Consider the following 57,671-nt stretch of genomic DNA (forward strand, 5'->3'; position numbering starts at 1 on the left):
TATGTATTAATCTCATTATAAAAGAAAAGCCAGGCATTCGGCGATTGAATCGAATAATACCTGGCTTTTTTACTATATGGACTTTTTCAGTGCCCTCGTGTTAAGCCGCACCAATTTGTTGTTGTTCGAAAACGGACATGATCTCAACTTCATTGTTTTTCAACGCTACTTTCAACATCACATCCATCCCCTTATTTTCACCGATTTTCACTGCATAGATATACCCTTTGTCCTCACAGCATTTTAGGAAATCACCTTGCTTCATCAATTGTATAAGATGTTCCTTATTCTTTTCCATCCCATAATATTTTTTGATTTGTTCAACTGTATTAATGTTCATAATATATGCCTCCTAAAAATAAGTAGTGTTTAATATTAAGGGGAACAACTTATTGTTGCACGAAAGCGGTTTTTTATACCATTTCACTATTACATCCCTACTTAGGTATTCCACTATGATTCTCAGCATAAACGTAACTTTGGAACTATTCTAAGACGTCAGCTCGATGCTTTAAAGGTCATTAAACAAAGACAAGTCGGTCTCTTAGGCTATCCTTTTTATAAAATGAAACACAAAGTTCAATTTCAAGTGATGTATAGCATCAAATAAAATGCTATACTGGAGGGGGTAAGAATCATTTTTAAATTAATGGAGGATTAAAATGAAAAGAATATTAGCCGCTTTACTTACGACAGTGATTGTTTTTTCGCCAGTTGGAAACATGGTTTTCCAAGATCATTCAACAACAGCGGAAGCAAGGTCTTCTAAGTCAAGCAGTAAAAACTTTAACAGCATTAACAATAGTACAAACAACAATTCAAATTTCCAAGATAAAAAGGAAGACACTACAACATCAAATAAATCTCCTAACACAAATGCTAAAGGCGGATTTATGTCAAGTGGTCTAATGAAAGGTCTAATGTTAGGTGGACTTGCTGGATTACTTTTTGGCAGTCTTTTTGGAAATATGGGCGTATTAGGTTCTATTCTAGGCTTATTAATCAACGTACTAGCCATTGTCGTTTTAATCGCAGTCATTCGAAAGATTTTCATCTTTTTCAAAGATAAGAAAGAAAAAAGTGTATACTAATCCGAGAGGCTAATCGTTTCAAATAAGAGTAATATGTTCTGTGTTTATTTTCAGGATCAACACCTAAAGTTTATTAAAACCGCCAAGTCACTTGGCGGTTTTTTTACGCGGATAAAACCTTGGGATACTGATAGTTCCCGTTTGTGTAATCATTGTAAGAATCAAGTTAATCGAGGGGACAATGGATTGTCAAACTAATGAGCTTGATGTAATGATCGGGTAAATTCTTCCATCTACTGCAAAAGAAACTCTTCCTGTCTCTTCAGACACAACCAGAACAAGCGCATCACTTTTTTCAGATAACCCTAATGCTGAACGGTGACGGGTCCCTAATTTCTTTTCACCCGCCCCTTTGTTAGATAAAGGAAGAATATTTGCTGCAGAATATATTTGATTTGTACGAACTAATACAGCACCATCATGAAGAGGGTTCCTAGGATAAAAAATGGATTCCAATAATGAATGTGTCAATGCTGCACCAATAGGAATACCGGCTCGAAGGAATGATTCCAATTCATCATTTCGCTCGATCACAATTAATGCCCCATGTCTTTGATTAGAGAGATGCTGAATACAAGTAGAGATATCTAAGTATTTATCAGTATAGGGGGATAAATAACAGTTTAAATAAAAAGATGCTGCCATCGTTTCTACTTTTTCAAATTTGTCTTTGAGATCCTCCAGTTTACCTAACACACAATTCCCTTCAGTTTTTAATGTTTTTATTCCCTTATTTATATCAAATGAAATATCCTCATGTCCTTTTATTAATTGTTGTTTTAATGGTGAAAAGTCGCAGTTTCTTTGCTGCATAAATAGGACACCTCGTTTCAATTATTCGTCCATTACCATTCTTTTATTTCTTTATTTTTTTTATTAATGCCCAGAAATTTCCGTACCATGCTTTTTGCCAAATATTCAACATTTTTTCCTTTTGTTTAGGAACGGTTATTTCTTGCTAAAGCAAATTCAAAGTATTATAAGAGATTTAATGTTAGTATGGAATAAAAAGTTATAGATTTTAGTATAGGAGTGCGGGAATTTCATGAAAAAAAATACGGACGAGGAAATATATCGACAAATTGTTGAATCTTCCGGAGATGCAATTATTATTCAACAAAACGAGAAAATCATGTACATAAACCCGGCAGGAGTAAATTTTTTACGAGCTGCTTCTAGTGAGGAAGTTATTGGGACACCTGTATTCGACATCATACCTGAGAAATACAGAAAGCTGGTAGAGAAGCACATTCAATCCGCTCTTGAAGAAAATATACCTACCGGAATGATCGAAAAAAAATTAAAACGGTTTGATCGTACGCTTGTTGAAGTAGAAACAAATTGTACGCCTGTCATTTATGATGGTGAAAAAGCAATTCTATCTGTTGTAAGAGATATAACGCACCGTAAAGAAACCGAAAGAACTCTTGAAAAAGTGTCAAAAGACATTACCGCACTCTCAGCTCCAGTCCTCCCAATTTTAGAAGGGGTTGCTGTTATGCCCTTAGTGGGTTCTATTAATGATGAAAGAGCGGAGTATATTTTAGAACATGTACCTTTAAAAGTACATGAACAGAATGTCCATACGTTAATTAGTGATTTTTCAGGCATCTACAAACTTGATGCAACGGTCATCGACTGTCTGTTTAGAACGAGCGGCGTACTTGGTTTGCTCGGCGTTCGCTCTATTGTAACGGGAGTAAGACCTGACGTTGCCCGCAGTGTAGTAGAGCTCGGAATGGACTTATCCTTAATAAAAATATTTGGTACTGTACAGCAAGCCTTACATGAACTTTTTGGTGTTAAAGGATAGCGAAGTCTCAAAGTTTTTGAATGAATAGCAGGTGATGTTGTTTATGAGCCGCTATCGTATAAAGAAATTTTTCAAAATTTATAGAGTAGTTTTTATTCAAACTTGATAGAGAATGAGCATTATTTATATTGATATCTTCAGATTAGACGAAGGGGCACTGTAATGCCAGAACCGAAGAAATTTATGTAAACATGAACAAAAAAGAGAGTTGGTTTAATAGAAAAAACAACCCCGTTTGCTTCATGACCGGGGTTGTTCGCTTTTCAACACAAATCCAATTTCATTTAATGCCTGCTCCAGGTTCGCTTTAATCATGATGTCTTGCAAATCAGCATTTATTTGAACAGCTTTCATGGAAAGGTCGGGACGGAAACCAGTTAAGATCGGTCTCACGCCAATTAATTTTATAATGGAAGTGATTTTTAATAATGAAGCAATGACGGTTTCGTTTATATACATGATGCCAGACAAATCAATAACTAAATAGTCAAGCGACAAATCTTGACTTTTAAAAAGGGCGGTTTGAATAATACTTTCCGCTCGACTCTCATCGATGTCTCCTATCACCGGAAGAATGGCTACTCCTTTTGTAATTGGAACAACCGGTGCTCCTGTATTTTGCAGCTGCTGATTTGTATAATCTAATTCGAGCACATACGAAAGAAGAGCTGACATTGTTTCAAACAATTGAATATGCTCATTTGTGAATTCTTTATTCTTCGTATCTAATCCGCAAATTGTTCCGTAATTTTGACCATCCTGATAATAAATGGGGATAGCGATAAATGAGCCCCCGCCTAAATGTTTCGTCACATTCATCTCGCACGTCATTTCATTGTTGTTTACATCCGGAATGATGAGAATGCCCTGTCCATGATCGACACTTAATTTACAGTAACTTTCTGCGAATGGAAGTGTGTCACCTTCTGAAACAAGTTCCTCATCTTTGTTCAACACTTTAATAATCTGGTTCGTTTGACCGTCGTTTCGTGCAATAAAGAGCGTATTGAGGTCAAGAAATTTTGCCATCATTTGTAGTACTCTCACTGCCGCCTCATTAAAATCGTCGAATGTTGATGCTGTCAAACGGCTGCACTCAGTTTCAATTTTCATATCAAAATCCTCACTTCTGTTGTCACGATTTCATTTTCTTCGTCTATCATACCATTCGATAATTCATGGGGGAAAAGATAAGTGTTTTTTCAAATGTTTTGGGAGCACTATTTAAAAATGGCAGGGCTTAAAAGTGATGAAAATAAATGTGCCTATAATAGAGGGAGCCTGCATTATGAATCCACTTGTTTGAAGAGGTTCAAAGCAAATAACAGGACACCTATGACGACGAGAATAGAGCCAATGACCGCTACAGAAACAAGCGTGGCTTCTCCCGTCCAGATTTGAATACCAATTGCCGTCATCATAACAGGAACCCCAATGTTATGGAGCCAAAATTGTAATTTAGCGATTTGTGTGTTTGCTGCTGAAGGATAAAAATGATAAATAAGTCCAAAAAGCGCCATTGAAACCCAGCCAAGCAAATTAAGATGCGCATGAACGGAAGTCAGGCGGAAATCATGAATAATACCCATGGTAAGTCCGAGAAGTACACCAATTGAAAAATACACGACTGAAACTTTAAGATAGATTCTTCCCAACTCAACCCCTCCTTATAAATGATTTCAATGGTACATTATCAGTATAATCACCTATAAAGGAACAAAGACCGATTTGATTCATAATTGGGCGCTAATTCAGAACATTATTTTTTGATAAAGTTTACTGGATGTATCAATGTGGATTTTTTCTTTTCTTAATTAATTCTTACGTTAAGATCCTCATTGCAAATATCGACAGTACATTAAAAAAGAACATCTTGACAATCACACCCTTTGAATAAAAAAGAATGGATGTTGCACACTAAATCCGTACGACATTCTTTTTAGGAGGAGAATATAATGCAGCGAAACACTTCACCACAGTTTAATCATGGAGCGCATGAAATTTTGGATGTTCACGAAGTACTATCAGCGTCAATTGGTGCAATGAATCAATACACAATGCTTCGACCTATTGTACAGGATCAAGAACTTCTTGACATTCTCGATCGTCAATATCAATTTATGCAACAGGAATACAATACAACAGTAGACTGTTTCCATACGGGACAAGATCCGGCAGTACCAACACAAAGTTACATGATGCAGCAGGACAATCAAATTATTTACGGCCTTACGCCGTCTCAGCCTAAAAAACCAATTCAAAATGAAACAGAAATTAGTGACGAGCATATTTCCGGATTTATGCTTAGTTGTGTTAAATCGCTGGCAGCTCTTAAAACCTATGCTGCACTAGAAGCATCAAATCCAGTGGTACGCCGTGTCCTTGCAGACTCAGTTCCAAACTGCATTGAAATGGCGTATGAAATCTCCCTATATCAAAATAAAAACCGCTTCTACCAGGTTCCGCAGCTGCCGGTTACTGACATGCAGCAAATGAAGCAGTCCTACGCTCCCGCTACAGGCACAACAGCTACTAGTTAATAATAACTCTGACCCGCATGTCATGAAGACAGCGGGTTTTTTTCTATTGAATACATCAATATAGAGTAAAGGATTTATTGGTCACTTTTTCATCATAATCAAAAACTCACGAAAAAAGTTTATAATGTACATAAGGTATATATTAGGTGGATTGAGGAGAATGTCGATGAAGCATCATGATTTTACGAGCGGAAATATATGGAGGCAGCTGCTAGTGTTTTCCGCGCCTATTTTATTGACAAACCTTCTGCAAGTATCATATCAGCTGATCGACAGCTTTTGGGTGGGGAATTTAATCGGAGCGAATGCGCTTGGGGCAGTTGCCGTCTCCAGTACGGTTCTCTTTACTGTCTTGTCATTGATACTTGGGATTAACAATGCAGCATTAACCATCCTTTCGCAGTTAAAGGGAAGGGATGAACCGATTCGTCTAAAACGATATGTTAATGCGTTTACGGTTTGTTTGACAGGGATGTCAATAGCACTAGGATTAGTTGGTTTTTTCTTGTCTGATTGGCTATTGAGGATCCTCGGCACCCCGGAAGCAATGATTTCGGATGCGGTCAGCTATTTGCAAATTAATTTTATCGGGATTCTTTTTTTATTTGGCTATAACTTTATCGGCACCGTTTTCCGGGCGCTCGGTAACAGTAAAACACCAATTCGATTCGTTGTGATGGCGCTTTTGTTAAATGCGGTGCTTGATCCTCTATTCATTCACACATTTCAATGGGGGATTGATGGAGCCGCCTATGCGACTATCGTTTCCCAAGGGGCCGCTTTCCTATACGGGCTAATTGTCAGCATCCGTGAAAAACTGATCCCGTTTTCCATTCCTTTTATCCCAAAACGCGAAGAGGTAATGCTCATATTAAATCAAGGGATCCCGGCCGGTTTTCAAATGATGGCCATTTCTGCCGGAATGGCCGCAATTATGAGTGTCGTAACATCGTTTGGAAACGATGCAACTGCTGGATTCGGGGCTGCACAACGGCTTGACAGCCTTTTAATGCTGCCCGCTCATGCGATCGGGACTGCCGTCAACAGCATAGCGGGCCAAAACATAGCAGCCGGACAGTGGAAACGGGTACATAGGATTGCCTTTTACGCGGTTATATTAAATACAGTGATTATGCTGGCGGCGGCTATTGGGATAGTTTTCTTTGCAGAAAAAAGCATTCGTCTATTTATTTCTGATCCCGAAGCGGTTACATTCGGAGCTCAATATATTCTCCTTATTGCCTTTTTTTATCCTTTCCTAGGGATTAATTTTGTCTTAAACGGAATTGTCCGAGCTTCAGGAGCAATGCTTCAGATCCTTTTGCTGAATATCATTTCATTTTGGGTACTCCGCTACCCGCTCACGTTTTTGTTTGCGGAATGGATAGGGGAAAAAGGCATCGCATACGGGATGGGTGTCAGCTTTATGATCAGCAGTATTTTCGCTATTTCTTATTACCGATTCGGGAATTGGAAATCATGTGAATTATTTAAGAAACGAAATAACAATGAGAAATAAAGTTCTTGTCATCTTAAAATTATCAAAAAATGTTATCTCGACAGGGAGATGATTAACTTGCTGCCAACTGCTAAATAACCTTTTAGATGAGATTTTTTTACTTGTATCTGTTTTAACGTTTTTCTTGCAGCCTCTTTTTTATCGTTTTTCAACTCTCCTGCAATCGAAAAGTTGAAATTCTAAAGGAATCTCCCGCAGAAATGTTATCTGCAGGGGTTTCCTTTAGTGGTTTACTTGTCTATTTTTTCTGCTGATCAGACTGGTCATGAATCCTACGCAAATGACAGTCATTAAGCATAACAACAGAGAACCAATTGAAAACACAATACTGCCGATACTGATGATAAAAAAATCAATAATAAATATAATAATCCCCGGGTTTACTTTAAGGTGTTTCGCAACCATCTGGCCAAACAGGTCTGTTCCTCCAATACTTGTATCGTACCGCAGCATCGTACCAATCCCCGAACCAACAAATATCCCGCCGAGCAGAGCATTAGTAAATGGGGAGAAATACAAATCATTTCCGAAAGTATGGATTGGATATAACACATCAATCATGAAAGAGGAAAACATCATTCCATGAAGACTGTTATAAAAATAAGATCGATTGTAAAACCAAGCGATTAGAAAAATAGGGATGCTCATCATGATAACGACAAATCCGATTTTGATCCCCGTCAAATAGTGAACGATTAAACCAACCCCGATTGTCCCCCCATCCAATAATTCATATGGAACGAGAAAAACATTCACGCCAATCCCAAGAAGAAGACTTCCGATAATGATGGAGATCGTTTTATGTACAAAGGGCATGTTTTCCCACCTTTACACGTTATAGGAAAATATATGAAAGACTTGTCTCAATGTTGACTTAAAAACAAAAAAGCTGTTGGGGCCTATAAAGAAAAAGAATTAATTGGTCATATATGATCCAGAAGTGTATAGGATGATACAGTAAATCTTTCAGTGAGGAGAAAAAAATGAAAACTAACCCAAAGACGTTTACGAAACGGAAGTCTTACGTCCCTTTTCATGGTCCTTGTGATCCTTGTCCTCCAATTGGCCGTAAATACTATTCAACACCGCCGAACTTATATGTAGGGTTTCAGCCGCCAAATCTTCCTCAATTCCCACCTGAAGAAGCATTAAAATGTGGAACGTTATGGCCAACTTTTTATGATTTTTATGAGAACCCTTATAAAAAAGGAGCGGGTAGGGGACATGGCTAAAACAATGCCGATTGAATACTATCAACAATTGGAGGAGATTCAGACCGCCGACTTTGTACTTGTTGAGTTAGTGTTATATTTAGATACCCATCCGACTGATGCGCAGGCCATTGAGCAATATAATCAATACGCTCAATATTCCAAGCAGCTCAAACGTACATTCGAATCCCAATTTGGACCTTTGGAGCTTGGCAGTATTAATCAAATACCAGATTACTGGCAATGGAACAGAAGTCCCTGGCCTTGGGAAGTTTAAAGAATCGGGAAAAGGTGGGAATACCATGTGGAAATATGAGAAGAAACTTCAATATCCAGTGAAAGTAAGTACTTGCAATCCCACTTTGGCAAAATATTTAATGGAGCAGTATGGTGGAGCAGACGGGGAACTTGCAGCTGCTCTCCGATACTTAAATCAGCGCTATACAATTCCTGAAAAAGTAATCGGTTTATTAACAGACATTGGAACGGAAGAGTTTGCCCATCTTGAAATGATTGCAACGATGATCTATAAACTGACAAAAGACGCGACGCCCCAGCAGCTAAGGGATGCGGGACTTAGTGAGCACTATGCATCCCATGACAGTGCGCTGTATTACGAAAACGCGGCAGGTGTCCCGTTTACCGCTGCCTATATTCAGGCAAAAGGAGACCCGATCGCTGATTTATATGAAGATATTGCGGCGGAAGAAAAAGCAAGAGCGACCTATCAATGGCTCATCGATTTGTCTGATGATCCCGACTTAAATGATTCCCTTCGTTTCTTAAGAGAACGAGAAGTTGTCCACTCCCAGCGTTTCAGGGAGGCGGTAGAAATTTTAAAAGAAGAGCGCGATCGTAAAAAGATATTTTAATTAGGAATGAAAAACATTAAACGGTAGTCAGATATATTTTTTCAACGTATTATACTTATATCTTTATTTATTTAGGCACTTTCACTAAAATCAAGTGGAGGTGTCTTTGTTATATTGAAGAAAAGATTGGAGATTGGAGATTGGTGATTGATGACTTTAGGACCGCGTGTACTAAAAACAGGGATTGCTGTTACATTAGCGTTATACATATGTTATATCTTCGATTTGGAGCCTGCTGTTATAGCGGGTGTGGCTGCTGTCTTTACCATTCAGCCATCTATATATCGAACATGGAGACATTTGCTTGATCAGATCATAACGAATACAATTGGTGCATCTATCGCACTTTTTTCCATTCACTTTTTAGGGGATAACCCGATTATTATCGGAATCATTATGATGCTGGTTATTTCCATAAGCTTAAAAATGAAAATGGAAAGTACGATTCCGCTTACCCTCGTTACCGTGCTGGCGATTATGAGTGCACCTGGCAATGAAGACTTTTCTTTTACACTAAACCGTTTTGTTATCATTCTAGTTGGAATTGGATCAGCATTACTTGTCAATCTTTTGATTTTACCACCGAAATACAAAAAGAATTACTTAGAAAAAGTACAGTCTGTTTTCCAGAAAGTATCATTGCTGCTTCGAACGGCTGTCTCAAATGAAATGACGGAAACTTCTTTTCAGGAGCTTGCGAAAACGTTAAGGAATGACATTCAAAAGCTGGAAGACCAGTATAAAATGTTTGATGAAGAAAGAGGGAAAATGGCTAAACTGCATCTATTGGACGTGAGGGAAATCGTTGTGTTTAAACAAATGTTAAAAACACTTCAGCAAGGAGAAGAAGTGTTAGAAAACATAGAGGAGCATTATTTCCAGAGCAAGGCAGATGAAGAAGAGGATCAGCTCTTTGACACTCACCTCGAACAGTTGACAAAATATCATGAATATCTGTTATTAAAGTACGAAGGAAAAATAAAGGAACAGGACAATGATATTGAAAAAGATATCATGATCAAGAGCGGGGCGTTTTTCGAACAAACAATGGTACGGTATAACGAAAATAAAGATAAAAAAATGCGGTTGCTCGTGATCGCTTCTTCTATTGTTGAATACTCGTTTCATTTACGGCGCCTAAATCAATTAATTGAACAATATTATAAAATAAGAAACAAATGATAAATGTAGAAAAGAGAGTTTTCAAGTAAGAAACACTCTCTTTTTGTTTTCCCATCATTTTCAGTAGTATATCGTAAAGACAAAATCAACAGATAAAACTTTAAAAATTTCCTGATTTTCAGGAAATTAATTAGGTCTACTATACTAATTAAAATAATATACGAACTGACGTGCGTAAGTGTGGTATAATAAATAAACAATAGAATTGGTTTCTCAAGGGTGGTCGGCGCACTCCTCTGTATAACACAACAGTTTACGGAGAAGGGGGTGATGCCGATGACGGTTTTTGAATCGTTAATGTTCGCAATTGCTTTCGCGGGTTTAATTGTTTCAATTCTGTCATTCCATAAGAAAAAATAAAACCGCCCTTGAGTTTTAGCGAGCTCGGGCGGTTTTAAACTGCTGCTGTTGCGCTGATCCCCATATTGGGAACCTGCTATTGTTATCGCCGTTTCGATGTGTCCAGCATCGACGGCTTTTTTAGCTTATGCTGATCATTATTCATTATACCCGAAATAAACAGAATTGAAAACTGATTAATCATTCATCGTATTTAAACGGGGAATGGTTTTTTCATAAAGCAGTGTATCTACCATGGCATTCCAATGACGACAAAAAGAAGCCATGCGAGTCCGGGTCCAAGGAGAATGAAGACACCAGTTGTGATCAGGAGTTGACGGAAAAATACTCTTTCCTTTATCCCTTGCACATTCGCAAGTAACAATGCTCCCGCAGAAGAAAGCGGACTTAAGTCAACAATACTCGATGATGCTGCAATCGCTGATATAACATTGATGGACGAAAGGTCTGGATGCTGTATAAGCGGAGCTCCAATTGGAATAATAGATGCTAAAAAACCCGTTGTAGAGGCAAATGCCGACACAATCCCACCTACATACGAAACGGTTAGAGTTGCGATGACAGGATTACCCATGTCCGCGATTAAACCGGTTACATAGCTTAATACACCGATTTTCTCCATTACTCCCACATATGTGACAATACCCATTACTAGAAAAATAACACCCCATGGTAATTCTTTTATCACATTCCCTTGTTTATTCGGGGCAATCAAAGCAAGTAGTAATCCGATTATAATGGCCGCAAAACCAATATTCACATCGAACCCAAGAGATAAAACGCCTAAGACAACGATCGCTGCAAGACAAACTAATTTATACGTATCAAACTCTTTGTTTCGTTTTTGTGCAGGCTCGTTATTACCTGAATGCATCATTTCTGCAGAAGAAGCGATCAATCCAAGAGTAGACGGCTGATTTTTTAAAAATCGATGTCCACCGAAAAGTACATATGCGATCATGGCAACCAGCCCAAAATAAATAAAGCAATTCACTAAAAGCAGTGCAGGAGAATGTGCCAAATCTCTTGATTGCATACCACCGTTCACAATGATACCAAAGACATTTAATGGGGAGAAGGAACCCGCCTGCATCCCCGTGATAATCATGATACTCATCATTAACGGGCTGATCTTATATTTATAAGCTATTTTTAATCCGATGGGGCCTAAGAGAGAAACAACTGCAATTCCATATGTCCCAACACTTGCCAGTACTAAGCTTAATGTAAACATGAGCCAGGGGACCAATCCAAGATTTCCATTTACTAAACGCAGGCCAGCATCAGCAATTAAATCTACGACACCACTTTTCTGGATAATGGCGAATAAATAAGTAATTCCCGCGATAAAGATAAACAGTTCTACTGGAAACACGCTATAAATCTCATCATAACTAAGACCACTAATGACTGCACCAACGAGGAATGATGCGACAAATCCCAGAATCCCAATATTGATCGGCAAGGAAGCACCAATGACAAAAATAATCAGAAGAACTAGAATTGCAATGATTTCTATACTCATGATATCCCCCTCATTAATAGTATGCAAAACAGTAAATAAACACTAAAAAACATTGTTAACGCTTACAAAAATAAACCATTGACTACATGATTAACCTTATTAACCTCCTCTTTTTTAAACACCAAATAGTATTTTGAGTATTTAGATTATAAGGTAAGGGATATTTGTCTTCTATACAACACTTCTATTCTTTTATATGCAACAAGATAAATTTTTAGGATTTTTTAGAAAGAAAACTTATACGATCATTCATCCTCCATAAGATTCAACAATGGTTTCCTGCTTCCTTTATTTTTATAAAATTAAAGAAAAAAGTAGTGAATGACTAAAAGGGAAGAACCATTGCAAGTGATGAAATAGGACAAATTATTCATTTAGTAAAGTAAATGTGAAATAATTCAAATTGTTGCTTATAGAAGAACTGCTTAGTTGTATAGTGAATATTATTCGCTTATTATGAATTTTGAATAGTTTAAAAATTCTATTATTAAAAAAGGAGGAAACGTTACCCATGAAAATGAAGTCATTGCTTGGTGCACTTTTTAGTACCGGTGCTACTCGAGAACCTGATGGTTTAATCAAAAAGCTAATCATCTGTCTTATTATCGCAATCACTATTTTTCAATTTTATGTCGTCCTGTTTTCATCGATGGATCCGTTCTTGCACAATGCAATTTTTATTACTTTTATGTTAGCTATTACGTTTATAGTTTTTTCTTTCAGTTCGAACAAAAAGGATAAAAAAATCCCTTTTTATGATATAGCGATATCATTAGCCTTGATAGGAATCGGCATTTTTATGATTGTAAATGCGGAGCGTTTCCTTACGCGATGGCCTTTAGCCGATCCTTTAAGCTCCACTGAATTAATCATTGGCACTGTCTTGCTTCTTATTGTATTTGAAGTAACAAGGAGGACATTAGGTGCCGGAATGCTCTTTATTGTAAGCGCTTTAGTTATCTATGCATTCTTTGGGCATCACATTTCCGGTCCTTTCGGTCACGAACAATATAACCTCATGCAAATCGTTGACCAAATGGCTTATACAGTTAATGGTGTATATGGCTCAATTGCAACTGTTGCAGCCACTTATGTTTTCTTTTTTGTATTATTTGGCAATTTATTTAATGCTTCCGGCGGGGGCGACTTCTTTTATGCTCTTTCAAAAGCGATAACGGGCCGTGTGGCGGGAGGGCCTGCAAAAGTAGCCGTCATTTCCAGTGGACTGTATGGTTCCATTTCTGGTAGTCCAACAGCCGATGTAGCAACAACAGGTTCTTTCACGATTCCATCAATGAAGAAAGTTGGGTATTCGGGAACATATGCAGGTGCAATTGAAGCAACAGCAGCGACAGGAGGCAGTATACTACCGCCTGTTATGGGATCAGCGGCTTTTCTGATGGCGGAAATGACTGGGATTTCATACACATCGATCGCCCTCGCTGCCTTAATTCCAGGGCTGCTGTATTACTTAGCTATTTTTAGCCAGGTGCATTTTCAAGCTAAAAAATTAAAAATGGCTGGATATGATGATGAAACGCTTCCTACTGTAAGGGGCGTCATGAAATCGATGGGCCAGTTTATAATCCCGATTATTGTGCTTATTGTTTTTCTTGAACAAGGATTTACACCCGTTCTTGGTGCCATTGCCGCTTCCATTGCAACGATCATTGTCAGCTATTTTAAGAAGGAAACAAGATTAACACCCCGAAAATTGTTTGACACAATGGTTGAAACAACAACACGAATTTCTCCATTAGTAGCGGTGTGTGCTGCAGCGGGAGTAGTAGCCGGTATTATTCAAGTAACGGGTCTTGGCGGGAAATTTTCGAGTTTGATCCATGCCGCCTCGGGGGGAAGCGTTTTCATGACCATGGTTGTGACGATGCTTGTTTGCATAGTATTTGGTATGGGTATGCCTACACCGGCCGCATATGTATTAACCGCTGTACTAGCGGCTCCCATTATGATTGAGGTTGGAATTGATATGATGCAGGCTCACATGTTTATTCTTTATTATGCTTGTTTATCAGCTATTACACCGCCTGTTGCAGTAGCGGCTTATGCGGCTGCAGCAATTGCAGACGCAAATCCGATGAGGATAGGGTTTTTAGCTTGCAGATTAGGATTAGTAGCGTTTATTATTCCATACATGTTTGTCTATGATCCTTCTTTATTGCTAATTGGTTCCAGTCAAAATATTGTGATAGCGACACTCCTGGCAGTAGCTGGTGTTATTGCATTAGCTGCCGGTTTAGAAGGATGGTTCGGTAAAATACTAAAAGGATGGGAAAGAGCAATCGTTACGATAAGCGGAATCCTAATGATTTATCCGGAGTTTACAAGCAGCATTATCGGCTTAATTGGGGTAACTCTTATTCTCGGTACAAAATTCCCAGCGCTAGTGAAAGACTTTAAAGATGCTGGAAAACTTCCTGCGGTAAAAGAAATTGCGTTGGATGAAAACGAAAACAGTCAAAAAATCTCCAGTTAAAAAGTAATGAAAAAACAAAAAGGAATAGGAGAATTTATATGAAAAAAAGATTTCTTCAAAGCATGATTGCTCTTATGTCTTCTGCGGTTTTTTTAGCAGGGTGCGGCAACACCGCGGAGGAAGGGACACAAGAATCTTCAACAGGTGATGGGAATTTAAAAGTGACGATTGCAGGAGGATCAGCAGGCGGCTTGTGGAGCACGATCGGTGAAGGAATCGGGGAAACCATTAAACGTACACATGAAGGGGCTACTTTTACGTATCAGCCAGGACAAGATGGAGCGAACATTATCACCGTCGATTCCAATCAGGCAGATTTTGGCATTGTTAGTTCTGCTGCTGTGAAATGGGCATATGAAGGAGAAAAGCCATATCCTAAAAAGGTTGAAAAATTGCGTACTGTCGCATTTCTGCATGCCATGCCCTATCACTTTATTGTCAGTGAATCGTCAGGGATAGAATCAATCGAGCAAATTACTAAAGAAAAAATACCATTCATTGCATCTGTCAATACAAAAGATTCTCCGATGGAAATGTCTAATCGTATCGTACTTGAAAGCTATGGAACAAGTTACGAAGATATTCAAAAAAATGGCGGGAAAATTCAGTTTATCGCTCCAAGCAAGTCAAACGACCAAATCAAAGATAAAAAATTGGATGGCACGATCTCTCCATTGCCAACACCTGCTGGCAACCTTGTTGAACTGAGCACCAATACACCGATTAAACTCCTGCCCATATCAGAAGAAGCGGTGAAAGAAGCGGAAGAGAAATTAGCTGCCAAACCTTATACCATTAAAGCAGGAACTTACCCATTCGTAAAAGAAGATGTGCCAACATTCGCGATTGACACTGTTTTAGTGTCAAGTACAGATGTTTCGGAAGAAGTCGTGTACGAAGTAACAAAGTCGATGTATGAGCAATTAGATTATTTATACTCAGTGCATCAATCATTTAAAGATATAACGAAAGAGACCATTACGGACCTTACAGGTGCCCCTTTACATCCTGGAGCTGAAAAATTTTACAAAGAAGTTGGTATTTTAAAGTAAAATAAAGAGATAGAGCTGTTATAATCTTAAAAAGTTCAGAAACTGAAACTGGTATACACGCTTATATTATGGAACAGTATGATTGTCACAAGGAGGAAAAGAGATGCAAAAACTGCTAAACAATGCGTATATTCTATTAATCTTCAGCACTCTATTTTGGGGTGGAAATGCGGTAGCGGGAAAGTATTTAGCAGGCTCAATTCCTCCTGTAACAATCTCATTTATCCGCTTGGCGATTTCTTTGTTCATTGTGTTGCCTTTTCTATTTCCACTCTTAAAAAGAGAAGCTCATGAAGCTAGAAAAAATGTAAAAATACTATTCATTCTATCCATTTCTGGTGTGATTGGGTATAACTTATTTAGTTACTGGGCCTTAAATTACACAACAGCGATCAATGGCAGTTTGCTGAATAGCACAAGCCCTTTATTTATCTTCTTATTCTCTTACTTTTTGATCGGTGAAAAAATAAGCTGGAAGTATGCTTTATCCATTATTCTTTCGATGACAGGTGTTATGATTGTTATCACACAGGGATCTATTGAGCGGCTGCTTTCTCTTCAATTTAATGTGGGGGATTTGATCATGCTGCTGGGTGTTATGATGTGGGCCTTATATTCCGTTTTAGTACGGGATGCATCAAAAAAAATGTCTTCTCTCGGAATTTTTGGATACAGCCTTTTTATCGGTTTTATGTTAATGATTCCAGCATCCATTATTGAATTGTTGTTTTTTCCAATTGAGAAGATTGAATTCGCAGAATGGACGGCTCTTTTCTATTTAGGGATTTTCCCCTCCGTTTGTTCATTTATATTGTGGAATCGTGCTGTTGCTTTAATCGGCCCATCAAGGTCGTCAATCTTTATGAACTTAACTCCGGTTTTTGGCACGTTGATCGCCTTCTTCGTAATTGGAGAGAGAATTACCGCTCCGCAAATCGTTGGCGGAGTACTGGTCTTTATCGGTGTTTTAGTTTCATCATTAAAGAAGAAAGAATTTGCGCCTAAAAACATTATGGTGAAAGTCAGGTAAATCTACGTGTAAAGGTAATTCATAGTAGAGAAAGGAGGATGAAAAATGGGAGAAATGCTTGCTCTGTTGTCGATGATTCTGTTTTCTGCGAATATTATATTGACAAAAGTGGCGATAGCCCGATTAAATTTAAATCTTGGTTTTCTTATCTCGGTGGGTGTCAATGTTTTATTTGCATTTTTTCTTTTTTTTATCCAGGTTTTCTTTTTTGAAGCAGGGGATTTAGCCTGGCATACAAAGGGCTTTTTTCTTTTTTTACTGGCGGGCTTATTTGGCACATATTTAGGAAGATGGTTTTTCTTTGAAACGATACAGAAGCTGGGACCTACCAGAGCAAGTGCGTTCCAGGTGACAAATCCGATCTTTACGACAATTATTGCCTGGTTGTTTCTAAATGAGCAGTTAACCGCGAGGGATTTATTTTCTATCATTTTAATACTATTTGGATTATTCATGGTGTCCTATACTCCTCAAAAAGCTTTAAAAAAAGAAATCGCGCAGCAAAATAAATTATTAAGTATTCAGCCATACCCAGATTTATCATTAAAAGGGGTTATACAATCCGGCGTTCTTGTCGCTCTCCTTAGCTCTTTCTCGTATGCGATCGGCAATGTTGTCAGAGGTGCGGCTATCATCAATTGGGACCAACCCATTTTAGGAGGGGCATTAGGGGCATTACTTGGTTTTACTCTTCACGCCGCTACAAGCAAAAATAAACGGCATTTTTGGCGGCAGGTAAAAGAAGCAGATAAGACCGGTGTGTGGCTTTATGTTATCAGTGGGATTATTACGATTTCCGCACAAATTTCTGTGATCGCATCCATGCGCTATATTCCTATTTCTGTCGCAAATCTCATAACACTCTCTACGCCGATTATCGTGACTCCAGTCAGCTATTTCCTCTTTAAAAATCAGGAGGGAATTACATTTAGAACTATATTGGGCATTGGTTTAGTGTTAGGTGGTTTAGTGGCGGTTGTCTTGTAGTCTATTAAATTGTGTGATTATTGTTTTTCTTTTGATTTTTGCGGTAAAATGTTTAGTATAAAGGATGCTGATTCTTTAATATGCAACAAAGAGGGAAGGGGAATTATGGCAAACGACATCAATCAAAATTACTTGCTTTCTTCAGTTAAAAATGCGCTGTTGATTATGCGCAGCTTCACATTGGACGAACCCGAAAAAAAGGTAACAGATTTAGCCAATTCCTTGAATTTAGGGAAAAGTACAGTCAGCCGTTTATTATCAACTCTTGCAAGTGAAGGATTTGTTGTGAAAAACCCTGAAACAAACAAATACAGGCTAGGCTTAACAATTTTAAATTTAAATACGATTGTGACAAACAACCTCGAAATCAATCGAGAATCACAGCCTATATTAAAAGAGCTTGTGAATGATATCGGTGAAACGGCACACATTGCTGTTTTAGAAGGCAGTGATGTTGTGTATCTATATAAAATTGATTGTAAGCATCCAGTGCAAATTTTAACACATATCGGAAAAAGAAACCCTGTTCATGCAACAAGCTCTGGAAAAGTACTATTAGCGCATCAATCAGAAGATACGATTCAGCAATACATAGAGAATGGACTATATGGATACAAGGCAAATACAATTACAGATCCGGAAAAACTACGTGATACGCTGCAGCTCGTCAGAAAACAAGGGTATGCCACAAGCTCAGAGGAATTGCTTGAGAGTGTAGCATCTGTTGCAGCACCTGTCCGCGATTATACAGGAAAAGTGGTTTATTCCGTTTCCGTAACCGGTCCAGTACACCGTATGAACCCAAAAAATCCTGCGCTCATTAATCGAGTAAAAAGAGCGGCACAAGAAATATCTGAAAACCTGGGCTGTTGGAATTATTAAAACACTAAAAAGCATTACCGTCCTTATTCTTATAATTAAGAAAAGGATCGGTAATGCTTTTTGGTTGAACTTATTTATTGAAATGTAATAACAGCATTCCAGCTTCCGGAAGATTGTCCTGCCGCACCGATTGTCGGTTGATTTTCTTGATCGATAACACTGAGCAGCATAGCCAGGTGGCGTCCCCCTGATTCTACTCCTGCAAGTCGTGCATATTGAGGAAGCATATGATAGGCAGATTCGTAATCTTTCTTCTCAATAAGTTGTAAAAACTCTTTATCCATTGCATGTTCAGAGGAAGTCGGCTTATTCTCACGACCTCTAACCAGGTTGTGAGAAAGGGCTCCGCTGGAAACAAAAACGATTTTTTTAGGACTGTCCTCCAGTACCTTTTTGATTGTTTTGCCCCATTCATATGTTTCCTGTAAAGAAGCAGCAAGCGTAACGGATAAATTAATCACTGGAATATCTTCATCCGGGACAAGGTAGCGAAGAGGGACAACACTGCCGTAATCCCAAACATAGTATGGATCATTAACAGAGACAGCTTTAATCCCGTTTTTCTCACCGGCTTCAACAAGCTGGGCAGCGAGCTCCGCGTCTCCAGGGAAGAAATAAGGAACGTCTTTAATTAAATCAGGACATTCAAAGGCAGTCAGCATTCCTTTATGTTCAGGTGTTGCATCTACATAGTGGAAGAAGGTAGATGGCCAATGGCAAGATACAAGCACAATCACATCTGGCTTTAAATCTTTTATTTTTTCCGCTGTCTTTTTTAGGTCCTTCACCATTTCTTGCTGGAAGCTGGGTGCATTTTCTTCATGACAGATGCTTGGCACGTGAGGTGCCAGCATGCTAAATAAAATCGTCAATGTGATCCCCCCTAAGTCTATTTATTTACTAATTTCGACATTGGGACACCTGCACGGCCCCAATGTGTTTTTGGTATTTCTGTGACAACGACACGGACTGAATCATGTGGGGCATCAAGTGTTGCGGCGGCCGTATCCGTCATATTTTTAATGAGCTCTTCTACTTTCTCTGGCGGTCTGCCTTCAAGAATTTGTATATTCACAATCGGCATTGTTTTTTCTCCTTTTACGCTTGTACTTTGAACGTAACATCCTGGAATCCATCAAATTTTCCAACTACTTGATCACCTTCAGCAAGCATGACGGCCCCTGTGATGGCGCCGGATAAAATAACGTCGCCTTCACGGATTTTTTCTCCTTTTTTAGCCAGCATATTGGCAAGCATCGCAATGGAATTAGCAGGGTGTCCTAATACGGCAGCGCCAGCACCAAGCTCTTTTATTTCTCCATTTATGGATAATGTAACTCCGACTAAATCCAAGTCGAGGGATTCCGGTTTTTTTAACGAATTCCCCAACACGACTCTTGATGTAGAAGCGTTATCTGCCACGACATCAGGCAAAGTAAAATTAAAATTTTCGTATCGGCTGTCGATTATTTCAAGAGCAGGAACAACGTATTCCGTTGCAGCTAGTACTTGAGCACCCGTAATTCCGGGACCTTCAATATCTTTCCCAATAACGAAAGCAATTTCAGCTTCCGCTTTTGGATGAATCAAGTCATTCAGACGAACCGTTCCGCCGCTTTCAATGAGCATATAATCAAAAACGTACCCATAAATAGGCTCATCCACATTCATTTGCGTCATTTTCGCGCGGCTTGTGAGTCCCATTTTAGGACCAATTATTTTTCGGCCTTCTGCTAGTTTCATCTTGACGATTTCTTCCTGGACAAGATATCCTTCTTCAACCGTTAAATCATTCTTTAGTTCAGCTGTAACTCTCGGCGTTTCAAACTTTTCTGTTTCCGCTTTCACAAGATATTCAGCTATTTCTTTATAAGTTGCCTGCATAAAGGATCCTCCTATTTAGCGATCAAGCTAGTCGATTGTTTTGCAAGGTCTGCCGCCACATCAAAAATCATATCTTCTTGTCCGCCGACTACTTTTTGTTTTCCAAGTTCAATCAAGATATCACGTGAATCTACATTAAATTGTTTTGCAGCCCGCTGTGCGTGAAGCAGGAAACTGGAATATACACCTGCATATCCAAGCACTAGTGAGTCTTTTGTAATCTCCTGCGGTTTTTCTAAAATCGGTGCTACTAAATCTTCTGCAATGTCCATCATTTTATAGAGATCAATGCCTGTTTGAATGCCCATCCGTTCAAGGACGGCTACTAGAACTTCTGTCTGGGTATTGCCGGCTCCGGCTCCAAGGCAACGGATACTGCCGTCAATATGGTCAGCGCCTTCCGCAATAGCTGCAAGTGTATTCGCCATAGCAAGCGATAAATTGTTGTGAGCGTGAAAACCGATATTTACCGACAGTTCATTTTTTAATCTGCGAATACGTTCTGCTGTTTCATGAGGCAATAATGCACCGGCTGAATCAACGATATAGACGGTATCAGCACCGTAGCTTTCCATTAATTTCGCCTGTTCGGTTAGTTTTTCTGGAGAAGCCATATGGGACATCATCAGAAATCCAACCGTTTCCATACCAAGTTCTTTTGCACGGGAAATGTGCTGCGGCGCAACATCTGCTTCTGTTACATGGGTGGCCACTCTGGCCATTTTTGCTCCAAGGGCGGCGGCTTCTTTTAAATCGCTCACAGTACCAATACCTGGGAGCAGTAATACGGCAATTTTTGCTTGATCTACAGCCGATACAGCAGCTTCAATAAGTTCCATTTCATTTGTTTTGGACAAGCCGTATTGAAGGGAGGAGCCGCCAAGACCGTCTCCGTGAGATACTTCAATGTATGGAACACCGGCTTTGTCGAGGGCACCAGCAACAGCTGAGACTTGCTCAACTGTATACTGATGACGAATCGCATGGCTGCCATCACGCAGCGCAACTTCAGTAATAATGATTTTTTTATTATTTAGCATTGTTTTTCTCCTTTCCAGCTTGTCGTTATAAAACGGCTTGTTTTAGTTTATGTTTTGCTAATTCTTCAGCCACTTTGACCGCGGCAGCTGTCATAATATCAAGGTTGCCAGAGAAAGCGGGGAGGTAGTCACCTGCACCTTCCACTTCGATAAATACCGTTACTCTGTTTTCTTCGAAAATTGGTTCCTGCTTTAAACGATAGCCTGGCACATAAGATTGAACGTCTTTTTCCATTTCTTTTATAGAACGAATAATTTCGTCTTTTTTTACGTCCTGTTCATCTAATAGAACATGGACAGTATCGCGCATCATGATAGGGGGCTCTGCAGGATTTAAGATAATGATGGCTTTTCCTTTATCCGCACCGCCAATTTTTTCGATTCCGCCTGAAGTGGTGACGGTAAACTCATCGATATTTGCACGTGTTCCCGGACCAGCACTGTCACTCGATATCGTTGCGACAATTTCAGCGTAGCTTACGGATTGCACGCGATCAATGGCGTGAACCATCGGAATCGTCGCTTGTCCTCCGCATGTAATTAAATTAATATTATCTGCCTCTAGATGTTCAGTAATATTCACTGGAGGAACAACGAAAGGGCCAACAGCGGCTGGTGTAAGGTCCAACACTTGTTTACCGGCGGCTTTCAATTTTTTTGCATGGCGGATATGCGCTTTTGCTGACGTTGCATCGAACACAATGTCTGCCAATTCCGGACGTTCAAGAAAGCCATCAATACCTGTGTCAATGGTTTCATAACCAAGCGCTTTTGCTTTTTTCAATCCGTCAGAGTCAGGATCAATCCCTATAACCGTTGTGAGGTCAAGAACATTTGACCGCCCAAGCTTGATCATTAAATCGGTTCCAATGTTTCCGGAACCAAGTACTGCAACCTTTATTTTCTCCATGTTGAAACCCCTTTCAAATTAGTCGGTAAAACGGACGCTTACTTGTCCGATGTGAGCAAATTTTGCTGTGAAAACATCGCCTGCTTTTGCATCGACAGCTGCAGAGAGAGCGCCAGATAAAATGACTTCACCCGCTTCGAGCGCAATGTCAAATTCGGATAGCTTATTCGCCAGCCATGCGACGCAGGAGGCAGGGTGGCCAAGCGCAGCCGCCCCAACACCGGTATTGACGATTTCACCATTTTTCTCAAATACCATTCCGATCATCTCAAGGTCGACTTCCGATGGCTTCGCAGGTTTTCCACCGAGAAGGTACAGTCCCGATGATGCGTTGTCTGCGACAGTATCGGCTAATTTTATTTTCCAGTCTCGAATGCGGCTGTCTACAATTTCAAGGGAAGGGACAATATAATCTGTCGCTTTCATTACATCAATTGGGGTAATCCCGGGTCCTTTAATCGTCTTTTTTAAGACAAACGCAATTTCCGCTTCTACTTTTGGCTGAAGTAGCCGTTTAACTGAAATGGCTCCGCCATTTTCAATCACCATATCATCAAGCAAATGCCCGTAATCAGGTTCTTCTACGCCAAGAAGTGTTTGCATGGCTTTAGAAGTAAGGCCTATTTTTTTTCCGGTTATTTTGCGGCCGGCTTTTACTTTTTCAGCAATAGTTTCAAGCTGGACATAATATGCATTCTTTACATCAAAATCAGTCATCACTTCAGTAAGAGGATTCGTGCCGTTTTTCGTTTCTTCCGCTTCTAATAGAAGGTTTGAGTATTCTTTAATCATTGTCATCACGATTCCCATCCCTTTACAGTTTAATTGTGATATTCGAAAGCTCCGAATAGAAATCAAGACTGTGCATACCGCCAGTCCGGCCAATACCACTGTGCTTCATACCGCCAAATGGTGTACGCAAATCACGGAGGAACCATGTATTCACCCAGATAATACCTGCTTCTAATTGGTGAGACACACGGTGTGCACGACGTAATTCATTCGTCCAAATCGTAGCGCTTAATCCGTAATGCGTATCATTTGCCTGCGCGATGACTTCTTCTTCTGTATCGAAAGGCATAACAGTTACCACCGGTCCGAAAATTTCTTCACGAACACATCTCGAATTTCGATCGAGTCCAGTGATAATTGTCGGCTCCAGGAAGTATCCTTTCTCAAGATGATCCGGCCGGCTGCCACCCGTTAAAATGGTCGCGCCATCCGCACGAGCAATGTCGACATAGCTGTTCACGCGGTCATAGTGTTCTTTGCTGACTAGCGCACCTACATTGGTTTCAGATTCAAAAGGGTGTCCTACTTGAAGTTTTTGTGTTTCTTTTGTGAACTTCTCCAAGAATTTTTCATATGCGGGACGCTCCACATAAATGCGGGAGCCGCACAAGCAGACTTCACCCTGGTTAATAAAACTTGAGCGAATCGTTGTTTCGATCACTTCATCGAGATCCGCATCTGCGAAAATGATATTCGGATTTTTACCGCCAAGTTCAAATGAGAGCTTTTTAAGAGAGTCAGCTGCAGATTTCATGATGGCTGATCCTGTTCCTGGCTCACCAATAAAGGAGATCGCATCCACATCCGGATGTTCAGAAATAGCTCCGCCAGCTGAATTTGGACCAAAACCATGAACAAGATTGACAACACCGTCCGGAACACCCGCTTCTTTACATATCTCCATAAGTACTGTTGCCGTCATCGGTGTCCATTCAGCCGGTTTAATGACTGCTGTATTTCCCATACCGAGGCAAGGGGCAAGTTTCCACGTTAAAAGGAGAAGAGGTAGATTCCAAGGTTTAATGATCCCGACTACGCCGACAGGACGACGATAGGAATAATGAATAGCTTGATCATCTTGCTGCTGTGCTTCATTATTAATTGACATAATATAATCCGCAAAGAAGTGAAAATTGTATGCCGCACGGGGAATGTCAATTTTTTTAGCTAGAGAAACGGGCTTACCTGTGTCATATGATTCTAAATAAGCAAGTTCATCCTGGCGTTCCAAGATCAAATCACCAATCCGACGAAGGATTTTTGAACGCTCTGCTAACGTCATTTTTTTCCAAGGTCCATCTAAAGCTCGTTTGGCGGCGGCCACTGCAAGGTCTACTTCTTCTTTTCCGCCTTCAGCAACTGTACCTAAAACTTCTTCGGTTGCCGGGTTAATGTTTTCAAAGGTCTTTTTGTTGAGCGATTCAGCAAATTGTCCATTGATAAAGTGCAGGCAATTAATTGGTTCGGTTTGTACGGTACCTGTCGTTGAACGAGAGTTTGTTAATGAAGGTGTTGTCATTTTTATCCCATCCCTTATTCTGAATTTTTCAACTTCTTAATCTATGTTAATCAATTAAATTTTGCTATACAACACTCCAGTTCTTCTATAAGCAACAAATAAGAAAAAATTAAAATATTCAATAATTTCTTTTCATCATCAGCTGAATTTGATATATTTTCTCCCATAACCGTTTGAAAATTGCTGAATATGGAACTAGGGGGTGAAAAAATGAGCGAAGAGCAACTTCTTTCATCAGTAAAAAACGCGCTCCGCATTTTACGAAGCTTTTCTATGGAGGAACCTGAAAAGAAGGTGAATGAATTGGCGGAATCACTTGAAATGAATAAAAGTACAGTCAGCCGTATGATGGCAACACTCGCTAGTGAGAATTTTGTCTATAAGGATCAAAAAACAAAAAAATACCGGCTGGGAATGTCGGCATTAGCTTTAAGCGGTGTTGCCAGCAGCCAACTTGACATTTCCCGTGAATCTCAATCAGTTTTAAATGAACTTGTTGAAACCATTGAAGAAACCGTTCATTTATCAGTCCTCGATCAAATGGAAGTTATGTATTTGGAAAAAGTGGAATGTGAACAGCCAGTTCGGGTTTTAACGCACGTTGGAGGCAGAAACCCTGCCTACTGTACAAGTGCGGGCAAAGTGATTCTTGCTTTTTCAGACAAAACCCTCACGGAAAAAGTCATCTCAAACGGACTGACTTCGTATACAGAATATACGATAACGGACCCGAAGGACCTTTATGATCACCTTGAGCAGATTCGCGAGAGCGGTTACGCGTATAGCATTGAAGAACTTCAAGAAGGTGTCACTTCGGTGGCGGCGCCAGTATTTGACCATACCGGTTCGATCATTGCGGCCTTATCTGCAGTTGGTCCAAAGCAGCGATTTCAACCACACAAAATTCCTATTCTCGGGAAAAAAATTTCTATTGCTGCGGCAGAAATTTCCGCAAGGCTTGGCCATCGTACTGCTGCGAATAAGGAGGAAAATTTTAATAACATATTTTGAACACAATATAAATAACTAAAGGGAGAGATACCGACATGCATGATTTTCACACGCATTTTATACCAGAAGAAGTTTCTCAATGGCTAGAAGAGCAGAAAGATGCCGTGAAAGCCGATTGGCGAAAAACGGATGCCAATAAAACATTTCTAACAGTGAATGGGAAATGGGGTTTTGAATTAAAGGACTCCTTTACAAATTATGAGCGTTATCAAGAGGATCAGAAACAAGCTGGTGTAACCTATCCAGTCATTTCGCCGGTTCCTCAACTATTTCTGTATGAACTGCCGACAGAAATCACTAGAGAGTTAGTCTCTGTATACAACCAGTCGCTTGCACAGCTTGTTCAGTCAGATAACAAATTGTCAGCATTTGCCACTGTGTCTCTTTCTAGCCCAGAACTGGCTGCTGAACAATTGAGAAGCGCAATGAACAATGGACTTATTGGCGCTATTATCGGCCCCAATGCAAATGGACGAATGCTGACAGATCCTTATTTCACTCCGTTTTTTGAAGAAGCCGACCGGCTTGGTTCTATTCTTTTTATCCATCCGCTTCTCTGTGAAGACCCTCGCCTGAAAAAAAGAAAAATGCCGAACCTGATCGGTGTACCATGGGAAACTACTGTATGCGCCGCTGATATATTGCTTTCTGGAATGCTGGATAAATACTTGAACATCAAATTTTTATTGGCTCATGGAGGCGGCTTTTTACCATATCAAATCGGCCGTTTAAATAAAGGTTTTTCACAATGGCCAGAAGTATCTAGTGTATTGCAAGCTTCTCCCGAGGAATACTTAAAGCGTTTTTGGTACGATTCTGTCCTTTGGCACCCGCAGGCACTTGATTTTCTTATCAAAACAGTGGGTGAGAATCAGGTGGTGCCCGGATCTGATTTCCCATTTGATCTATGCGTTTGGCCTCCTGAAAAAAAAGCAAATAAGGGTTCCAGCTATCTTATAGGGCACGATCAGGAACGGAAAAATATTGAAATAAAGTGATAAGAAAAATATTGTTCTTTTGTTGCATATAAAAGAACAATGTGGTTGTATATTAAACACTTGGTACTTTAAAATAGAAATTACAAAAACAAAAGATGAGGGGGAGAATAAGATTTAATATCTGATTATTGTAAATCTTCTTTAAATTGAAAGCGTGTACAGCTAGAGCCGTTAAAAATTTTGTCTTAAAGGAGTGCTGAAAATGTTAAGTAAAGAACAAAATGAAGCTTTGACACAAGTTGATTCCGGGAAGCCGATGGGCGAACTTTTAAGAAGATATTGGCACCCGATCGCCGCAAGTACAGAAGTTGAAAAAAAAGGAACAATTAAAAAATTAAAGATCCTTGGTGAGGACCTTGTCTTATACCGCGATAAATCTAATAACCTTGGTTTAGTAGCCGATCGTTGTGCCCACCGCGGAGTATCTCTTGAATACGCGATACCGGAAGAATGCGGGCTGCGCTGCCAATATCATGGATGGCTGTATGATAAAACTGGTCAATGCATAGACCAGCCAAATGAACCAGAAGACAGCACATTTAAAAACAGAATTAAAATTTCGGGCTATGAAGTAAAAGAATTAGGCGGTTTAGTTTTTGCCTATATGGGGCCGTCTCCAGCTCCAGAATTGCCAAAATGGGATTTATTTGTGCAGGAAAATGTCGTTCGTACGATCGGATACGCTGTTATTCCATGCAACTGGGTTCAAATAATGGAAAATTCACTCGATCCTACTCATTTAGAATGGCTGCATGGACACTATTTTGAACATATCTTTGAACAGCAGGGAAGACCTCAGGATGAATGGCCGATTACAAAGCATCATCTCAAAATCGGGTTTGATGAATTTGAATACGGAATTATAAAACGCCGGGTTTTAGAAGGACAAACAGAAGAAAATGAAGATTGGGCAGTTGGCCATCCGATTGTATTTCCGAACTATTTGAGAGTCGGGGACAGCGGAGCACATTCCTTCCAGATTCGGGTTCCGATCGATGAAACACACACATTGCATTTCTGGTATACATGCTTTGTTCCAGCCGAAGGAGTAAAAGTACCAGAAAACTATCCAATTACGTTCTATGAGTGTCCAATTTATGATGAAAACGGAAAGTTTGTCACTGATTATATTGATGGGCAGGATATGATGGCCTGGATAACGCAAGGTCCAATTGCAGATCGGTCCATCGAACGGCTCGGCACGTCTGATAGAGGCATTATTATGTACCGGCAAATGCTGAAGAGAGAACTGAAAAAGATAGAAAATGGTGAAGATCCAAAGTGTACAATTCGAGATCCTCAACAAAACGAGTATATTGAATTGCCACAGGAGGAAGACAAATTCAGTGAAGGTGGATTGTTATCTGGTGTAGCCATTCACTGGAATACACGCTATGCGCCTAATCTGTCGGAAATTATTGAAATTTGTAAAGGCGGAGTCATCTCTTCAAATGTGTGAGACATTAAAGGAGTCTCTCTTTGACGCGAGAGAGACTCCTTGTCCCCTTAATCAGGAGGTTATGAAAATGGCAGAAAACAAAGTTGACGAAATAAAGCTAAAATACTGCCCGAATTGCGGTGAGTCCCTGTTAAAACCAAATAGTCTTTTAAATGAATATTGGATCTCTCAGGACACTGCTTATTTTTGCTGGTGCGGAGAATGCTCGTGGAGAGGTGAAATTATCGAAATCATACGAGTAACGGCTCCAGAACTAGCAACATCATAAAAAAGGTGTGAAAAAAATGAAAGATAACATATTAGCAGAGCTTAGGGAAAAGGTGGCTCTATCATGCAGGATTTTGGCGATGGAAGGGTTAGTGGATGAAACATTGGGACATGTCAGTGCCCGTATTCCAGGAACGGATGAAATGTTTATCCGCTGCAGGGGTGAGTCGGAAAAAGGGGTAAGGTACACAAAGACGGAGTCAATTAGACGTGTAGATTTCGATGGTGAAGGAGAAGATTTACAGGGTGTATACCATGTCCCAAAAGAACTTTCCATTCACGGAGAAATAATGAAATCACGTCCTGACGTAGGCTGCGTGATTCATGCCCATCCGCCAGCAACGCTCATTTGCGGAATCACGGAACTCGAATTTCGACCGATCTTTGGCGCGTTTAATATACCCGCAATGCGCATGGCACTGGAAGGCATCCCAATTTTTCCTAGATCGTACTTGGTGACAAGACCCGAACTGGCAGCTCCTATGATCGAAACAATGGGGAACAAAGACATTTGTTTAATGAAAGGGCACGGCATTACTGCTGTGGGTGCGACGGTTGAGGAAGCAACGATCAATGCGCTCAATTTTAACACCCTTGCAAAAGTCACATTGGAGGTTGGCAAAACAGGAAGAGAAGCACCTTCCATTTCCGAAGAGGATATTGCCGAGCTGCCTGATTTGGGAACAAAATTTAACGCGAAATGGGTCTGGCAATACTATGTGAAAAAATTGCAGGAGCAAGAAAAGCAATTACAGGAAGGAGCCGTTTTATGACTTCAACAAGTCAACATTTAAACATAGGCATTGTTGGATTAGGAATTGCGGGCGCATCCATGATACCGGCGATATTAGATCATCCCCATGTCCATTTAGCTGCGGCTGCCACAAGAAATCAGGAACGTCTCGATAAATTTGCGAAAGATTATAACGCGAAAACATACTATTCAATTGACGAATTATGTATGGATCCAGAAATAGATGCTGTCTATATTGCCACACCAACAGAGCTGCACACGGAACATGTGCGGATTGCAGCTGAGGCAAAAAAGCATATTATTGTCGAAAAACCACTTGCCGTATCAATTGAAGAAGCGACAAATATGATTGAACTGGCAGAAAAGAACGGTGTATATCTTATTGTTGGTCACTCCCACAGTTTTGAACCGCCTATTCAAAAAATGAAGGAAATTATTGATAGCGGGCGCCTTGGAAAAGTATTAATGATTCACAATTGGTACTACAATGACTGGATATACCGTCCGCGAACACCTGAAGAGCTAAAAACGGAGCTCGGGGGAGGTGTGACGTACCGTCAAGGATCGCATCAATTTGACATTATCCGCCTTTTGGGCGGCGGTGAAGTAAGAAGCATCCGGGCAGTGACAAATATTTCAGATCCCGAAAGGCCGGCAGAAGGCAATCATACCGTCTTTTTAGAATTTGAAAATGGCATCCCTGCAACCGCTGTATACAATGGCTATGACCATTTCCATACGACGGAATTAACGTATAACATCGGTGAGGGTGGACCGCTTTCCAACTCAGGAACCTATGCGCAAGCCCGAAGAACAATTAAAGAAACAAATTCTCCGGAGGACGAAGTTGCCTTAAAAGTAGCTGCAGGTTATGGAGGAAGCCGCTCAAAAAATTATCAAGAAGCAGAAAAACACCATCCATTTTTCGGCTTAACGATTGTGAGCTGTGAAAAGGGCGATATTAGGCAAAGTCCAGAAGGATTACTCGTATATGGTGAAGAAGATAAATATACGGTTACGATTCCGATGGAGGAAACCGGTAGACTGAATGTCATCAATGAGTTATACGAAGCTGTTGCACATGGGGAAAAACCAATCCACGACGGCCGGTGGGCAAGAGCGAACTTAGAAGTATGTGTAAAAGCGCTCCAGTCATCAAAAGAAAGAAAAGAATTGCACCTGCAATTTCAAGTTCCGGTGAAGGAGACAGTGGAAAATATACGTAAGTAATTTGAACAGGAGGGAAAGAAATGCAGGAAAATGAAAACGACAAGATTTTTGATATTACCATTATTGGCGGCGGGCCGGTCGGCCTTTTTACAGCTTTTTATGCAGGGATGAGACAGGCTTCTGTAAAAATCATTGAAAGTTTGCCGCAGCTTGGCGGACAGCTTTCTGCATTATATCCGGAAAAATATATTTATGATATCGCTGGTTTTCCAAAAGTCCGGGCGCAGGAACTGATCGATAACTTAACAGAACAAATGAATCTATTTAAAGACAACACCACACTTTGCCTGGGACAGTCTGTGCAGTCGATTGAAAAAAACGATGGAATCTTTTCTATTCAAACAGAAAATGAGCTTCATTATTCAAAATCGATTATTATTACGGCTGGAAACGGAGCGTTCCAAGCAAGGAAGCTTCCGATTGAAGTGTCCGAAAAATATGAGAGTTCAAATGTTCATTACTTTGTAAAGGACTTAAGTCGATTTGCCGGAAAAAAAGTCGTCGTGTTTGGGGGCGGTGATTCAGCAGTAGACTGGGCATTAATGTTAGAACCTATTGCGGAAAAGGTGACCATTGTCCACCGGAGAGATAAGTTCCGGGCACATGAACACAGTGTGAAATTGCTGGAACAATCGAAAGTAGAAATAATGACACCGTATGTGCCAATTCAACTGGAAGGAGAAAATGCAGTTGAAAAGGTCGTGCTTGAAGATGTAAAGGGTAAAAGCCGGGTAGAGATTGAGGTAAATGACGTGTTAGTGAACTACGGGTTTGTCTCGTCACTCGGCCCAATCAAAAATTGGGATCTTGCGATTGAAAGCAACTCTATTGTCGTCAACTCGAAAATGGAAACAAATATTGAAGGTATCTATGCTGCCGGTGATATTTGTACATATGAGGGAAAAATTAAATTGATTGCGACAGGGTTTGGTGAAGCTGCAACCGCTGTCAGCAATGCAAAAGTGTATATAGAACCCTCTGCGAAAGTACAGCCATTACACAGCACAAGCTTAATGGAAAAGAAAGACAAAAAAGTGTTAACGTAATAGTTCAAATCACATGTTGAGGAGGCGTTTTACAATGGCAAAATTCACATGGGTGGATCAGGAGACGTGTATTGCATGTGGAGCATGCGGAGCAGCGGCACCCGAGATATATGATTATAACGATGAAGGCATTGCATACGTCATTTTGGACGATAACCAAGGGGTCTGTGAAGTTCCCGATGAGTTACTGGACGAGTTGGATGATGCACTTGAAGGGTGCCCGACAGAATCCATTAAAATGGCGGATCAGCCCTTTACGGAGGAAATGAAAATCGGTTAAGCAGCGCAGCACGTTCAAGTGCAGCATATTTTTTGCTGCACTTGAAAATAAAGGATGACACGAGATCGATGAAAATAAACGTTTACCAAAGTTTGGTTTTATCGTTTTTTCATACTGTCAAGTTGTGCTTCGGACCTTTTAAAGATGTAACGAAAGAAACGATCGCAAATACAGCCCATGCACCCATGCATCCAGGCGCAGATAAATTCTATAAAGAAAAAGGGTTTTAAAATGAGACAGCTATGAAGATCGTTTATTTCGGCTGTCTTTTTTTCATTTTATTCGTATATATATAGAATAATCAGATTAAGAGGAGTGGTGATCCATGAACGATACGGAAGAAAAAATATTCTTTGAAAAACGAGGATTTGGGAAGAATATCGGTTTTGGAGAGCGTCCTGCTATTCTCGTTGTTGATTTCATTAATGCCTTCACAAATTATCAAAATCCTGAAATGGTTTTATCCTCAAATCTTGAAAAACAAATCTATGAGACGAATCGATTATTGGATGCGTCAAGACCTCTGGGCATTCCGGTCATATATACAACCATTAGTTATGATGATGACCTCCTTGATGCCGGAATATGGGTATTAAAGCAAAGTGGTCTGGAAACCCTGCGTGCTGAAACAGAAGCGGTCAAAATAGATTGTAGTCTTCATTCACAAGATAATGATTCTGTCATGACAAAAAAATATGCCTCTTCATTTTTCGGGACCGATTTATCCTCACGTCTTACATCCCAGCAAATCGATACACTCATTATAACAGGCTGCACAACAAGTGGGTGTGTTCGCGCAAGTGCAGTGGATGCCGTTTCTTATGGTTTTAGACCTATTATTGTAGAAGAAGCCGTAGGGGACCGTTCAGTAGCTGCCCATAACCAAAGCTTATTTGATATACAGGCAAAGTATGGAGATGTTGTATCTGTTGAAACCGTTTTGTCCTATTTTGAAAGAATAAAAAGTTAATCTATAAATTCTATAATGTAATGGGGGAAGGAAAAATGGGGGAACAAAAGGAAAATGCGATTCATGAATTAGTGAAAGCCAATAAAATTCTGTACAATGAAAACGTGTTATTTGAAGCTTTTGGACATATTAGTGTAAGGAATCCGGAAAATCCGAATGAATTTCTGTTATCAAGATCGTTGGCGCCAATGTCTGTTGAATATGAAGATGTATTTACTTATGATTTGGAAGGCAATTGTTTAACGGACTCAGACAAAAAATCATATGCTGAGAGAGTGATCCATTCAGAAATTTATAAGCAAAACCCGGAAGTTCATTCAATTTGCCACAACCATGCACAAGCATTAATGCCCTTTACTGTCGTTGATATTCCTTATAAACCTTTATCTCATTATGGTGCCATGTTTTACGAAGGTGTGCCTGTTTACGATGATTATGACGTTTCAGATGGGATGCTAATACGGAATAAGCAGGAAGGGGAAAGAGTTGCGAGATGTTTGGGAAATAAGAGGGCCTTACTATTAAGAGGACATGGAGTCATCGTGACAGGAGAGTCGTTGCGAAAGTGTGTCATGAACTCTATCTTCATGGTGATTGACGCGGAAAATCAATATAACTCGCTAAAGATAGGAAAACCGAAGTATTTAAGCTATGAAGAAGCCAGAGCTTGTGATCAGAAAACTTGGAACATGGATATTTCTCAAGAGAGAGCATGGAATTTTTGGTGTTCTAAAATCGAGATAAATAATCATTAAGATAAAAAGAGATGGATCACCTATTTTTATGATCCATCTCTTTTTTTGATAAAAAAGGCTAAAAACCGTATGAAACATGTCTGCAAGCAATATATATGAATAGGTGAAAAAGGAGGAGGTTCAATGGTTGATACTGAATAGGGTGCTAGAATTCATCAATGATCCGTTTTTTTTATTTGTTACGACAGGCTGGATACTCGAAGGTGCATTCTTTGTATTTATATTTTATACGCTGCTTTGGGTAGTAAAAAAAGCAAAGTACGCTATAAAACTTCAGACAGCAGGAACAACCATGCAGCTCATGTCTTTATATTGGATCTTTTTTGTTCCTTATTCATATGAATTAAACGCAATTTGTATTTTATTGTTCTTTATCGGATCCTTAATAATGGCTATTGCTTTAACAGAAGAGCTTATTACTGAAAGTATAAGAGCCCGTTTTCCACAATCTGAAAAAGCGGCAGGATGATTTATTTCATTTTTTTCTTTTCTATCAATTAAAAAGCATACAAAAAGAATCAGCAACATAAAATAAGATAAATAGCTGGAAAAGGGGAGTTTAAGATGAAGCATACCCGTTTTGAATTTTCACCGATTGCCAATCGAAAACCTGTAAAACTTCCGAATGAAGCGAGAGTGGCTCTTTGGGTTATACCAAACCTTGAACATTTTCATTTTGATCAGCCTTCCACCTCTATCTATGGAGGAACTGCTGGTTTAAAACCCGATATTCTGAATTACTCCTGGCGTGATTACGGTGTTCGGGTAGGGGTTTGGCGAATGATGGAAATGATGAAAAAATACAACATTAAAGGGACAGCAGCGCTTAATTCAGAAGTCTGTGCAGAGTATCCTGAGATCATACAAGCGGGAAAAGAATTAGAGTGGGAATGGATGGGTCATGGCACCACCAATTCGAAACTTATTACGAGTATAGAAGAAGCTGAAGAACGCCGATTGATAAAAGATGTACTTGATACGATTGAAGAAAGCACTGGTACAAGGCCAAAAGGCTGGCTTGGGCCCGCTTTGACAGAAACAATCAATACACCAGATTTACTAAGGGAGGAAGGAATCGAATATTTAGCCGATTGGGTAAATGACGACCAGCCATATCCGATGAATGTACGAAATGGGGAGCCGCTGTATTCGATTCCTTACTCTATTGAAGTAAACGATATTACTTCCTTTTTAAGTTTTGGGCATACACCGGAACAGTTTTATCAAATGCTTGTTGACCAATTTGACGTCCTTTATGAAGAAGGAAAAACAAATGGGAGAGTTATGTCGATTTGTTTGCATCCGTTCTTGATTGGACATCCATTCAGAAGCAAGTATCTAGAAAAAGCATTCTCTTATATTACGAGTCATGAAGGCGTTTGGCTGGCAACGGGAAGCGAGATCGTTGACTACTTTAAAACCGCACATGAAAAAGATGTCATTGATCAAATGGCAACATAAATGAGGTATTCGTTTTATAGATAAATTAAATAGCACGGAGCCGGAGAATCGACTGTTCTCTGGTTTTTTCTTTTTTATAAGTCATCATTTCTCATGATTGACAATTGTTTCTTTCGGGACTCTTCGGTAAACTAAGAAAGGTGTATTTGAAAGAGGAGTCGTTTATTATGCAGAATATTATTGAAGTAAAGGATTTACGTAAAGAATTTAAATCTCATTCAAGCCGTTCTGGTTTAAAAGGGGCATTTCGCGATTTGCTGACACGCAATTATAAGGTCATTCCTGCCGTTAACGATATATCTTTCACTGTAACAAAGGGGGAGATGGTTGGATATATTGGAGAAAATGGCGCCGGTAAATCGACCAGTATTAAAATGCTGACGGGGATATTAAACCCGACTTCAGGCAGTGTCATTGTAAATGGCATGAATCCGCATAAGGAAAGAGAAAAATTCGTGCGGACAATTGGGGTGGTATTTGGACAGCGGTCAAATTTATGGTGGGATATCGCAGTCCAGGAATCATTCCGCCTGCTAAAAAAAGTGTATAACGTTCCCGATGATGTTTACAAGGATCATATGAACCATGTCATTGAATCACTGGACATTGCCCCGCTTCTTGACAAGCCGGTTCGAAAACTGTCGCTTGGCCAAAGAATGAGGTGTGAGCTTGCTGCAGCACTGCTTCATAATCCTCCGCTATTATTTTTAGATGAGCCGACGATCGGATTGGATGTCCTCGTTAAACTGAAAATACGTGAGTTTCTGAAAGAAATGAACAAAAAGTATGAAACAACCGTTTTACTGACGACACATGATTTAACAGATATTGAAGCACTTTGCGAGCGTGTTGTCATGCTGGATGAAGGAAAAATTATTTATGATGGAAAACTGGCAAAGCTCCGTTCCAATTGGGGAGAAGGAAAACAAATTGAATTTCAGTTTGCGGACATTCACGTAAAAAAAGAAACTTTAGATCCGCTTCTAGCTGATCTTGACGCGGCATGGACACCAGGAAATCAAAAAAATGTGTGGATCGCAAACGTACGTAATGATGAACACATCATTTCTGAAGTGATCGGCCGAGTGGTCGCTTCGAATAAAATAACGGATTTAAAAGTACATGAAATCTCGATTGAAGATATCATCCGAAATATTTATGAAGAGGGAATCATCAATGGCTAAATATATTGAGATGATTCGTATTCGTTTTCTCATGATGCTCGCATACCGGACAAACTATTACAGCGGTATTCTAATTTACAGCATTAACATTGGTGCCTACTACTTTCTTTGGAATGCCATTTACGGGGATAAAGGGGCCATTGAAGGAATGACTGCTATCCAGATGACCTCCTATGTCGCAATCGCCTGGATGGCTAGAGCGTTTTATTATAACAATATAGACAGGGAAATTGCACAGGAAATTAAAGAAGGCAAGGTAGCGGTTGAATTCATCCGTCCTTATAATTATTTATTTATGAAAATGATGCAGGGCCTTGGTGAAGGGATCTTCCGCTTATCTTTTTTTTCAATTCCGGGAATGATCATTGTGGCGCTGGTTTTTCCAATTACATTCTCTGCGGAACCAGCCGTCTGGCTTCTGTTTGCACTGTCACTCATCTTTAGTTTCACAATTAACATGCAAATCAATTTACTGACGGGTATTTTAACCTTTTTCTTTTTCAACAACGCGGGTTTAATTCGAGCAAAGCGGGTCATTATTGATCTTTTTTCTGGACTGCTTTTGCCGATCAGTTTCTATCCCGGATGGGCCCAGCATGTGATGGGCTACCTGCCTTTTCAAGCGATCAGCTATATACCGAGCATGATTTTCACGGAAAGTTTTACTGGTACGGAAATAGTGAACGCGATCTTCTTCCAAATCCTCTGGGCATTGATTTTAATCGCGCCAATTCAAGTACTGTGGCTTATCGCAAAAAAACAGCTTGTTGTTCAGGGAGGTTGAAATATGAAATATGCAACGGTCTTTTTTCAATATATCGCTCAATATTTAAAATCCCGCTTAACGTACCGGACGGATATGGTCGTTGAAATTGTTTCTGATTTGCTTTTTCAAGCAGTCAATTTAGTTTTTATTTTGGTGGTCTTTGACCACACATCATTTTTGAACGGCTGGACGCGTGAAGAAATCATTTTTATTTACGGTTTTTTCCTCGTGCCGTTTGCCATATTTGGCGCTTTTTTTAACATCTGGGACTTTAATGAGCGCTACATCATGAAAGGAGAAATGGATCGAATTTTAACTCGTCCCATTCATAGCCTGTTTCAAATTATTTTAGAACGCATGGAGCTTGAATCCCTTTTTGGAATGATAACGGGTATATTCGTCATGTTCTATGCAGGACGCCAGCTGGATATAAGCTTTTCATGGTACGATCCGTTTATCTTTATCACCTTAGCATTAGGGGGAGCGTTCGTATATGCGGCTATTTTTGTCCTCATCGCGAGCATCAGTTTTTGGTCCGACAGCCCGACAAGCATTATGCCGATGATGTACAATATCGGGAACTATGGCCGTTATCCTGTTGACATCTATAACAATGTCATCCGTTTTATCCTGACATGGATCTTGCCTTTTGCCTTTGTAGGAGTGTATCCATCTGCCTATTTTTTAGGGAGAGAAGAGTGGTATAGCTATGCTTTTATGACCCCTGTAATGGGCATTGTGTTTTTTGCTGTTTCGGTCTTTGTATGGAACGTGGGCGTTACAAAGTACAGAGGAGCAGGCAATTAATTAAATCATCTAATAACTCTAACGTTGTTCACCTTTTTTAGGCAATACTGTTAGGGTTTTTTATACATAACATTATAGGAAAAAAGTTCAATTTTTCAGGTTTTATGTTTTATAGTCCCCAAAACTGTGAAAAGTGTTTAATGGAATCATTATGTCAGGAAGGGGAGAAAACATGAAACGCTGGCCTTTTTTTCTTTTTGTGTTCGCTATAATCCTGCTATTGGGTGCTTGTAGTGATGCAGAAGAAACTGAAATTTCAACTGAGGACGCGGATGCCAATACGACAACGAATGCATTAGAGGAAAGTACTGAGAGTACAGACGGCCAACAATCTGTTGGCGAAACAGCTACTGCTGAATTAACGAACGGTTCAGGCGAAAAAATTGGAACGGCCGAATTGCAGCAAACGGACAAAGGGGTTCTCATTCGTTTACAAGCATCAGATCTGACGCCAGGTACACATGGTTTTCACATTCATGAAACCGGCAAATGTGAGGCGCCAGATTTTGAATCAGCTGGCGGACATTTTAATCCAACAGATGCAAGCCACGGATTCAATCACGAAGAAGGGCCTCATGCAGGAGATCTACCTAACATTGAAGTAGCTGAGGATGGCAGGGTTCAAGAAGAAGTAACAGCAGAGCATGTTACGTTAGAGGGCGGAAAAAATAATTCGTTGTTCGGGTCTGCTGGTACGGCATTTGTGATTCATGAAAAAGCGGACGACAATCAATCACAGCCTTCCGGCAATGCGGGCGCCCGCATTGCATGCGGCGTAATTAGCGAATAAATGGTTAACTGAAACAACTGTAAGCGATCTTGGATATTCCGAATGGATACCAAGATCGCTTTTTCTAATTTGTATTCCACATAACCAAAGAGCAGCTCTCATTACCAAACCTGTGCTACTTGTGCTGCTTGAGCGGCCTCCCACACAGGTAAAACAGTAAATCCATCATTTTTCGCAGTCTCCCAATTTTCATCACCTATTCGAAGTCCTATCACAACATCAATTCCGTGATTTCTAAGAAACTGCGCCCGCTGCTGACCCCCATTATCTTGGTAGCCAAGAATTGCGATAGTCTTATTCCTATAGCAGTTAATAATCATTTGTTCAAATTCTTTATCATTCATTTTCCTGCCTTCTTTCTATAATGTACTATCGAATCTTTTAATAGTTAGTTTCTTTAAATTTTACATGCGTCTTTTCACAAAAACAAATTGATGCTTTTAATCACACCTATTAAATTGCTTAATAGTCTTTTTTCCCTAAAGCTATTATCTTCTTCTATAGCCCAGATAAAAAGAATCAATTTGAAAACGCTTTATTGTTATATGAAAATGGTATAGAGAAGTTTATTTAAAGGGGGAGGAACATATATGCTTTCGATGAACGATAATGAACTTTTAACAAAAACAGGACCTGGAACCGCAATGGGAAATGTATTAAGACAATATTGGATTCCAGCATTTTTATCTGAGGAACTTCCTCATCCTGATTGTCCACCTGTTAGAGTAAAACTGTTAGGTGAAGAATTAATCGGTTATCGTGACACGAATGGAGAGATCGGTTTACTCGATGAATTTTGCCCTCATCGTAAAGTATCTCTCTTTTACGGCCGCAATGAAGAATGCGGACTTAGATGCGCCTACCATGGATGGAAATTCGATACTGAAGGAAACTGCGTAGACCTCCCTTCAGAACCAGCGGAAAGCAAATTTAAAAACAAAGTGAAAATTAAATCATATCCATGTGAAGAGCGCGGAGGAGTGATCTGGACGTACATGGGACCGCCAGAATCAAAACCTGAACTTCCCGAACAAGAATGGATGATGGTGACAGATAAACAGCGCCATCTATCAAAAAAAATTCAGGAATGCAACTACTTCCAGGCGTTAGAAGGCGGGATTGATTCCAGTCATGTATCGATTCTCCATTCCGGTTCAGTTGGTGCATTAGGTGTATCGAAAAAAAGCAGCAGTACGTCATTATTAGCAAGAGATACAGCCCCTCGTTTTGAAGTGGTCGATACAGATTATGGACTGTTAATCGGAGCCAGAAGAGAAGCGGATGAGGATCACTTTTACTGGAGAATTACTCAATTCTTAATGCCTTGGTATACAATGATTCCTCCATTTGGCGGCGCTCCACGCGGCGGTCATGCATGGGTGCCAATCGACGATGAACATTGTTGGGTATGGAGCTGGAGCTGGACACCAGATCGTGACTTAACGGAAGATGAAATTAAACAAATGAAAACAGGGGCAGGCATACACCCATCGTTGATTCCAGGTTCGTTCCGGACCGTTGCGAACAAAGATAACGACTTCTTGATTGACCGGGACATGCAAAAAAGAGGGGAATCATTTGCGGGTATATTCGGTGTCGGAATGGAAGATCATGCTGTTCAAGTAAGTGCTGGCGCTATTGTAGATCGATCTCAGGAAAAGTTAGGAACAAGTGATACAGCCATTATCAAAGCTCGTCAATGCCTGCTGAAGGCTGCGAAATTCCTTGAGGAAGGAAAAAGGCTGCCGGCTTTAGATCCAGATACACATCGAATTCGTTCTGCTTCCGTTTTACTTCCAAAAGGCGTTCCTTTCCAAGAAGGCGCGAAAGAAGCGCTGGCACTAACGGAAAAAGATTTCGAGGCCGTTTAAATAAAAGAGAAAGGTGGCTGGATAATGATGATTGAAACGACATTAGCGGCTGTTGCAACAGAAACGAAACAAACAGAGATTAAAGAAGTCTCTTTACCTGATACAGATTCAACAGCCGGCATTTTAAAAGTGGAAATTGTCGGTGTCTGCGGAACCGATGTTTCTTATTACAATCAGTTAAAAGCACCGATGATTTTAGGACATCATGTAGTTGGTCATATTCATAAAATTGGTGATGCCGCATCCAAACGCTGGGGTGTCAAAGAAGGAGATCGCATTGTAATGGAGGAGTACATCCCATGCGGCCAATGCGAGCTGTGCAGAACAGGTTTCTATCGTTTATGTCCGGACACAAATCCAAAGATGGATGGAATTAGATACGGAGCCACTCCACTTGACACTGAACCGTCCCTATATGGTGGTTTTAGTCAATATATGTATCTCCATCCGAATGCGGTCATTCACATATTGCCAGACCATGTACCGGCTGTGGAAGCTGCCCTGGCATTACCGCTTTCAAATGGCTTTGAATGGATGAGAATTATTGGGGGAGTTGGCCCTGGAGACACCGTCGTCATACAAGGTCCTGGACAGCAAGGTCTTGCCTGTGCTTTAGCAGCGAAAGCCGCTGGTGCGGAAACGGTCATTATGACTGGCCGTCAAAGCAGTTTGGAAAGGTTGAACCTTGCTCTTGAATTAGGTGCCGATTATACAGTAAATGTGAGTTCAGAAAACTTGGTCGAACGTGTGAAAGACATAACGAATGGAAAAATGGCTGACCTGGTCATTGATGTCACGAGTGGTGGAACGGATCCCGTTGTATCTTCATTAGAATCCGCAAAAACCGGTGGTCTCGTTTTGTTAGGCGCTTTAAAAGGAAAACGATTTGATGACTTTGACCTCGATATCATTTATAACAAGAGTTTAACAATTAAAGGAGTGCGAGGGCACAGTTATAAGTCCGTACAGATGGCTGTAGAATTCATTTCTTCAGGTAAATTCCCGCTCGCTAAAATGAATTCACATAATTATTCGCTGCATGAAACAGATCTGGCATTAAGAACGGCTGCAGGTGAAATGGATCCATCCCGTTTACTCGTTACCGTTTCACCGTGGCAATAAAGTTGTAAAAAAGACATTATCAACAAAAGACAAACCCATTTCAATAGTTTGAAATGGGTTTCTTTTTATTTAAAATTCTATAGTTACTATCTTATGTCAACGATAAGAAATGAAAAAAGTCTCAATAGTCTAGCATGAACTATTGAGACTTTTTTATATATATTAAACGATGACTTAAGAAAATAGACTAGGTATCCACAAAACGAGTGTTGGCAGATAGGTTAAAATGAACAGAACAACTACTGATACACCTAAGAAAGGCCATATTTGCCTTATTAAAGGTTCGAGTTTTACCTCTCCTACACTGGAGGCAACAAATAAGCCAGCCCCTACTGGAGGCGTTAAACTCCCAATCACAGTGTTAATACAAATAATAACACCAAGGTGAACAAGATCAATTTCAAACAATTTGGCGATCGGAACTAAAATCGGAACGAGAATAACAATGGAAGCAATCCCATCCATAATCATGCCAACAAGAAGCAAAAAAATGTTTAATATTAATAAAAATATAAGAGGATTCTCTGTAATGGAACCCATCCATGCCGCAAGAACTTGCGGTACCCGTTCAAAGGTAAGAACAAGACCAAATAAATTTGCCATAGCCAATAAAAGTGTAACTGTAGCGGTAGATCTTGCCGTATTAAGAAAGACCGTCGGAATATCCGCCCACTTTAATTCCCGATATAATAAGATGCCCACTACAAATGCAAGCGCACAAGCTATGGCTGCTGATTCTGTGGCAGTGAAAATCCCTAACGTTATGCCCAAAATGATAATAGCAGGAACAAGCAATGCTGGTATAACTTGAATTGTTGCACTCCACATTTCTTTTACTGGACGTTTTTCGGATTTAGGAAAATTATTTTTATAGCCCAAGTAAGCGATAAGCAATGAAAATCCAATCGTTAAAATAATGCCAGGCAGTATACCCGCCAAAAACATTTTACTGACGGAAGTACCTGCGCCAACGCTGTAAAGAATGAAAAGCATGCTTGGCGGAATGATTGGACCCAGCATGGCCGCAGCTGCTGTAGTGGCTGCACTAAATTCTTTCGTATATCCTTCTTTTTGCATTGCAGGGACCATTACACGGCTCATCATGGCTGTTTGTGCCAAGGACGAACCTAAAATTGATGATAAAAACATGTTCGCAATAATATTTACATAGGCTAGGCCGCCTTTAAAGTGGCCAAACAGTGTTTGAGAAAATTGAATTAACCGACTCGTGATTCCCCCCAGGTTCATTAACTCCCCTGCCAGCATAAATAATGGGATCGCAAGCAAGCCGTGCGTTTCTATTCCAGAGTATAATCTTTGCGGCATTGTTTCTAAAAGAGCTAAATCTCCGCTGACTGCTACATAGACGACACTCGCTAATCCTAAGACAATAGAAATTGGCACACCGATCATCAGCAATAAAGCAAAAGAGCTCATCGTAATAGCCATTTATATCACCTCATTTTTTAACGACTTAAGCGGCTTGTTATCTGGCACAGTGTCAACTATCGTCTCAAGGTGTCCCGCGCTGTTCTCAACACCCCGAATCGTTTGAACACACAAATTAAGTGAATGAATGCAAAAAAAGAAAAGTCCAACTGGTACGCTTAAATATGGATATAACATAGGGATTTGCATAATAGAGGATCTCTGAAAAACGATGGTCGGCTGTGTGATCCAATGTATGCTTGCAAATAGAAGAAGCAGCCCAAAACCGAAAACTAAAATTGTAGAAAAGCAAAGTAAAATGTGCCGCAGCCGTCCTTTTAACAAATCAATAAACATCGTAACAGCCGCTATCTGACCCTGCTTAAGACTCATGCTTCCGCCTACAAATGTTAACCAAACAAGGCTAAAGATCGCGGTCTCATCTGCCCAATGCAGGGGCATTTTTAAAAAATAACGAAAGACGACTCCAATTGTCAGGGAAATAAACATCACACCGACTAAGACAATAACAATCGCCTTTTCGACTTTAAATACACCATCACTCAACGTGTTTAGAAGTTTCAACTTTATTTTCCCCCTTTATTGTTCCTGCACTTCATTGATAAAATGTTCTACTAGCGGGTCCTTCTCTGCATACTTCTCATATATGTTCTGAACTGCTGATCTGAATTCTTTTTTGTTTTCTATATTGTGAACGGTAAGACCTTCTTTTTTAAGGATAGCCAAGTCTCTATTATCAACTGTAATCGCTTCCTTTACACCCCAGTCAACAGCTGCTTTCATCGCTTCGTATACTATCTTTTGGTCTTCAGGAGAAAGGTTGTTCATTGTTTCCTCGCTGGCAACAACGACAGCAGGAAAAGCGAATGCGGAAAGCATAGAATAATCTGCAGCTACTTCTTGAAATCTTTGTGTGACAATGCCATCGACACTGGCATGAATTCCTCCAACTACTCCTGTTTGGAGAGAGGTATAAATTTCATTTATCGGGATTGATGTTGCGGTTGCCCCAAACTGTTCTAACGTTTCATTTATAATAGCAGCACCCGTTGTACGCATTTTTACCCCTTGTAAATCTTCAGGAGAATCTATCTTTCCTTCTGTCATGAGAAAGTGATGGTTTCCTGTAAATAGATAATCCATGCCGATAATTCGCTGCTCTCTAAGCCTATCCAACATTTTTTGAGCGGTTTTTGAATCTCTCATCTGAATAACTTCTTCCGTACTGTCAAACAAAAAAGGGAGGAACCAAGCATCAAAATAAGGGGCTCTTGTAGACATATAAGCATTTGTAATAAACCCAAAATCCACTACACCAGATTCCATTTGTTGAATCATATCTTTTTCTTGACCCAGCTGGCTCGAAGGATAAATATCTACTTTCATTCGTCCATCTGAGCGGGCTTGAAGCTCTTCATTAAACTTTTCTGCCGTTTTAGCCCACACATGAGTAGGCTGCACAATGGTGGTCAATTTAAACGTATGAGTGTCCGGTTCTTGACCAGAGGTTTGACTGCATGCGGACATTATGACAACGCTTACAATCAGATTTAAATACAGAAAGAGCCTTTTTTTCAAACTTGTTCCTCCTATCTTTTTTTGAAAGTTTAAATTATTTGATATTATCCTTAACATTAGTATTAACGAACCAAAAACTCAAATTGATAATTTATATATTCTGGATTAAGATTATTAATAGGTAAATAATTCTTAGAAATGAGGGGGCAAAGGAGATGGAATTAAAAAATATAGAAGCTTTTTTAATGGTAGTGGAAAAGGGAAGTTTTTCTGCAGCGGCAGAAGCTCTCTATATCAGCCAGCCTACAATCAGTGTTCGAATCCAGCAGCTTGAAAGCGGTTTAAACTGTACGCTGTTTGAACGGGAAAATGGGAAGAAAACAAAACTGACTTCTTCAGGACTAAAAGTCTATCCATACTTTCATGAAGCAATTCAATTTATCGAAAAAGGGCAAAATATTTTAAAAGAAGAGCCAATTCAGCCCCAAAAAATAAAAATTACGTGCATGAATCATATGGGAGTCGAAATTATGCCGGAAATATTAAGGATTTTATATGATCGTTTTCCCGGCTTTGAATTTCCATTAGAAATTCGATCAGCTGAACAAATCGTTGAAGAAATAAAGGGGGGGGATATTGATATAGGATTTGCATACGTTCAATCTGAAGAGAAACACCCGAATCTTTCAGTCATAAAGGTTGCTGACGAACAAAACCTCCTTGTATGTTCACCTGAACATCCATTTACCACATTTAATAAAGTCGTCCCGTCTGATTTAGAGAATGAGCGAATTATCATTTACAATCGGGAATTCGTGACGACAAAAATTATCGAGCGGTTCCTGGAAAAAAATCAGCTGAAAGAATATAAAGAAGTTGAAATCAACAATGTTGGCTGGTTAAAGATGATGGTACGAAAAGGGTTAGGAATTGCTTTCCTGCAGGAAATCGTCGTAAAAGAAGAACTAAAGAGCGGGAAATTGAAAAAAGTCGAGTTAACAAAATCGCTTCCGTCAACGCCCATTTATTTATATTTACATTCTGACTTGCCAAATGAATTAAAAGATACTATTATCCAAACATCTAAAAGGATATTTGTTTAAAGGATCTACATCAGAACAAATAATTGAATAATTAGATATTATATCGATTAAAAAGCTCGCATCAGATATAAACAGCATGGTACTTCAATAAGCGTAACATACCGCTTGGATCGGTTGATCAGTTGAAAAGTGTTTTGATACAAAAATAACCACCCTGCATACAGGTCAGGTTAGCTGAGGGTGGTTATTTTTTCTCTACTGTAAAAAGAGCAATGATCCCCAAGACAGCTGTTGTCGCTGGCAGCGATAAACATGCCAAATTGATTCGCTTCATTAAGTTAAAATCACAATAAACGGTTACTGAGAAAGTTCCTTTTAAAGTGAAGAAATAGTGTAAAAGATCCCAAAATTTCCGATATATCCTATATACAAATTAAGGGAAGGTGAGTGCATGAAAATTAATTCGTCAGGAAATGTTTCGACTGCTATGTATTTAACCGCTCCAAAAAATAATAATCAATTTGAAGAAGTATTAAAGAATACCAGGGTACGTGAGGGTGGGATCAAACAGTTTCCAGATCATCTTTATCACAGCCTTGCAACAAAATATGATGTGCGGAATGCAACATTTGAAGAAATCACTGATGTTGCTAATTCTTTGTATAAAGCTGGAGAAATTTCTTTAAGAGAAGTTGCCGTTTTAACATTTGATTATGAAAGAGCAGCACAAAGTATAAGAAAAAATGCGAATGGGTCTGTTTCATCTAATTTTAGTATGTACGAAACAGCGGCAAATGAAAATGGCAAAAGAGATTGGATTGCTGAATTTGAGCTGCGGGCCGCAAAGGATTTTAAATATGGCAATTTAGTTGGACATTCTAATAAAATGAAAATTCTGAGCGTATTACAACGGCTAGACGCGCAATAATGAGCAAACTAACAGCATAAGCTTATTGTAGAAAATAACGTACTTTGATTTGTTTGCACGTTTTTATTCTGCACAATTAGTGATAAAAAAACCACCTTGCTTATTTGAGCGTTAGCGGAGGTGGTTATATTTTTCTATTACCAAGAATGAATTGAAATCGGTCGAGAATAAGGAAAGGGGCAGAAATGAAAAACTTAAACGGAATTTTATTATAAGTTAACATAATATTTATTATCGGAAGTAATAAAGAAATATCTCATATCAAAAGTAAACTTGTAATATTGAGAAAAAATAAAATTTTTCATAATGAATTTTAATGCGTATAAATTGAGCCAGATTTATATAATTATGTTGATTTTTCTTTTCTAACTATTGTTCTTCTCGAGTTCAGTCTTGATCTTAATGCTTTTAAGTTACTTATTAAACCTTTACAAATTCTTGAGCTAATAAGCAATATAATTCACTAGCTCAAAACTGAACCGTTTAATTGTCATTTACCTAATCTCAAGTAATTATTTTGCGCATTTTGATTATTGTTCATCTTAATCGATACCATTGTATAAACCATGTATTTTCTTAAATTCTCTTCTGAAACCCTTTTCTTTTATTCAATTCCATAAAAAAGAAAACACCCATTAGGATGTTTTCTCCGCTGCATTTACATTCATACGTTTGCTATTAGATAATTTCCGCTCTTTTTGAATCATATACGCTGTAAGCGGAACCCAGATGATGATAAGCACAATATAAATAAATTGCTCTATTGTTGCTGAAATGCTTGTATAGCTTAATACCGCTTGCAAGTTCGTCATGATGAGCATACCACTGACAATAACAGCTAATACGCGTGTCGGCAGGCTTTTAACGATCCATGCTGCAATTGGCGCGGCAATAATCCCGCCAAGCATGATGGCTCCCGCCCAAAGCCAGTTAATTTTGTCAGGGCCGAGCGAGATCATAAAACCGATTGTAGCTGCCAATGCGACGGCGAATTCACTTGCTGCGACGGTCCCGATTACTATTCTCGGCTGCATCCCTTTCTGAGATAAAAGAGCTGGTGTAGCAATAGGACCCCATCCTCCACCACCGCTTGCATCGAAAAATCCTCCAACAAATCCAAGTGGAATATAGAAGCGGTTCGTCGGCGGTTTAGGGTTTTGCTTTCTCGCATCCTTCAAAAATAAAAACCGTGCCAGAATGTAGAGTCCCAAACAGAGAAGGAAAGATGAAACGTAAAGCCGCACGTTATCTCCGGTCAAATTACTCAAAAAGGTGGCACCAGCAAATGAACCGACTGCGCCAGGGATTATTAATTTTTTCAGCATCCGTTTATCAACGTTTCCAAAACGTCTATGGCTCATGCCAGACGCAGCAGTTGTGACAACTTCCGCCATATGGACAGAAGCTGATGCAACAGCCGGTGCAACGCCTGCTGTGAGCAATAATGTGGTTGATGTGAGGCCGTAGCCCATTCCAAGCGACCCGTCAACAAGCTGGGCGGCAAGTCCGACGAGTGCAAGAATTAAAAAACGTTCCATAACTGTTCCTCCTGTTGTCTACAAAGCGGGGTAAACAGATGTTAATTCTGCCATATACCGCTCCCTCTCTTCCGGGTGATCGAGATAAAATGATTGTGCCGCTTTTTTCAGCCACTTCCGACGTTCCGGGCGGCTGTCAATGTGCTTTTTGATATACTGTCGTGTGTTGTATAAGAACTCAAGGTATTCATCGTACCGTTCATCAAATTGGTCTTCCAATTGATCCCGAATCTCTTTTGATAAGGTTGGACTAGCACCGCATGTCGAAACGCTGATCATTAGTTTCCCGCGAATAAGAACAGCAGGAATTTGTGCATTGCCAAGGTCAGTTTGTTCCGCATGGACAACTAGCTTTCCGTGTTTTTTTGCTAGCGATGCGATACGTGAATTTGCTACAGCGTCGTCGGTCACAAGCATAATCAGAAATGCATCTTTTACGTCGTCCCATTCCACTTTTTTCCGGTGTAAAATCACGTTTCCTTCAGCTGCCAGCTTTTCGAATCCTGGATGAAAGTCGGGGCTGATGATATGAGCACAAATTCCGAAACGAAGCAGGTTTTCCGTTTTGTGAAAAGCGATCTGTCCGCCTCCTGCAATGACGATCTTTTGATTCGTGACGTCAATCATGACGGGAAACATATCGGTTCCTCCAGCGACGCTTCTTTCACCCGTTCTGCCAATATCTCACCGATTACCGGATCATAGTCGAGATGACGGCATAAATGCACCTCTGCGTCTGTTTCAAGCTTCTTCACTGTCCGCTCCATTGCTTTCGTTAAAATGCCTGTAAACAGTATATACGGGACAATAAATAATTGTTTCGGTCTTGAAGCAATTAAATGATTCAAAGCGTCGTCAAATGATGGTTCACAGGCTGCCAAATAACCGATATGTATATCGGATAACTTGGTTTTTTCTTTAAAAAGGCGGCAGATCTGGTTAAAATCCTGTTTCGTTTCGGGATCACTGCTTCCACGTCCAACAAGCAGTACACTCGCATCTGTCTGGATAGGCGACGCTTCTTTCATCCGGTCAATCAGCACATCAATAATATGTTCGTGAACACCGAGAGGACGTCCATAACGAATCGTCAAATCTGGATACAATTCCGCCGCTTTGAAAAGTTCTTCAGGAATATCCTCTTTCGCATGCCCAGCTGTTAACAACAGGAAAGGTACGGCAACAATTTCTGTAGCACCTTTTTTCACGCAGCTTGCAATACCTTCTTCAATAGACGGTTTTGCAAGTTCCAAATAGCAGATTTCCTGTATTGGTGCATCGACAAGCGGCATCGTTGCATCAATAAACGCTGCCGCTTGTTTAGCTCCTTCTTTTATCCGGCTGCCGTGACAGATATAGAGGACTGCTTTCATTTCTCCACACCAGCCGTATTGACAATCCCGTTTTGTTCTCCAAACCATTTTAGCTGATCCCGCATTTTCACGACCTCGCCGACAATAATCATGCTTGGATTCGTGATGCCTTCTTTCTGGGCTACATCATATATATTTGATAAGGTACCCGTGACTGTCTGCTGCTTCGCTGTCGTACCCCAGTGAATGAGTGCCGCTGGTGTTTCAGGAGGTTTTCCATGCTTCACGAGCTGCTCTTGGATGTAGGGTAGATTTTTCACGCCCATGTAAATAGCAATCGTATCGATTCCTTTTGCTAGGGACGCCCATTTCATTTCTTCATCCGCACCTTCTTTACGATGGCCAGTCACAATGGCAAACGAGGCACCAAGGTCACGGTGTGTAACCGGAATACCGGCATAAGCAGGAGCCGCAATGCCAGAAGTAATGCCTGGAATCACTTCGAATTCGATTCCATGTTTCACGGCGAATGCAGCTTCTTCACCACCACGGCCGAAGACGTATGGATCGCCGCCTTTTAAACGGACAACCTGTTTGCCTTCTTTCGCATGTTCAACAAGGATTTCGTTTATATTCTCCTGCTGAACAAAGTGACGGTCTGGAAGCTTGCCGCAAAAAATCAGTTCAGTGCCTTCTTTTGCATATTCCAGCAATTCCATACTGATTAAGCGATCATATAAAATAACATCCGCCTGCTTGATGGCCTTTAGCCCTTTTACCGTAATTAAATCCGGATCACCCGGTCCTGCACCGACAAGCCATATTTTGCCCATCGTGCCACCTCCGTTCATTGCGCGTTTCTCTCTATCTCTACCTAGGGTCCATTCCGGGAAAGGGAGAATATATCCTGCACCGCCATGGACTCGTTTTTTTTCATAAAGTGTCATTTCCTCGTAATCAGGAACGGAGACATAAAACTTTTCGAGTTCGTCATCCACCTGGTTAAATGCCTTTTGATCGTCTTCTGCGAGAATAACAGCCTGCACTATTTCTCCGCTTGTGAAGACAATATCAAACCGGTATAAATACATCCTTAGACAGCTGCTTTCTCTGAAACAAGCTCATCAAGGCGTGATTGAAGCTGATCAAGACCAACACGAAGGAAATATTCACGGAATGTTTCGCCTGGCTGTTTCGTTTCTTTGAAGTAAAGAAGGAACTCACGGAGAACTTCCGGCAATACTTCACCGTCAATTTTACCTTTTAGCTTTTCGTTGAATGCCCCGCCATCAAGGAGAGTGCCACCGACGTTAATTTCGAATGCCTCAATCATTTTTTTATCCTTATCCCGCATCATCACACCTTGCAAACCGATATCAGCGATTTGACGCTGTCCGCAAGAGTTCGGGCAGCCGACCATATGAATACGTACAGGAACATCAATGTCCACGTTCTCGTCAAGGTAGGCAGCAACCCGTTTCATTCGTTCTTTTGTTTCTGTGAGTGCCAGGTTGCAATACTCAATCCCTGTGCATGATACAGAGTATGCAGTAAATTTCGGAGCGTTTACTTTCAGGCGGTTAAAAATCGATTCAGATAAAAGTGCTTCTGCTTTTTCTGTTGGCACGTTAGGAAAAATTAAGTTTTGTGTACCAACTGTTCGTACCTCACCGTTACCATATTCGCGTGCAAGACGGGCAATTTCAAAAACTTCTTTGTCATCAAGCCGGCCAACCGGAACGTTGACGCCTACATATGAAAGGCCATCCTGTTTTTGCGGATGAACGCCGTAGAAATAACTGCCGTTCCACCCTTTTGTTAAATCCGTACCTGCAGTAGGCATTGGACCTGTAATCAGAAGCAACGTTTCAAGGAACTTCTCAGGACCCCAGTCCTCCACAAGAAATTTCAGGCGTGCACGGTGTCTTTTCTCACGATACCCATGATCGCGGAAAATAGTCGCAACCGCTTTTGCTACATCTACCACCTGCTCAGGTAAAACAAACAAATCAAGTAATTTTGCAAGTTTCGGTGCGGATGATAAACCGCCGCCCACTTTCAAGTGGAAGCCTTGTTTTACTTCACCGTCGATTTCCTTTTCAGCAGGAATAAATGCCACATCATTAATTTCTGCATTCCCTGCATTATAAATGTTCGCATTTACGGAAATTTTAAACTTCCGCGGCAAGTTCGAAAAATCCGGATTTTTGAAGAATGCAGCTTCAACTTCTTTTACAATTTCAGTTGTATCAATTGTCTCATTTGGATCTATACCAGCAAGCGGGTTGCCAATGACGTTACGCGGTACGTCGCCGCAGGCAAAGGCAGACGTAAGTCCAACACTGTCCAAACGATCGAAAATATCCGGGATTTGTTCAATTGTCAGCCAGTGGAACTGAATGGCCTGGCGGGTTGTAATATCGAACACTCCGCGTCCATAGTCGCGTGCAATGCCGCCGAGAGCTTCAAGCTGCTCATTTGACATGATGCCTGATGGTACTTTCACACGCATCATAAAGTAGCCGTCTTCTTTTGGACGCTGCAAGTATAGGCCTGCCCATTTGAAACCATCCCATTGATCCTTTGGAATAGAATCAAATCCACCTTGAGAGTAGCCTTTTATATCATTAAAAATTTCAAGCCAGTCACGTTCAATTTTTTGAAGTTCCTGTTTGCTTAGTTTTTCGTTATTCGCCCATACTTTTTCGTAAGCCATGATAATCCTCCCACTTCCCCAATTACAGCCAGTTATTTTTCTTTAAATAATCAACAAGCTGATCGACACATTCATCGACAGAATACTGATCTGTATTTAATACTAGTTCCGGCTTGTCCGGGGCTTCATATGGAGATGAAATACCTGTAAACTCAGGAATCTCACCAGCTCGAGCTTTTTTATACAAACCTTTCGGGTCGCGCTCTTCACATTTTTCAATTGGGCATTCAACAAACACTTCGATGAATTCGCCTTCTTCAAGAAGAGCACGAACAGTATCACGGTCTTCGCGGAATGGAGAGATAAACGCAGTAAAGACCAGCTGACCGCTGTCAACAAATAACTTTGCTACTTCGCCAATGCGGCGGATGTTTTCCTTCCGCGCTTCATCAGAGAAGCCAAGGTCTTTATTCAAGCCGTGGCGAACATTGTCGCCATCTAATACATACGTGTTGACACCCAGATCAAACAAACGGTGCGCAGCTGCATTAGCGACCGTTGATTTGCCGGAACCAGACAGCCCGGTGAACCAGAGAACTGAGCTGTGGTGTCCATTTTTTTTACGGCGTTCTTCTTTTGTTAGTGACTGATCATGCCAGACGATATTTTTGTTTGTCATTATTCTATACCCCTTTTTAGCTGTTTGCCGTTTCTTTCATTCCGCGGATCAATACTTCCACCACTTCTTTGCGGCTGAATTCTGACGGTGGAATTTGGCCTGAACGCAGCATTTCACGCACTTTCGTACCGGAAAGAATCACATGATCCTCTTTTCCATGAGGGCATGTTTTAGATGAAGCCATGTTGCCGCATTTTTTGCAGAAGAAGCTGTGTTCAAAGAAAAGGAGTGTAATGCCAATTTCTTCAGCAGTAAAGTTTGAAAAGATTTCCTGTGCTTCATATGTGCCATAATAATCACCGACACCAGCATGGTCGCGTCCGACGATGAAATGCGTGCATCCATAGTTTTTACGGACAATTGCATGGAAAATCGCTTCTCGCGGTCCAGCATAGCGCATTGCGGCAGGAAATACAGCCAGTTTCACACGGTCTGCTGGGTAATAGTCACGAAGCAGAACTTGATAGCTTTCCATCCGGATATCCGCTGCTATGTCGTCTGATTTTGTTTCACCTACAAGAGGGTTTAGCAATAATGCATCAACGATTTCCAAAGCGGATTTTTGAATGTATTCATGTGCGCGGTGAACCGGGTTGCGTGTCTGGAAGCCAACAATGCTTTTCCAGCCATTTTCTTTAAAGATGCGGCGTGTTTCCGCTGGATCAAAATAGAACTCTGCAAATTGCTTGCGTTCAATACGTTTAACGAGTGTTACTGGGCCACCAAGGTAAATATGACCGCGTTCATATACTTTTTTCACGCCTGGATGTGCTTCTTCTGTTGTTTTATACACATTTAGAGCTTCCACCTGCTGATCTGGCTCATAAATATCCGTAATATTCAAAACACCGTAAACAACACCGTTTTGTTTTAATAGAACTGTATCGCCCGCTGCATAATTAGATGCATCTTTCACAGGAAGTGTAATCGGCAGACTCCAAACAGTGCCGTTTGCAAGGCGCATGTTTTTTACTACGCTGTGATAATCCGTTTCAGTTAAAAAGCCTGTTAGTGGGCTGAATGCGCCAGTCGCAATTAGTTCCAAGTCACTTAATGCTGTTGCATCAAGTTCCACTTCTTTGGTGATGCCGGTTAAATCTAGATCCGGCTGATATTGGTTAATAAGATGGCCTCCGTGGGCAGCAATGTTTGTCATGTGTAATAAACCCTCCGATATTGTTTAAATCATATATATATACTTGGTTTTAGAATCAAAAAAAAATTACGTAGTATGAAGACCGCATTCTGTTTTACCTGAACCGCTCCAGCGTCCAGAACGAATGTCGTCAATTGAAAATGCCGGCTGAGTGCATGGTGCACAGCCAATGCTTGGATACCCCTGATCATGAAGAATATTGTAATCAAGCTCATGCTTTGTCACATAGCGCCATACTTCCTTCCATGTCCAGTGAATAAGCGGGCACACTTTAATTTTTTCAAACCGTTTATCTAAATTTAAAAAGTTTGTATTGGCTCTTGATTCAGACTGTTCGCGGCGGAGTCCTGAAATCCAAGCTGTTGAAGGTGCAAGTGCTTTTTGAAGCGGAATGATCTTGCGGATTTCACAGCATTTATTCGGGTTTGTTTTAAACAAGTCCGTTCCGAACTGAGCGGCCTGTTCTTCAATCGTTAAATCCGGCTGCTGGATACGAATGTTTAACTCCGGATACCGTGCTTTTACTTTCTCAATTGTTTCGTACGTTTCTTTAAAATGATAGTTTGTGTCGAGAAAAACAATTTCAGCGTCTGGCTTAACCTGTGCGATCAAATCGATAAGGACAATCCCTTCAATGCCGAAGCTGCAAGCGTAAACGAGTTTATCTCCATACGTCTCATAAGCCCATCGGAGCGTTTCAAGTGCTCCTTTTGTTTCCGAATCAGCCGGAAAATCTGGAATTTGCGCCTGTGCGTCGTTCCATGATTCAAACGTTATCATTTGCTCCACCTCACTCAATATGTCTCTATTTTGAATTTAGTTTATCAGAAAATAGTGTAAAGTCAATCCTATTTCTTTACTCGGAATTAAAAAATGTCTTTTTTTCTCTTTATATGTGTTTTCTTTTGTATATGTTCTATTTTCATAAAGGTGATGATATAATCAGAACCGATGAATTTATTTTGGGAGGATAAAAAATTTGATTACTGTACAAGATGTCAGTCTTCGCTTTGGCGATAAGAAATTGTTTGAAGATATTAATTTAAAATTCACACCGGGTAACTGCTACGGATTGATTGGCGCGAATGGTGCAGGAAAGTCCACATTTGTCAGAATTTTGTCCGGTGAACTTGAACCGCAGACAGGTCATGTATCCATGCCAAAAGATGCACGGCTTGCTGTATTAAAACAGAATCACTTTGAATATGAAGAGTTTGGTGTGCTGGAAACCGTTATGATGGGCCACGCCCGGCTTTATGAAGTCATGAAAGAAAAAGATGCGATTTATATGAAAGCAGATTTCACAGATGAAGACGGGATGCGTGCAGCGGAACTTGAAGGAGAATTTGCTGAAATGAACGGCTGGGAAGCGGAATCAGAAGCGGCGATTTTATTGTCCGGCCTGGGTATTCCAGAGTCTCTTCATGATAAGCAGATGTCCGACCTGGACGGTTCAGATAAAGTGAAAGTATTGCTCGCACAGGCATTATTCGGGAAGCCGGACGTGCTGCTTCTCGATGAGCCGACGAACCATCTGGACATTGAAGCGATCCGCTGGCTGGAAGAATTTTTAATCAACTTTGAAAATACTGTTATTGTCGTATCCCATGACCGTCATTTCTTAAATAAAGTGTGTACGCACACAGCGGATCTTGATTTCGGCAAAATTCAAATTTACGCTGGTAACTACGATTTCTGGTACGAATCAAGCCAGCTTGCTCAAAAGCTACAGTCAGATGCAAATAAGAAAAAAGAAGAAAAAATTAAAGAGCTCCAGGCGTTTATTGCCCGCTTTAGTGCGAACGCATCGAAATCAAAACAGGCGACGTCACGGAAAAAGTCACTCGACAAAATTACACTTGATGATATTAAGCCATCCTCACGCCGCTACCCATACGTTCAATTTCAGCCTGAACGTGAAATTGGAAATGATGTTCTTCGGGTAGAAAGTATTTCGAAAACAATTGACGGTGTTAAAGTACTTGATAACGTCAGCTTTATTATGAACAAAGATGATAAAATCGCATTTGTCGGAACGAACGAAGCGGCGAAAACAGCTTTATTTAAAATTTTAGCCGGTGAAATGGAGCCGGACGAAGGCTCTTACAAATGGGGCATAACAACGACTCAAGCATATTTCCCGAAAGATAACTCCGAATACTTTGAGGGTTCAGAGTTGACGCTCGTGGAATGGCTCCGTCAATTCTCTCCGGCAGATGAAAGTGAAAGCTTCCTGCGCGGGTTCCTTGGACGCATGCTCTTCTCAGGTGAAGAGGCGTTGAAAAAGGCAAGTGTTCTGTCAGGAGGAGAAAAAGTACGCTGCATGCTTTCGAAAATGATGCTCTCCGGTGCAAACATCCTGCTTCTTGATGAGCCGACGAACCATCTCGATCTTGAATCGATTACAGCACTTAACAACGGACTTATCAACTTTAAAGGCTCGATGATCTTTGCATCACATGACCACCAATTTGTCCAGTCAACTGCGAACCGGATTATTGATATTACACCAAAAGGCGTGATTGATAAGCAAATGACATACGACGAATACTTAGATGATCCGGAACTTCAGAAAAAAGTAAAACAAATGTATGCATCTTAATAAAAAAGACGGCTCCCTTTGAAAGGAGTCGTCTTTTTATTTAGACATCATCATAACCGCACTGTTACAGCTGCGTTCTATTTCGCGCGGCGGGCTGCTTGCTGCAGCGGATCCCATACACCATTAACAGGAGGGGAATAGCTTAAATCCAGGTCTTCTAACTCTTCGATCGTCATTCGATTAAAAAGAGCTGCAGCGAGCACGTCGATCCGTTTTTCAGCACCACTTTTTCCGATTGCCTGTCCGCCAAGCAGACGGCCAGTATCCCGATGGTATAAAAGCTTGAGATGAAGCGGCTCTGCATCCGGATAATAACCAGCTTTATTGGTAGTTTGAATGCTTGATGTTTTATACGGGATGCCGCTTTTGTTGAGCTGTGTTTCAGTTAATCCTGTGGATGCGGCGATCAAGTCAAAAAACTTGATAACGGAAGTACCGGCAACCCCTTTAAACGTTCGTAATTTACCAGCCATGTTTAATCCTGCAATACGTCCCTGCTTATTCGCTGTCGTCCCGAGCGGAATGTAATCAGGTTTTTGTTTGACGATGTGAAAATGGGTTGCACAGTCGCCCGCCGCATAAATACCGGGTATGGATGTTTCCAGTTTGTCATTGACGACAATGGCTCCGTTTTCGAGCATACGGATGCCAGTCTGTTTTAAAAAAGCAGTATTCGGGCGGATACCGACAGATACAATGATGAGATCCGCTTTATACGTATTGCCGTTTGTTTTAACCTGTCCGTCTTCAATGGCTTGCACCTCTTCATTTAATGTTACTATTACGCCATTACGTTCAGCTTCTAACTGAAGAAGCTCAGCCATATCAGGATCAAACATGGAGGCAATTTGGCTGCCTCGTTGAATGATTCGGATCTTTTTTTTCAACCGATGGATGTTTTCAGCGAGTTCAAGGCCTATATAGCCGGCACCGATAATCACGACTTCCTCGACGTCATCGCGTAAATCGTTCAAGAGCCTTACCGTATCCGGAATGGTTTTTACAACATGAATATTTTCTGCAGTAACGCCTTTCCACAATGGTAAAAGAGGGCTCCCGCCTGTGGCAATAAGTAATTTATCATACGGAACCTCAAATGGCTGCCCGTTTTCATGATTCGTACCGGTGACGATTCTCTCCTGAGGGTTAACCGATGTTGCCTCATGCAAGATACGGGCATCAATGCCATATTTAGAGCGGAATGTTTCAACCTTTCTAGCGATCAATTTCTCAGTCGATTCAATTAAGCCGCCGACAACATACGGCAGTCCGCATTGACCGTATGAGTAGATGCTTCCTTTCTCGAGCACCGTGA

Annotated in this window: 60 protein-coding genes and 1 pseudogene (1 of these 61 running past the window's edge); 34 read left to right on the forward strand and 27 right to left on the reverse strand. The window is 40.5% G+C overall.

The window, feature by feature from the left end; genetic code table 11:
- Window positions 1-100 precede the first annotated feature (100 nt).
- Window positions 101-340 carry a hypothetical protein gene (locus BTO28_RS07625; protein WP_076764951.1) on the reverse strand — a complete coding sequence of 80 codons (240 nt, stop codon included), beginning with the start codon at window positions 338-340 and terminating at the stop codon, window positions 101-103.
- Window positions 341-662: 322 nt separating this feature from the next.
- Between BTO28_RS07625 and BTO28_RS07630 the strand changes: the two genes are divergently transcribed.
- Window positions 663-1,091 carry a hypothetical protein gene (locus BTO28_RS07630; RefSeq protein WP_076764952.1) on the forward strand — a complete coding sequence of 143 codons (429 nt, stop codon included), beginning with the start codon at window positions 663-665 and terminating at the stop codon, window positions 1,089-1,091.
- Between the two features lie 189 nt (window positions 1,092-1,280).
- Here BTO28_RS07630 and cdaS read toward each other — a convergent pair whose 3' ends face one another.
- Window positions 1,281-1,904 carry a sporulation-specific diadenylate cyclase CdaS gene (gene cdaS, locus BTO28_RS07635; protein WP_076764953.1) on the reverse strand — a complete coding sequence of 208 codons (624 nt, stop codon included), beginning with the start codon at window positions 1,902-1,904 and terminating at the stop codon, window positions 1,281-1,283.
- A 232-nt stretch (window positions 1,905-2,136) separates the two neighbouring features.
- Between cdaS and BTO28_RS07640 the strand changes: the two genes are divergently transcribed.
- A complete protein-coding gene (locus BTO28_RS07640) occupies window positions 2,137-2,904 on the forward strand; it encodes a PAS domain S-box protein (protein WP_076764954.1) in 768 nt (255 codons plus the stop codon).
- A 240-nt stretch (window positions 2,905-3,144) separates the two neighbouring features.
- Here BTO28_RS07640 and BTO28_RS07645 read toward each other — a convergent pair whose 3' ends face one another.
- Both BTO28_RS07645 and BTO28_RS07650 read right to left on the reverse strand, forming a co-directional pair.
- Window positions 3,145-4,017, reverse strand: coding sequence for an STAS domain-containing protein (locus BTO28_RS07645; protein WP_076764955.1), 873 nt, complete (start codon window positions 4,015-4,017; stop codon window positions 3,145-3,147).
- A gap of 173 nt (window positions 4,018-4,190) precedes the next feature.
- Window positions 4,191-4,559: a cytochrome-c oxidase gene (locus tag BTO28_RS07650; protein WP_076764956.1), complete on the reverse strand. Its 369-nt coding sequence runs from the start codon at window positions 4,557-4,559 to the stop codon at window positions 4,191-4,193.
- Window positions 4,560-4,859: 300 nt separating this feature from the next.
- On the opposite strand from BTO28_RS07650, the gene BTO28_RS07655 reads away from it, so the two are divergent.
- A complete protein-coding gene (locus tag BTO28_RS07655; protein ID WP_076764957.1) occupies window positions 4,860-5,444 on the forward strand; it encodes a spore coat protein in 585 nt (194 codons plus the stop codon).
- A 166-nt stretch (window positions 5,445-5,610) separates the two neighbouring features.
- Window positions 5,611-6,963, forward strand: coding sequence for an MATE family efflux transporter (locus BTO28_RS07660; protein ID WP_076764958.1), 1,353 nt, complete (start codon window positions 5,611-5,613; stop codon window positions 6,961-6,963).
- A gap of 222 nt (window positions 6,964-7,185) precedes the next feature.
- Here BTO28_RS07660 and BTO28_RS07665 read toward each other — a convergent pair whose 3' ends face one another.
- Window positions 7,186-7,779, reverse strand: coding sequence for a YitT family protein (locus BTO28_RS07665; RefSeq protein ID WP_076764959.1), 594 nt, complete (start codon window positions 7,777-7,779; stop codon window positions 7,186-7,188).
- 167 nt (window positions 7,780-7,946) lie between these two features.
- Here BTO28_RS07665 and BTO28_RS07670 point away from each other — a divergent pair, with 167 nt between their 5' ends.
- The 4 genes from BTO28_RS07670 to BTO28_RS07685 all read left to right on the forward strand — a co-directional run bounded on the left by BTO28_RS07670 (window position 7,947) and on the right by BTO28_RS07685 (window position 10,228).
- On the forward strand, window positions 7,947-8,195 hold the full coding sequence (locus tag BTO28_RS07670; RefSeq protein ID WP_076764960.1) for a spore coat associated protein CotJA: 249 nt from the start codon (window positions 7,947-7,949) through the stop codon (window positions 8,193-8,195).
- Window positions 8,188-8,451 carry a spore coat protein CotJB gene (locus BTO28_RS07675; protein ID WP_076764961.1) on the forward strand — a complete coding sequence of 88 codons (264 nt, stop codon included), beginning with the start codon at window positions 8,188-8,190 and terminating at the stop codon, window positions 8,449-8,451. The genes BTO28_RS07670 and BTO28_RS07675 overlap by 8 nt, the downstream gene beginning before the upstream one ends.
- Window positions 8,452-8,476: 25 nt before the next feature.
- Entirely contained in the window at window positions 8,477-9,046 is a 570-nt protein-coding gene (cotJC, locus tag BTO28_RS07680) for a spore coat protein CotJC (RefSeq protein ID WP_076764962.1), read from the forward strand.
- A gap of 150 nt (window positions 9,047-9,196) precedes the next feature.
- Entirely contained in the window at window positions 9,197-10,228 is a 1,032-nt protein-coding gene (locus BTO28_RS07685) for an FUSC family protein (RefSeq protein ID WP_076764963.1), read from the forward strand.
- A 589-nt stretch (window positions 10,229-10,817) separates the two neighbouring features.
- Here BTO28_RS07685 and BTO28_RS07690 read toward each other — a convergent pair.
- Window positions 10,818-12,113, reverse strand: a complete 1,296-nt coding sequence (locus tag BTO28_RS07690; RefSeq protein WP_076764964.1) for an SLC13 family permease — start codon at window positions 12,111-12,113, stop codon at window positions 10,818-10,820.
- Window positions 12,114-12,624: 511 nt separating this feature from the next.
- Between BTO28_RS07690 and BTO28_RS07695 the strand changes: the two genes are divergently transcribed.
- The 5 genes from BTO28_RS07695 (at window position 12,625) to BTO28_RS07715 (ending at window position 18,558) form a co-directional block, all read left to right on the forward strand.
- On the forward strand, window positions 12,625-14,607 hold the full coding sequence (locus BTO28_RS07695) for a TRAP transporter permease (protein WP_083711384.1): 1,983 nt from the start codon (window positions 12,625-12,627) through the stop codon (window positions 14,605-14,607).
- Between the two features lie 38 nt (window positions 14,608-14,645).
- On the forward strand, window positions 14,646-15,659 hold the full coding sequence (locus tag BTO28_RS07700; RefSeq protein ID WP_076764965.1) for a TAXI family TRAP transporter solute-binding subunit: 1,014 nt from the start codon (window positions 14,646-14,648) through the stop codon (window positions 15,657-15,659).
- A 103-nt stretch (window positions 15,660-15,762) separates the two neighbouring features.
- Complete coding sequence (locus tag BTO28_RS07705) at window positions 15,763-16,689, forward strand: DMT family transporter (protein ID WP_076764966.1); 927 nt, start codon at window positions 15,763-15,765, stop codon at window positions 16,687-16,689.
- A 45-nt stretch (window positions 16,690-16,734) separates the two neighbouring features.
- Window positions 16,735-17,676: a DMT family transporter gene (locus BTO28_RS07710; protein ID WP_076764967.1), complete on the forward strand. Its 942-nt coding sequence runs from the start codon at window positions 16,735-16,737 to the stop codon at window positions 17,674-17,676.
- A 105-nt stretch (window positions 17,677-17,781) separates the two neighbouring features.
- Complete coding sequence (locus tag BTO28_RS07715) at window positions 17,782-18,558, forward strand: IclR family transcriptional regulator (protein ID WP_076764968.1); 777 nt, start codon at window positions 17,782-17,784, stop codon at window positions 18,556-18,558.
- Window positions 18,559-18,632: 74 nt separating this feature from the next.
- Here the strand turns inward: BTO28_RS07715 and BTO28_RS07720 are convergent, their stop codons facing one another.
- From BTO28_RS07720 to BTO28_RS07750, 7 genes are read right to left on the reverse strand one after another with little or no spacing between them, the layout of a single operon-like run.
- Window positions 18,633-19,430 carry a DODA-type extradiol aromatic ring-opening family dioxygenase gene (locus tag BTO28_RS07720; protein ID WP_076764969.1) on the reverse strand — a complete coding sequence of 266 codons (798 nt, stop codon included), beginning with the start codon at window positions 19,428-19,430 and terminating at the stop codon, window positions 18,633-18,635.
- 17 nt (window positions 19,431-19,447) lie between these two features.
- Complete coding sequence (locus BTO28_RS07725; protein ID WP_076764970.1) at window positions 19,448-19,642, reverse strand: 4-oxalocrotonate tautomerase; 195 nt, start codon at window positions 19,640-19,642, stop codon at window positions 19,448-19,450.
- Window positions 19,643-19,656: 14 nt separating this feature from the next.
- A complete protein-coding gene (locus BTO28_RS07730) occupies window positions 19,657-20,442 on the reverse strand; it encodes a 2-keto-4-pentenoate hydratase (RefSeq protein ID WP_076764971.1) in 786 nt (261 codons plus the stop codon).
- Between the two features lie 11 nt (window positions 20,443-20,453).
- Window positions 20,454-21,482, reverse strand: a complete 1,029-nt coding sequence (gene dmpG, locus BTO28_RS07735; RefSeq protein WP_076764972.1) for a 4-hydroxy-2-oxovalerate aldolase — start codon at window positions 21,480-21,482, stop codon at window positions 20,454-20,456.
- Window positions 21,483-21,507: 25 nt separating this feature from the next.
- A complete protein-coding gene (locus BTO28_RS07740) occupies window positions 21,508-22,392 on the reverse strand; it encodes an acetaldehyde dehydrogenase (acetylating) (protein ID WP_076764973.1) in 885 nt (294 codons plus the stop codon).
- An 18-nt stretch (window positions 22,393-22,410) separates the two neighbouring features.
- Window positions 22,411-23,190: a 2-keto-4-pentenoate hydratase gene (locus tag BTO28_RS07745; protein ID WP_076764974.1), complete on the reverse strand. Its 780-nt coding sequence runs from the start codon at window positions 23,188-23,190 to the stop codon at window positions 22,411-22,413.
- Window positions 23,191-23,206: 16 nt separating this feature from the next.
- Window positions 23,207-24,703, reverse strand: coding sequence for an aldehyde dehydrogenase (locus BTO28_RS07750; protein WP_076764975.1), 1,497 nt, complete (start codon window positions 24,701-24,703; stop codon window positions 23,207-23,209).
- A gap of 210 nt (window positions 24,704-24,913) precedes the next feature.
- Between BTO28_RS07750 and BTO28_RS07755 the strand changes: the two genes are divergently transcribed.
- The 16 genes from BTO28_RS07755 to BTO28_RS07830 all read left to right on the forward strand — a co-directional run bounded on the left by BTO28_RS07755 (window position 24,914) and on the right by BTO28_RS07830 (window position 38,481).
- Window positions 24,914-25,714: an IclR family transcriptional regulator gene (locus BTO28_RS07755; RefSeq protein ID WP_083711386.1), complete on the forward strand. Its 801-nt coding sequence runs from the start codon at window positions 24,914-24,916 to the stop codon at window positions 25,712-25,714.
- Window positions 25,715-25,749: 35 nt separating this feature from the next.
- Window positions 25,750-26,712 carry an amidohydrolase family protein gene (locus BTO28_RS07760; RefSeq protein WP_076764977.1) on the forward strand — a complete coding sequence of 321 codons (963 nt, stop codon included), beginning with the start codon at window positions 25,750-25,752 and terminating at the stop codon, window positions 26,710-26,712.
- Window positions 26,713-26,914: 202 nt separating this feature from the next.
- Complete coding sequence (locus BTO28_RS07765; RefSeq protein ID WP_076764978.1) at window positions 26,915-28,171, forward strand: aromatic ring-hydroxylating dioxygenase subunit alpha; 1,257 nt, start codon at window positions 26,915-26,917, stop codon at window positions 28,169-28,171.
- A 67-nt stretch (window positions 28,172-28,238) separates the two neighbouring features.
- The gene (locus tag BTO28_RS07770) at window positions 28,239-28,439 is read left to right on the forward strand and encodes a hypothetical protein (protein WP_076764979.1); all 201 of its coding nucleotides are present in this window, start codon (window positions 28,239-28,241) and stop codon (window positions 28,437-28,439) included.
- Between the two features lie 16 nt (window positions 28,440-28,455).
- The gene (locus BTO28_RS07775; protein WP_076764980.1) at window positions 28,456-29,211 is read left to right on the forward strand and encodes a class II aldolase/adducin family protein; all 756 of its coding nucleotides are present in this window, start codon (window positions 28,456-28,458) and stop codon (window positions 29,209-29,211) included.
- Window positions 29,208-30,422, forward strand: a complete 1,215-nt coding sequence (locus BTO28_RS07780) for a Gfo/Idh/MocA family protein (protein ID WP_076764981.1) — start codon at window positions 29,208-29,210, stop codon at window positions 30,420-30,422. The genes BTO28_RS07775 and BTO28_RS07780 overlap by 4 nt, the downstream gene beginning before the upstream one ends.
- 20 nt (window positions 30,423-30,442) lie before the next feature.
- The gene (locus BTO28_RS07785; protein ID WP_076764982.1) at window positions 30,443-31,468 is read left to right on the forward strand and encodes an NAD(P)/FAD-dependent oxidoreductase; all 1,026 of its coding nucleotides are present in this window, start codon (window positions 30,443-30,445) and stop codon (window positions 31,466-31,468) included.
- Between the two features lie 34 nt (window positions 31,469-31,502).
- Window positions 31,503-31,748, forward strand: coding sequence for a ferredoxin (locus BTO28_RS07790; protein ID WP_076764983.1), 246 nt, complete (start codon window positions 31,503-31,505; stop codon window positions 31,746-31,748).
- A gap of 325 nt (window positions 31,749-32,073) precedes the next feature.
- On the forward strand, window positions 32,074-32,718 hold the full coding sequence (locus tag BTO28_RS07795) for an isochorismatase family protein (RefSeq protein ID WP_076764984.1): 645 nt from the start codon (window positions 32,074-32,076) through the stop codon (window positions 32,716-32,718).
- 35 nt (window positions 32,719-32,753) lie between these two features.
- Window positions 32,754-33,473, forward strand: coding sequence for a class II aldolase/adducin family protein (locus BTO28_RS07800; RefSeq protein WP_076764985.1), 720 nt, complete (start codon window positions 32,754-32,756; stop codon window positions 33,471-33,473).
- A gap of 127 nt (window positions 33,474-33,600) precedes the next feature.
- Complete coding sequence (locus BTO28_RS07805; protein WP_076764986.1) at window positions 33,601-33,942, forward strand: hypothetical protein; 342 nt, start codon at window positions 33,601-33,603, stop codon at window positions 33,940-33,942.
- A gap of 95 nt (window positions 33,943-34,037) precedes the next feature.
- Window positions 34,038-34,934 (forward strand): polysaccharide deacetylase family protein, encoded by an 897-nt coding sequence (locus BTO28_RS07810; RefSeq protein ID WP_076764987.1) that lies wholly within the window; start codon window positions 34,038-34,040, stop codon window positions 34,932-34,934.
- 167 nt (window positions 34,935-35,101) lie between these two features.
- Window positions 35,102-36,118, forward strand: coding sequence for an ABC transporter ATP-binding protein (locus tag BTO28_RS07815; protein ID WP_076764988.1), 1,017 nt, complete (start codon window positions 35,102-35,104; stop codon window positions 36,116-36,118).
- The gene (locus BTO28_RS07820; protein ID WP_076764989.1) at window positions 36,111-36,902 is read left to right on the forward strand and encodes an ABC transporter permease; all 792 of its coding nucleotides are present in this window, start codon (window positions 36,111-36,113) and stop codon (window positions 36,900-36,902) included. Before BTO28_RS07815 ends, BTO28_RS07820 begins: the two co-directional genes overlap by 8 nt.
- Window positions 36,903-36,905: 3 nt before the next feature.
- Window positions 36,906-37,691: an ABC transporter permease gene (locus BTO28_RS07825; protein WP_076764992.1), complete on the forward strand. Its 786-nt coding sequence runs from the start codon at window positions 36,906-36,908 to the stop codon at window positions 37,689-37,691.
- 172 nt (window positions 37,692-37,863) lie between these two features.
- Window positions 37,864-38,481 carry a superoxide dismutase family protein gene (locus BTO28_RS07830; RefSeq protein WP_076764994.1) on the forward strand — a complete coding sequence of 206 codons (618 nt, stop codon included), beginning with the start codon at window positions 37,864-37,866 and terminating at the stop codon, window positions 38,479-38,481.
- A 101-nt stretch (window positions 38,482-38,582) separates the two neighbouring features.
- Here BTO28_RS07830 and BTO28_RS07835 read toward each other — a convergent pair whose 3' ends face one another.
- Entirely contained in the window at window positions 38,583-38,825 is a 243-nt protein-coding gene (locus BTO28_RS07835; RefSeq protein ID WP_076764998.1) for a Rossmann-fold NAD(P)-binding domain-containing protein, read from the reverse strand.
- Between the two features lie 246 nt (window positions 38,826-39,071).
- On the opposite strand from BTO28_RS07835, the gene BTO28_RS07840 reads away from it, so the two are divergent.
- On the forward strand, window positions 39,072-40,352 hold the full coding sequence (locus BTO28_RS07840) for a Rieske 2Fe-2S domain-containing protein (RefSeq protein WP_076765000.1): 1,281 nt from the start codon (window positions 39,072-39,074) through the stop codon (window positions 40,350-40,352).
- Window positions 40,353-40,376: 24 nt separating this feature from the next.
- Complete coding sequence (locus BTO28_RS07845; protein ID WP_233129842.1) at window positions 40,377-41,474, forward strand: zinc-dependent alcohol dehydrogenase; 1,098 nt, start codon at window positions 40,377-40,379, stop codon at window positions 41,472-41,474.
- 174 nt (window positions 41,475-41,648) lie between these two features.
- On the opposite strand, the gene BTO28_RS07850 is transcribed toward BTO28_RS07845, so the two are convergent.
- The 3 genes from BTO28_RS07850 to BTO28_RS07860 are packed head-to-tail and all read right to left on the reverse strand — an operon-like array spanning window position 41,649 to window position 44,501.
- Window positions 41,649-42,923: a TRAP transporter large permease gene (locus tag BTO28_RS07850; protein ID WP_076765001.1), complete on the reverse strand. Its 1,275-nt coding sequence runs from the start codon at window positions 42,921-42,923 to the stop codon at window positions 41,649-41,651.
- Window positions 42,924-43,487, reverse strand: coding sequence for a TRAP transporter small permease (locus BTO28_RS07855; protein ID WP_076765002.1), 564 nt, complete (start codon window positions 43,485-43,487; stop codon window positions 42,924-42,926).
- 15 nt (window positions 43,488-43,502) lie between these two features.
- On the reverse strand, window positions 43,503-44,501 hold the full coding sequence (locus BTO28_RS07860) for a TRAP transporter substrate-binding protein (RefSeq protein ID WP_076765003.1): 999 nt from the start codon (window positions 44,499-44,501) through the stop codon (window positions 43,503-43,505).
- Window positions 44,502-44,656: 155 nt separating this feature from the next.
- Here BTO28_RS07860 and BTO28_RS07865 point away from each other — a divergent pair, with 155 nt between their 5' ends.
- Window positions 44,657-45,544 (forward strand): LysR family transcriptional regulator, encoded by an 888-nt coding sequence (locus tag BTO28_RS07865; protein WP_076765004.1) that lies wholly within the window; start codon window positions 44,657-44,659, stop codon window positions 45,542-45,544.
- Between the two features lie 391 nt (window positions 45,545-45,935).
- Entirely contained in the window at window positions 45,936-46,412 is a 477-nt protein-coding gene (locus tag BTO28_RS07870; protein WP_076765005.1) for a hypothetical protein, read from the forward strand.
- A 635-nt stretch (window positions 46,413-47,047) separates the two neighbouring features.
- Here the strand turns inward: BTO28_RS07870 and BTO28_RS07875 are convergent.
- The 9 genes and pseudogenes from BTO28_RS07875 to BTO28_RS07915 form a co-directional block, all read right to left on the reverse strand.
- Window positions 47,048-47,950, reverse strand: a complete 903-nt coding sequence (locus BTO28_RS07875) for a sulfite exporter TauE/SafE family protein (protein ID WP_076765008.1) — start codon at window positions 47,948-47,950, stop codon at window positions 47,048-47,050.
- A gap of 18 nt (window positions 47,951-47,968) precedes the next feature.
- Window positions 47,969-48,589 carry a precorrin-2 dehydrogenase/sirohydrochlorin ferrochelatase family protein gene (locus tag BTO28_RS07880; protein ID WP_076765009.1) on the reverse strand — a complete coding sequence of 207 codons (621 nt, stop codon included), beginning with the start codon at window positions 48,587-48,589 and terminating at the stop codon, window positions 47,969-47,971.
- Window positions 48,574-49,323 carry a sirohydrochlorin chelatase gene (locus BTO28_RS07885; protein WP_076765010.1) on the reverse strand — a complete coding sequence of 250 codons (750 nt, stop codon included), beginning with the start codon at window positions 49,321-49,323 and terminating at the stop codon, window positions 48,574-48,576. The genes BTO28_RS07880 and BTO28_RS07885 overlap by 16 nt, the downstream gene beginning before the upstream one ends.
- Window positions 49,320-50,096, reverse strand: a complete 777-nt coding sequence (gene cobA / locus BTO28_RS07890; RefSeq protein ID WP_233129848.1) for a uroporphyrinogen-III C-methyltransferase — start codon at window positions 50,094-50,096, stop codon at window positions 49,320-49,322. The genes BTO28_RS07885 and cobA overlap by 4 nt, the downstream gene beginning before the upstream one ends.
- A gap of 75 nt (window positions 50,097-50,171) precedes the next feature.
- Window positions 50,172-50,354, reverse strand: a pseudogene (locus BTO28_RS17450) (DUF3906 family protein); the annotation flags it as partial.
- Between the two features lie 2 nt (window positions 50,355-50,356).
- Window positions 50,357-51,979 carry a nitrite/sulfite reductase gene (locus tag BTO28_RS07900; RefSeq protein WP_076765011.1) on the reverse strand — a complete coding sequence of 541 codons (1,623 nt, stop codon included), beginning with the start codon at window positions 51,977-51,979 and terminating at the stop codon, window positions 50,357-50,359.
- A gap of 22 nt (window positions 51,980-52,001) precedes the next feature.
- Window positions 52,002-52,598 carry an adenylyl-sulfate kinase gene (gene cysC, locus BTO28_RS07905; RefSeq protein WP_076765012.1) on the reverse strand — a complete coding sequence of 199 codons (597 nt, stop codon included), beginning with the start codon at window positions 52,596-52,598 and terminating at the stop codon, window positions 52,002-52,004.
- 16 nt (window positions 52,599-52,614) lie between these two features.
- Entirely contained in the window at window positions 52,615-53,754 is a 1,140-nt protein-coding gene (gene sat, locus BTO28_RS07910) for a sulfate adenylyltransferase (RefSeq protein WP_076765014.1), read from the reverse strand.
- 66 nt (window positions 53,755-53,820) lie between these two features.
- Window positions 53,821-54,534, reverse strand: a complete 714-nt coding sequence (locus BTO28_RS07915; RefSeq protein WP_076765016.1) for a phosphoadenylyl-sulfate reductase — start codon at window positions 54,532-54,534, stop codon at window positions 53,821-53,823.
- Window positions 54,535-54,733: 199 nt separating this feature from the next.
- Between BTO28_RS07915 and BTO28_RS07920 the strand changes: the two genes are divergently transcribed.
- Window positions 54,734-56,356: an ABC-F family ATP-binding cassette domain-containing protein gene (locus BTO28_RS07920; protein ID WP_076765018.1), complete on the forward strand. Its 1,623-nt coding sequence runs from the start codon at window positions 54,734-54,736 to the stop codon at window positions 56,354-56,356.
- 77 nt (window positions 56,357-56,433) lie between these two features.
- Here the strand turns inward: BTO28_RS07920 and BTO28_RS07925 are convergent, their stop codons facing one another.
- A protein-coding gene (locus BTO28_RS07925) for an FAD-dependent oxidoreductase (protein WP_076765020.1) crosses the window boundary here: on the reverse strand, window positions 56,434-57,671 show its 3' portion. The gene runs 82 nt beyond the window's last position; only the last 1,238 of its 1,320 coding nucleotides appear in the window; its start codon lies off the right edge, out of view — the gene reads right to left on this strand; its stop codon occupies window positions 56,434-56,436.

Origin of the sequence: Domibacillus epiphyticus (genome assembly GCF_001975785.1) — a bacterium.
Classification (GTDB): Bacteria; Bacillota; Bacilli; order Bacillales; family Domibacillaceae; genus Domibacillus; species Domibacillus epiphyticus.

Coding starts and splice junctions, on each gene's coding strand:
- dmpG (WP_076764972.1), bottom strand. CDS start 21,482: ATGCTAAATAATAAAAAAATCATTATTACTGAAGTTGCGCTGCGTGAT.
- BTO28_RS07755 (WP_083711386.1), top strand. CDS start 24,914: ATGAGCGAAGAGCAACTTCTTTCATCAGTAAAAAACGCGCTCCGCATT.
- BTO28_RS07835 (WP_076764998.1), bottom strand. CDS start 38,825: ATGAATGATAAAGAATTTGAACAAATGATTATTAACTGCTATAGGAAT.
- BTO28_RS07715 (WP_076764968.1), top strand. CDS start 17,782: ATGGCAAACGACATCAATCAAAATTACTTGCTTTCTTCAGTTAAAAAT.
- sat (WP_076765014.1), bottom strand. CDS start 53,754: ATGACAAACATTGCTGCCCACGGAGGCCATCTTATTAACCAATATCAG.
- BTO28_RS07640 (WP_076764954.1), top strand. CDS start 2,137: ATGAAAAAAAATACGGACGAGGAAATATATCGACAAATTGTTGAATCT.
- BTO28_RS07665 (WP_076764959.1), bottom strand. CDS start 7,779: ATGCCCTTTGTACATAAAACGATCTCCATCATTATCGGAAGTCTTCTT.
- BTO28_RS07795 (WP_076764984.1), top strand. CDS start 32,074: ATGAACGATACGGAAGAAAAAATATTCTTTGAAAAACGAGGATTTGGG.
- cysC (WP_076765012.1), bottom strand. CDS start 52,598: ATGACAAACAAAAATATCGTCTGGCATGATCAGTCACTAACAAAAGAA.
- BTO28_RS07750 (WP_076764975.1), bottom strand. CDS start 24,703: ATGACAACACCTTCATTAACAAACTCTCGTTCAACGACAGGTACCGTA.
- BTO28_RS07730 (WP_076764971.1), bottom strand. CDS start 20,442: ATGCAGGCAACTTATAAAGAAATAGCTGAATATCTTGTGAAAGCGGAA.
- BTO28_RS07660 (WP_076764958.1), top strand. CDS start 5,611: ATGAAGCATCATGATTTTACGAGCGGAAATATATGGAGGCAGCTGCTA.
- BTO28_RS07625 (WP_076764951.1), bottom strand. CDS start 340: ATGAACATTAATACAGTTGAACAAATCAAAAAATATTATGGGATGGAA.
- BTO28_RS07630 (WP_076764952.1), top strand. CDS start 663: ATGAAAAGAATATTAGCCGCTTTACTTACGACAGTGATTGTTTTTTCG.
- cotJC (WP_076764962.1), top strand. CDS start 8,477: ATGTGGAAATATGAGAAGAAACTTCAATATCCAGTGAAAGTAAGTACT.
- BTO28_RS07830 (WP_076764994.1), top strand. CDS start 37,864: ATGAAACGCTGGCCTTTTTTTCTTTTTGTGTTCGCTATAATCCTGCTA.
- BTO28_RS07800 (WP_076764985.1), top strand. CDS start 32,754: ATGGGGGAACAAAAGGAAAATGCGATTCATGAATTAGTGAAAGCCAAT.
- BTO28_RS07695 (WP_083711384.1), top strand. CDS start 12,625: ATGAAAATGAAGTCATTGCTTGGTGCACTTTTTAGTACCGGTGCTACT.
- BTO28_RS07820 (WP_076764989.1), top strand. CDS start 36,111: ATGGCTAAATATATTGAGATGATTCGTATTCGTTTTCTCATGATGCTC.
- BTO28_RS07865 (WP_076765004.1), top strand. CDS start 44,657: ATGGAATTAAAAAATATAGAAGCTTTTTTAATGGTAGTGGAAAAGGGA.
- BTO28_RS07790 (WP_076764983.1), top strand. CDS start 31,503: ATGGCAAAATTCACATGGGTGGATCAGGAGACGTGTATTGCATGTGGA.
- BTO28_RS07710 (WP_076764967.1), top strand. CDS start 16,735: ATGGGAGAAATGCTTGCTCTGTTGTCGATGATTCTGTTTTCTGCGAAT.
- BTO28_RS07675 (WP_076764961.1), top strand. CDS start 8,188: ATGGCTAAAACAATGCCGATTGAATACTATCAACAATTGGAGGAGATT.
- BTO28_RS07645 (WP_076764955.1), bottom strand. CDS start 4,017: ATGAAAATTGAAACTGAGTGCAGCCGTTTGACAGCATCAACATTCGAC.
- BTO28_RS07700 (WP_076764965.1), top strand. CDS start 14,646: ATGAAAAAAAGATTTCTTCAAAGCATGATTGCTCTTATGTCTTCTGCG.
- BTO28_RS07870 (WP_076765005.1), top strand. CDS start 45,936: ATGAAAATTAATTCGTCAGGAAATGTTTCGACTGCTATGTATTTAACC.
- BTO28_RS07840 (WP_076765000.1), top strand. CDS start 39,072: ATGCTTTCGATGAACGATAATGAACTTTTAACAAAAACAGGACCTGGA.
- BTO28_RS07850 (WP_076765001.1), bottom strand. CDS start 42,923: ATGGCTATTACGATGAGCTCTTTTGCTTTATTGCTGATGATCGGTGTG.
- BTO28_RS07655 (WP_076764957.1), top strand. CDS start 4,860: ATGCAGCGAAACACTTCACCACAGTTTAATCATGGAGCGCATGAAATT.
- BTO28_RS07725 (WP_076764970.1), bottom strand. CDS start 19,642: ATGCCGATTGTGAATATACAAATTCTTGAAGGCAGACCGCCAGAGAAA.
- BTO28_RS07690 (WP_076764964.1), bottom strand. CDS start 12,113: ATGAGTATAGAAATCATTGCAATTCTAGTTCTTCTGATTATTTTTGTC.
- BTO28_RS07815 (WP_076764988.1), top strand. CDS start 35,102: ATGCAGAATATTATTGAAGTAAAGGATTTACGTAAAGAATTTAAATCT.
- BTO28_RS07670 (WP_076764960.1), top strand. CDS start 7,947: ATGAAAACTAACCCAAAGACGTTTACGAAACGGAAGTCTTACGTCCCT.
- cdaS (WP_076764953.1), bottom strand. CDS start 1,904: ATGCAGCAAAGAAACTGCGACTTTTCACCATTAAAACAACAATTAATA.
- BTO28_RS07685 (WP_076764963.1), top strand. CDS start 9,197: ATGACTTTAGGACCGCGTGTACTAAAAACAGGGATTGCTGTTACATTA.
- BTO28_RS07785 (WP_076764982.1), top strand. CDS start 30,443: ATGCAGGAAAATGAAAACGACAAGATTTTTGATATTACCATTATTGGC.
- cobA (WP_233129848.1), bottom strand. CDS start 50,096: ATGGGCAAAATATGGCTTGTCGGTGCAGGACCGGGTGATCCGGATTTA.
- BTO28_RS07780 (WP_076764981.1), top strand. CDS start 29,208: ATGACTTCAACAAGTCAACATTTAAACATAGGCATTGTTGGATTAGGA.
- BTO28_RS07900 (WP_076765011.1), bottom strand. CDS start 51,979: ATGGCTTACGAAAAAGTATGGGCGAATAACGAAAAACTAAGCAAACAG.
- BTO28_RS07845 (WP_233129842.1), top strand. CDS start 40,377: ATGATGATTGAAACGACATTAGCGGCTGTTGCAACAGAAACGAAACAA.
- BTO28_RS07880 (WP_076765009.1), bottom strand. CDS start 48,589: ATGTTTCCCGTCATGATTGACGTCACGAATCAAAAGATCGTCATTGCA.
- BTO28_RS07760 (WP_076764977.1), top strand. CDS start 25,750: ATGCATGATTTTCACACGCATTTTATACCAGAAGAAGTTTCTCAATGG.
- BTO28_RS07765 (WP_076764978.1), top strand. CDS start 26,915: ATGTTAAGTAAAGAACAAAATGAAGCTTTGACACAAGTTGATTCCGGG.
- BTO28_RS07825 (WP_076764992.1), top strand. CDS start 36,906: ATGAAATATGCAACGGTCTTTTTTCAATATATCGCTCAATATTTAAAA.
- BTO28_RS07705 (WP_076764966.1), top strand. CDS start 15,763: ATGCAAAAACTGCTAAACAATGCGTATATTCTATTAATCTTCAGCACT.
- BTO28_RS07875 (WP_076765008.1), bottom strand. CDS start 47,950: ATGGAACGTTTTTTAATTCTTGCACTCGTCGGACTTGCCGCCCAGCTT.
- BTO28_RS07770 (WP_076764979.1), top strand. CDS start 28,239: ATGGCAGAAAACAAAGTTGACGAAATAAAGCTAAAATACTGCCCGAAT.
- BTO28_RS07745 (WP_076764974.1), bottom strand. CDS start 23,190: ATGACAATGATTAAAGAATACTCAAACCTTCTATTAGAAGCGGAAGAA.
- BTO28_RS07885 (WP_076765010.1), bottom strand. CDS start 49,323: ATGAAAGCAGTCCTCTATATCTGTCACGGCAGCCGGATAAAAGAAGGA.
- BTO28_RS07775 (WP_076764980.1), top strand. CDS start 28,456: ATGAAAGATAACATATTAGCAGAGCTTAGGGAAAAGGTGGCTCTATCA.
- BTO28_RS07810 (WP_076764987.1), top strand. CDS start 34,038: ATGAAGCATACCCGTTTTGAATTTTCACCGATTGCCAATCGAAAACCT.
- BTO28_RS07915 (WP_076765016.1), bottom strand. CDS start 54,534: ATGATAACGTTTGAATCATGGAACGACGCACAGGCGCAAATTCCAGAT.
- BTO28_RS07740 (WP_076764973.1), bottom strand. CDS start 22,392: ATGGAGAAAATAAAGGTTGCAGTACTTGGTTCCGGAAACATTGGAACC.